Source organism: Bacteroides sp. HF-162, assembly GCF_015679285.1.
Classification (GTDB): domain Bacteria; phylum Bacteroidota; class Bacteroidia; order Bacteroidales; family Bacteroidaceae; genus Bacteroides; species Bacteroides uniformis.
Map to the genome: position 1 here is coordinate 2,710,560 of NZ_CP064937.1, position 57,671 is coordinate 2,768,230.

47 protein-coding genes and 5 pseudogenes (1 of these 52 only partly in view) are annotated in these 57,671 nt (G+C 42.8%); 44 read left to right on the forward strand and 8 right to left on the reverse strand.

What is annotated here, in order from left to right; translation table 11 throughout:
* The first annotated feature begins 749 nt into the window (after positions 1–749).
* The 21 genes and pseudogenes from ITJ87_RS11040 to ITJ87_RS11130 all read left to right on the forward strand — a co-directional run bounded on the left by ITJ87_RS11040 (position 750) and on the right by ITJ87_RS11130 (position 22,032).
* Positions 750–1,286: a UpxY family transcription antiterminator gene (locus ITJ87_RS11040; RefSeq protein ID WP_057253299.1), complete on the forward strand. Its 537-nt coding sequence runs from the start codon at positions 750–752 to the stop codon at positions 1,284–1,286.
* A gap of 51 nt (positions 1,287–1,337) precedes the next feature.
* Positions 1,338–1,832 carry a UpxZ family transcription anti-terminator antagonist gene (locus tag ITJ87_RS11045; RefSeq protein ID WP_016273536.1) on the forward strand — a complete coding sequence of 165 codons (495 nt, stop codon included), beginning with the start codon at positions 1,338–1,340 and terminating at the stop codon, positions 1,830–1,832.
* 410 nt (positions 1,833–2,242) lie between these two features.
* Positions 2,243–4,663: an SLBB domain-containing protein gene (locus ITJ87_RS11050; RefSeq protein WP_057281254.1), complete on the forward strand. Its 2,421-nt coding sequence runs from the start codon at positions 2,243–2,245 to the stop codon at positions 4,661–4,663.
* A 37-nt stretch (positions 4,664–4,700) separates the two neighbouring features.
* A complete protein-coding gene (locus ITJ87_RS11055) occupies positions 4,701–5,789 on the forward strand; it encodes a Wzz/FepE/Etk N-terminal domain-containing protein (protein ID WP_117964472.1) in 1,089 nt (362 codons plus the stop codon).
* Positions 5,790–5,846: 57 nt separating this feature from the next.
* Positions 5,847–6,791: pseudogene (locus ITJ87_RS18985) on the forward strand (Coenzyme F420 hydrogenase/dehydrogenase, beta subunit C-terminal domain); the annotation flags it as partial.
* Between the two features lie 666 nt (positions 6,792–7,457).
* Positions 7,458–7,640: pseudogene (locus ITJ87_RS18990) on the forward strand (dehydrogenase); the annotation flags it as partial.
* 40 nt (positions 7,641–7,680) lie between these two features.
* Complete coding sequence (locus ITJ87_RS11065) at positions 7,681–7,908, forward strand: acyl carrier protein (protein ID WP_117964502.1); 228 nt, start codon at positions 7,681–7,683, stop codon at positions 7,906–7,908.
* Position 7,909: 1 nt separating this feature from the next.
* Positions 7,910–8,662 (forward strand): SDR family NAD(P)-dependent oxidoreductase, encoded by a 753-nt coding sequence (locus ITJ87_RS11070; protein WP_117964470.1) that lies wholly within the window; start codon positions 7,910–7,912, stop codon positions 8,660–8,662.
* A 4-nt stretch (positions 8,663–8,666) separates the two neighbouring features.
* On the forward strand, positions 8,667–9,668 hold the full coding sequence (locus ITJ87_RS11075; protein WP_117964469.1) for a 3-oxoacyl-ACP synthase III family protein: 1,002 nt from the start codon (positions 8,667–8,669) through the stop codon (positions 9,666–9,668).
* Positions 9,669–9,731: 63 nt separating this feature from the next.
* Positions 9,732–10,901: an NAD-dependent epimerase/dehydratase family protein gene (locus ITJ87_RS11080; protein ID WP_117964468.1), complete on the forward strand. Its 1,170-nt coding sequence runs from the start codon at positions 9,732–9,734 to the stop codon at positions 10,899–10,901.
* 13 nt (positions 10,902–10,914) lie between these two features.
* Positions 10,915–12,459 carry a lipopolysaccharide biosynthesis protein gene (locus ITJ87_RS11085; RefSeq protein ID WP_220389775.1) on the forward strand — a complete coding sequence of 515 codons (1,545 nt, stop codon included), beginning with the start codon at positions 10,915–10,917 and terminating at the stop codon, positions 12,457–12,459.
* 51 nt (positions 12,460–12,510) lie between these two features.
* Positions 12,511–13,671 carry a polysaccharide pyruvyl transferase family protein gene (locus tag ITJ87_RS11090; RefSeq protein ID WP_229076205.1) on the forward strand — a complete coding sequence of 387 codons (1,161 nt, stop codon included), beginning with the start codon at positions 12,511–12,513 and terminating at the stop codon, positions 13,669–13,671.
* A gap of 14 nt (positions 13,672–13,685) precedes the next feature.
* On the forward strand, positions 13,686–14,852 hold the full coding sequence (gene wecB / locus ITJ87_RS11095) for a non-hydrolyzing UDP-N-acetylglucosamine 2-epimerase (protein WP_117964467.1): 1,167 nt from the start codon (positions 13,686–13,688) through the stop codon (positions 14,850–14,852).
* An 80-nt stretch (positions 14,853–14,932) separates the two neighbouring features.
* Positions 14,933–15,296, forward strand: a pseudogene (locus ITJ87_RS18700) (hypothetical protein).
* Positions 15,290–15,613 (forward strand): IS66 family insertion sequence element accessory protein TnpB, encoded by a 324-nt coding sequence (gene tnpB, locus ITJ87_RS11100; RefSeq protein WP_117964466.1) that lies wholly within the window; start codon positions 15,290–15,292, stop codon positions 15,611–15,613. Before ITJ87_RS18700 ends, tnpB begins: the two are co-directional and overlap by 7 nt.
* A gap of 83 nt (positions 15,614–15,696) precedes the next feature.
* Positions 15,697–17,490, forward strand: a pseudogene (locus ITJ87_RS11105) (IS66 family transposase).
* A 126-nt stretch (positions 17,491–17,616) separates the two neighbouring features.
* On the forward strand, positions 17,617–18,771 hold the full coding sequence (locus ITJ87_RS11110; protein WP_117964465.1) for an EpsG family protein: 1,155 nt from the start codon (positions 17,617–17,619) through the stop codon (positions 18,769–18,771).
* Complete coding sequence (locus tag ITJ87_RS11115) at positions 18,761–19,819, forward strand: hypothetical protein (protein ID WP_117964464.1); 1,059 nt, start codon at positions 18,761–18,763, stop codon at positions 19,817–19,819. The genes ITJ87_RS11110 and ITJ87_RS11115 overlap by 11 nt, the downstream gene beginning before the upstream one ends.
* A 103-nt stretch (positions 19,820–19,922) precedes the next feature.
* Complete coding sequence (locus ITJ87_RS11120) at positions 19,923–21,077, forward strand: glycosyltransferase family 4 protein (RefSeq protein ID WP_196096222.1); 1,155 nt, start codon at positions 19,923–19,925, stop codon at positions 21,075–21,077.
* 38 nt (positions 21,078–21,115) lie between these two features.
* Entirely contained in the window at positions 21,116–21,772 is a 657-nt protein-coding gene (locus ITJ87_RS11125) for a serine acetyltransferase (protein ID WP_117964462.1), read from the forward strand.
* Between the two features lie 23 nt (positions 21,773–21,795).
* Positions 21,796–22,032 carry an acyl carrier protein gene (locus ITJ87_RS11130; protein WP_117964461.1) on the forward strand — a complete coding sequence of 79 codons (237 nt, stop codon included), beginning with the start codon at positions 21,796–21,798 and terminating at the stop codon, positions 22,030–22,032.
* Between the two features lie 147 nt (positions 22,033–22,179).
* Here the strand turns inward: ITJ87_RS11130 and ITJ87_RS18705 are convergent, their stop codons facing one another.
* Positions 22,180–22,557: a hypothetical protein gene (locus tag ITJ87_RS18705; RefSeq protein WP_229076211.1), complete on the reverse strand. Its 378-nt coding sequence runs from the start codon at positions 22,555–22,557 to the stop codon at positions 22,180–22,182.
* Positions 22,547–22,921, reverse strand: a complete 375-nt coding sequence (locus tag ITJ87_RS18710; RefSeq protein ID WP_229135095.1) for a hypothetical protein — start codon at positions 22,919–22,921, stop codon at positions 22,547–22,549. Before ITJ87_RS18710 ends, ITJ87_RS18705 begins: the two co-directional genes overlap by 11 nt.
* Before the next feature lie 198 nt (positions 22,922–23,119).
* On the opposite strand from ITJ87_RS18710, the gene ITJ87_RS11140 reads away from it, so the two are divergent.
* The 22 genes and pseudogenes from ITJ87_RS11140 to ITJ87_RS11245 all read left to right on the forward strand — a co-directional run bounded on the left by ITJ87_RS11140 (position 23,120) and on the right by ITJ87_RS11245 (position 47,261).
* A complete protein-coding gene (locus tag ITJ87_RS11140) occupies positions 23,120–23,362 on the forward strand; it encodes an acyl carrier protein (protein ID WP_117964460.1) in 243 nt (80 codons plus the stop codon).
* 4 nt (positions 23,363–23,366) lie between these two features.
* A complete protein-coding gene (locus tag ITJ87_RS11145; RefSeq protein ID WP_117964459.1) occupies positions 23,367–24,761 on the forward strand; it encodes an AMP-binding protein in 1,395 nt (464 codons plus the stop codon).
* A 5-nt stretch (positions 24,762–24,766) separates the two neighbouring features.
* Entirely contained in the window at positions 24,767–25,819 is a 1,053-nt protein-coding gene (locus tag ITJ87_RS11150) for a ketoacyl-ACP synthase III (RefSeq protein ID WP_117964458.1), read from the forward strand.
* A 1-nt stretch (position 25,820) separates the two neighbouring features.
* Positions 25,821–26,567, forward strand: a complete 747-nt coding sequence (locus tag ITJ87_RS11155; protein ID WP_117964457.1) for an SDR family NAD(P)-dependent oxidoreductase — start codon at positions 25,821–25,823, stop codon at positions 26,565–26,567.
* Between the two features lie 698 nt (positions 26,568–27,265).
* Positions 27,266–27,691 carry a DapH/DapD/GlmU-related protein gene (locus ITJ87_RS11160; RefSeq protein ID WP_181980941.1) on the forward strand — a complete coding sequence of 142 codons (426 nt, stop codon included), beginning with the start codon at positions 27,266–27,268 and terminating at the stop codon, positions 27,689–27,691.
* A gap of 12 nt (positions 27,692–27,703) precedes the next feature.
* Positions 27,704–28,315 carry a sugar transferase gene (locus ITJ87_RS11165; protein WP_117964456.1) on the forward strand — a complete coding sequence of 204 codons (612 nt, stop codon included), beginning with the start codon at positions 27,704–27,706 and terminating at the stop codon, positions 28,313–28,315.
* A 1-nt stretch (position 28,316) separates the two neighbouring features.
* Positions 28,317–28,904 carry an MBL fold metallo-hydrolase gene (locus ITJ87_RS11170; protein ID WP_117964455.1) on the forward strand — a complete coding sequence of 196 codons (588 nt, stop codon included), beginning with the start codon at positions 28,317–28,319 and terminating at the stop codon, positions 28,902–28,904.
* A 106-nt stretch (positions 28,905–29,010) separates the two neighbouring features.
* A complete protein-coding gene (locus ITJ87_RS11175) occupies positions 29,011–30,261 on the forward strand; it encodes a DegT/DnrJ/EryC1/StrS aminotransferase family protein (protein WP_117964454.1) in 1,251 nt (416 codons plus the stop codon).
* 56 nt (positions 30,262–30,317) lie between these two features.
* Positions 30,318–30,548, forward strand: a pseudogene (locus tag ITJ87_RS11180) (hypothetical protein); the annotation flags it as partial.
* A gap of 187 nt (positions 30,549–30,735) precedes the next feature.
* On the forward strand, positions 30,736–31,236 hold the full coding sequence (locus tag ITJ87_RS11185) for an HU family DNA-binding protein (RefSeq protein ID WP_016273556.1): 501 nt from the start codon (positions 30,736–30,738) through the stop codon (positions 31,234–31,236).
* Between the two features lie 32 nt (positions 31,237–31,268).
* On the forward strand, positions 31,269–31,364 hold the full coding sequence (locus ITJ87_RS11190) for a smalltalk protein (protein WP_005828262.1): 96 nt from the start codon (positions 31,269–31,271) through the stop codon (positions 31,362–31,364).
* 152 nt (positions 31,365–31,516) lie between these two features.
* Positions 31,517–33,979: a phenylalanine--tRNA ligase subunit beta gene (gene pheT, locus ITJ87_RS11195; RefSeq protein ID WP_117974664.1), complete on the forward strand. Its 2,463-nt coding sequence runs from the start codon at positions 31,517–31,519 to the stop codon at positions 33,977–33,979.
* 45 nt (positions 33,980–34,024) lie between these two features.
* Positions 34,025–34,762, forward strand: a complete 738-nt coding sequence (locus tag ITJ87_RS11200; RefSeq protein ID WP_005828265.1) for a YebC/PmpR family DNA-binding transcriptional regulator — start codon at positions 34,025–34,027, stop codon at positions 34,760–34,762.
* The gene (locus tag ITJ87_RS11205; RefSeq protein ID WP_005828266.1) at positions 34,762–35,007 is read left to right on the forward strand and encodes a TIGR03905 family TSCPD domain-containing protein; all 246 of its coding nucleotides are present in this window, start codon (positions 34,762–34,764) and stop codon (positions 35,005–35,007) included. Before ITJ87_RS11200 ends, ITJ87_RS11205 begins: the two co-directional genes overlap by 1 nt.
* Before the next feature lie 126 nt (positions 35,008–35,133).
* The gene (locus ITJ87_RS11210) at positions 35,134–36,399 is read left to right on the forward strand and encodes an Nramp family divalent metal transporter (RefSeq protein WP_008663224.1); all 1,266 of its coding nucleotides are present in this window, start codon (positions 35,134–35,136) and stop codon (positions 36,397–36,399) included.
* Positions 36,400–36,431: 32 nt separating this feature from the next.
* Positions 36,432–37,196 (forward strand): exodeoxyribonuclease III, encoded by a 765-nt coding sequence (locus ITJ87_RS11215; protein ID WP_061411850.1) that lies wholly within the window; start codon positions 36,432–36,434, stop codon positions 37,194–37,196.
* On the forward strand, positions 37,196–37,666 hold the full coding sequence (locus ITJ87_RS11220; RefSeq protein WP_034532774.1) for a C-GCAxxG-C-C family protein: 471 nt from the start codon (positions 37,196–37,198) through the stop codon (positions 37,664–37,666). The genes ITJ87_RS11215 and ITJ87_RS11220 overlap by 1 nt, the downstream gene beginning before the upstream one ends.
* 150 nt (positions 37,667–37,816) lie before the next feature.
* Positions 37,817–38,017, forward strand: coding sequence for a winged helix-turn-helix domain-containing protein (locus ITJ87_RS11225; protein WP_005828272.1), 201 nt, complete (start codon positions 37,817–37,819; stop codon positions 38,015–38,017).
* Between the two features lie 124 nt (positions 38,018–38,141).
* A complete protein-coding gene (lepA, locus tag ITJ87_RS11230) occupies positions 38,142–39,923 on the forward strand; it encodes a translation elongation factor 4 (protein WP_117600558.1) in 1,782 nt (593 codons plus the stop codon).
* 39 nt (positions 39,924–39,962) lie between these two features.
* The gene (gene nhaA, locus ITJ87_RS11235) at positions 39,963–41,282 is read left to right on the forward strand and encodes a Na+/H+ antiporter NhaA (protein WP_117964452.1); all 1,320 of its coding nucleotides are present in this window, start codon (positions 39,963–39,965) and stop codon (positions 41,280–41,282) included.
* 192 nt (positions 41,283–41,474) lie between these two features.
* The gene (locus tag ITJ87_RS11240) at positions 41,475–43,751 is read left to right on the forward strand and encodes a PAS domain-containing sensor histidine kinase (RefSeq protein WP_117964499.1); all 2,277 of its coding nucleotides are present in this window, start codon (positions 41,475–41,477) and stop codon (positions 43,749–43,751) included.
* A 108-nt stretch (positions 43,752–43,859) separates the two neighbouring features.
* Positions 43,860–47,261 carry a TonB-dependent receptor gene (locus ITJ87_RS11245; protein ID WP_117964451.1) on the forward strand — a complete coding sequence of 1,134 codons (3,402 nt, stop codon included), beginning with the start codon at positions 43,860–43,862 and terminating at the stop codon, positions 47,259–47,261.
* A gap of 99 nt (positions 47,262–47,360) precedes the next feature.
* On the opposite strand, the gene ITJ87_RS11250 is transcribed toward ITJ87_RS11245, so the two are convergent.
* From ITJ87_RS11250 to ITJ87_RS11270, 5 genes are all read right to left on the reverse strand, one after another.
* On the reverse strand, positions 47,361–48,443 hold the full coding sequence (locus ITJ87_RS11250) for an endonuclease/exonuclease/phosphatase family protein (protein ID WP_196096224.1): 1,083 nt from the start codon (positions 48,441–48,443) through the stop codon (positions 47,361–47,363).
* A 100-nt stretch (positions 48,444–48,543) separates the two neighbouring features.
* Positions 48,544–49,500, reverse strand: a complete 957-nt coding sequence (locus tag ITJ87_RS11255; RefSeq protein ID WP_117964449.1) for a D-2-hydroxyacid dehydrogenase — start codon at positions 49,498–49,500, stop codon at positions 48,544–48,546.
* Positions 49,501–49,576: 76 nt separating this feature from the next.
* Positions 49,577–50,848, reverse strand: coding sequence for a replication-associated recombination protein A (locus ITJ87_RS11260; RefSeq protein WP_117600552.1), 1,272 nt, complete (start codon positions 50,846–50,848; stop codon positions 49,577–49,579).
* Positions 50,849–50,860: 12 nt separating this feature from the next.
* Positions 50,861–53,446 carry a DUF5686 and carboxypeptidase-like regulatory domain-containing protein gene (locus ITJ87_RS11265; RefSeq protein ID WP_117964448.1) on the reverse strand — a complete coding sequence of 862 codons (2,586 nt, stop codon included), beginning with the start codon at positions 53,444–53,446 and terminating at the stop codon, positions 50,861–50,863.
* A 299-nt stretch (positions 53,447–53,745) separates the two neighbouring features.
* Positions 53,746–54,840, reverse strand: coding sequence for a UDP-N-acetyl glucosamine 2-epimerase (locus ITJ87_RS11270; RefSeq protein ID WP_117964447.1), 1,095 nt, complete (start codon positions 54,838–54,840; stop codon positions 53,746–53,748).
* 189 nt (positions 54,841–55,029) lie between these two features.
* Between ITJ87_RS11270 and ITJ87_RS11275 the strand changes: the two genes are divergently transcribed.
* Complete coding sequence (locus tag ITJ87_RS11275; protein WP_034528739.1) at positions 55,030–55,656, forward strand: trimeric intracellular cation channel family protein; 627 nt, start codon at positions 55,030–55,032, stop codon at positions 55,654–55,656.
* A gap of 191 nt (positions 55,657–55,847) precedes the next feature.
* On the opposite strand, the gene ITJ87_RS11280 is transcribed toward ITJ87_RS11275, so the two are convergent.
* On the reverse strand, positions 55,848–57,671 hold the 3' portion of the coding sequence (locus ITJ87_RS11280) for a pitrilysin family protein (protein ID WP_117964446.1). Its footprint extends 1,080 nt past the window's final position; 1,824 of the gene's 2,904 nt are visible here — the last part of the coding sequence; the start codon falls outside the window, past its right edge — the gene reads right to left on this strand; it ends in the stop codon at positions 55,848–55,850.

The window sequence follows — 57,671 nt, forward strand, 5'->3', positions numbered from 1 at the left end:
CTTCTTTCCTATATTGTGGCAGTATTCCTATAACCTCCCCGCTTGAGGGACGTCCTACTCCTGCTTTCGGAGCTGATATGCCGTGCTTTACATCCGTTTTAAGGGTGTCTCTTTTTGTTTTTTTTCCTTACTTTGGAGTGTCTTTTTTGCCTTCATTTTCTAATGTTTTTGGGTTAATAATTAAAATTACTGTAGTTTGTAAAATAAATGCAAAGGTATATCAAGTTTTTTGTTTTTGTGGAGTAAGGATGGAGATAAAAAGCTGGGTTTTATCTTTATGATGGGTTAATGCGTTGATATATAAATGGAAATGACTTTGACTTGGAAGTGTTTTTTAAACGTTCGTTTAATGGACGCAAAGATAAGACTGTTTTTTATATCCTCAAAATGTTTAATAAAAATATTTTGGAAAACCCATCGTATATCAGTTTAATCTACAGTAATTCAGTATATTAAGTATCTTATTTAATATTTAAAATTTCCATTCCCTTTTATTAACTCATTCCCTATTTCATTTCCTGAAATTTGACGTCCATTAAACGAACGTTTAAAAAACGCTTTTTGTTTGTAATCCGTTCGTTTATAGTCTCTTACCAGAAGGTAATGACGAACTGCAAAAAAACTGTTGGCAAGAAGGGCATAATGCTTGCTGTATTTTACATAAGGTGCTCGCAAATGATTGAATACCAGGTGTATACCAAGGGTTCAAAGCCCCAGAGGAACACTCTTTTGTGAACAAAACAACGAAAATGGAAACGGATAACGAGGTTGAAGTCTGGCATGCCATGCGTGCCACATACCGCAGGGAGCTTGATGCGGTGCATCTTCTCGAGAAGGAGAACCTCGGCTGTTTTGTCCCCATGCAATATAAGGTAAGTATCCGTAAGGGTAAGAAAGTCCGTACTTTGGTTCCCGTCATCCGTAATCTGGTTTTTGTCCATGCACGTCCTTCCGACGTACAGCGTGTTAAGTCTCAAATTACTTATTTGCAATATATAACCGATACTCGCAGTGGTCAGAAGATAATTATTCCCGACCATGAGATGCAGCGCTTCATCGCCGTTGCCGGAACCTATAACGACCATTTGCTTTATTTCCAGCCCGAAGAGTTGAATCTGTCGAAAGGAACTAGAGTCCGTATTACGGGTGGTGACTTTGCAGGTCAGGAGGGTATTTTTCTGAAAGTAAAGGGTGCACGTGACCGTCGTGTGGTTATAGAGATACAAGGTGTCATTGCTGTTGCCATGGCTACCATCCATCCGGACCTTATAGAAGTGATCGGCTGAATTATAATTCATAATTTACAACTCATAGTTTACAATTCATAATTCAAAAAAATGTCCTCCTCCCTTTTCGAAGAAGCAATTAATCTCCAGCGTGCTGCGCACGAACTGATGTATTTAGGTATGGACGGTAGTCCTATCTATAGTGATGACCTTTCCCGCCGCAACGGTGAGGTTTACCGCTTGACTGCGGCTTTGTATGGTTCCAGTGCTCGAGGTACTACTACGGAAGAACAGGCAAACGTCTGTCTTGCTCTCTTGATGGGTTATAACGCATCGTTCATTGACCATGGCGAGAAGCAGGATCACCTCCAGGAGATATTAAACCGTTGTTGGAATCTCCTTGATACCCTTCCCGCTTCGCTGTTGAAACTCCGTCTGCTTACTGCCTGTTATGGAGAAGTGTTCGATGAGCTCCTGGTCGACGAAGCCCGGAAGATTATTTCTTCCTGGGACTCCGCATCGCTCACTGCCGAACAGCAGGAAGCTGTCGAGGAATTCCGGAATGTAGTTGACAATCCCTATCCGTGGGAATATCTTGAGGACTAAAACAGGTGAAAGTTTTCTCGCAAGGCAAAAAAAATGGAGTGGAGAATGTAAGAGACACGGGAAAAGTTAAAGACATATAGAGCTAAACATACAAGTGATATATTCATGTAATGAGTGAAAAGGATTCCACGCATTGTATTACGAAAAATAGCCTCCAGAGAAACGGATTATATGGCATTTCTGCCAATGAATATAGTAAAATAACTTATTATTTGATTAAAAATATAACTCAAAGTGGGTTATACCCCCTTTAGTAGATGCCCAATATCTATTGAATATCCGGGAAGCGTGGTACTAACTCTTTCATTACTACGCGAAGTAATAAATATAAATCACCTTTGGTTCCACCTTCCCGGATTAGTTTGATTTTTTCAGTGTGTGACATATAAGAATCTAACAAACATTAAATTATGCGTCGAATCTTATTTCTGATTTTATGTCTTTTTATTTTCTTCGGTTCTGCCTATGCCCAGCGCATGTCCGACGAGCAAGTGGTTGAATATGTGAAACAAGCACAGGCAGCCGGAAAATCTCAGAAGCAGATGACTGCCGAACTGTTGCGCCGTGGTGTGACCCGCGAACAGGTGCTCCGCATCAAGGATAAATATGAGAACTCGGGTGTTGCTGTCCCGGGTTCTGAAGCTCCCTCACAGATGCGCAAGCGTTCGGTTGCTGTGGGAGAATCCTACGAGGCTGCCGAACTGGATGACCAGAAAGCGGTTGTTGATGAGAGACTTGAAAGCCAGTCCGCCCCTGAGGCTGCCGGCATACAGATTTTCGGTCATAATCTGTTCCAGAACCGTAATCTCTCCTTTGAACCTAGTGTGAATCTGGCTACTCCGGCAAATTATCGGCTGGGGCCCGGTGACGAGGTGATCATAGATATTTGGGGAGCTTCCGAGAATACCATCCGCCAGACCATCAGTCCCGAGGGTAGTATCCAGGTGAAAGATCTCGGTCCCGTTTATCTGAACGGCATGACTGTTAAAGAAGCCAACGCTTATCTGCAACGGGAACTGTCCAAGATCTATTCCGGTATCGGAGGGGGGGATCCCAATTCACAGATCCGTCTGACTTTAGGCGATATACGTACCATTCAGATTCATATTATGGGTGAGGTCACGGTGCCGGGTACTTATACACTTTCGGCCTTTTCTACGGTTTTCCATGCCTTGTACCGTGCCGGTGGTGTGAATAATATCGGTAGCTTGCGTGACATCCGTCTGGTTCGTAACGGAGAGACGATAGAGCATTTGGACGTCTATGAGTTCATCATGCAGGGCAAGATGAATGACGATGTCCGTCTGCAGGAGGGCGATGTGATTATCGTGAGTCCCTACCAGTCGTTGGTCGAGATAGTAGGTAAGGTGAAACGTCCCATGTATTATGAAATGAAGCCTGCCGAGACGGTTGCTTCCTTACTGAAGTATGCGGGTGGCTTTATGGGAGATGCCTATAAGAAGGCTGTACGCATCATCCGTAAAAGCGGACGTGAACATCAAGTATATAATGTGGATGAGATGGACTATTCCGTATTCCGTTTAGACGACGGTGACTTAATGACGGTTGACGCCGTACTCGACCGTTTTGAGAACAAGGTTGAGGTCAGTGGTGCCGTCTATCGTCCGGGGCTTTATCAGTTGGACGGTGAGGTGAATACGGTGAAGCAGCTGATAAAGAAGGCTGAGGGACTCCGGGGAGATGCTTTCCTTGCCCGGGTCCTTCTGGACCGTGAGCGTGAAGATCTTACGCACGAAATGGTTGCCGTTGATCTGGAGGGTATCATGAACGGTACGGTTTCTGATATACCCCTTCAGAAGAACGACCATCTGTATGTTCCCGGTATCCATGACTTGAAGGAGAGCGAGACGGTCTCCATTTATGGTGAGGTGCTCAATCCCGGTACTTTCCTGTACTCCGATAACTTAACGATAGAGGATATGATTGTCCAGGCGGGAGGTCTTACCGAGGCTGCCGCCACTACCTGTGTGAGCGTGACGCGCCGCATCAAGGATCCCAAGAGTACTGCCTACAGCAGCAAGCTTGCGGAGACATTCACCTTTGACATCAAGGACGGTCTTCTGACGGATGCCGGTAGTTTCTACCTGCAACCTTTCGATGTAGTCCAGGTTCGTCGCAGTCCTGCCTACCAAGTTCAGCGCATGGTGACGGTTGCGGGTGAGGTGCTTTTCAGCGGCAGCTATTCGTTGTTGAAGAAGAATGAACGTCTGAGTGATGTGATAGGTCGTGCAGGCGGAATTACTCCGGCGGCATATATAAAGGGGGGACGTTTGATTCGTAAGCGCAATGATGAGGAACGTCGGCGTGAGACGGATGTACTTCGCATAGCTCAGAGTGGTGAGGGGAAGGATAGCATCTCTGTGGACAAGCTTGCCATCTCTGAGACTTACGCAGTAGGCATCGATATGGAAAAGGCTCTGTTTAATCCGGGAAGTGACTATGACATTGTCCTGCGTGAGGGAGATATCGTTTATATTCCTGAATACGTCAATACGGTGAAGATCAGCGGTTCAGTGATGTATCCTAATACAGTAACCTGGGAGAAAGATGCCAAGCTGAAACATTATATCAATATGGCAGGTGGTTATGGCGAAAATGCGAAAAAGAAGAAAGCATACATCATTTATCTGAATGGTACGGTAGCCCGTGCTAAGAAGAGTGACAGTGATTTAATCCAGCCGGGTTGTGAGATTGTGGTTCCCACGAAGTCTGAGAGGAAGCGTCTCCAGCTTTCCGAGATTATGGGGATGAGCTCCATGACTGCGACGATTGCGGCGATGGTGGCTACGTTGACTAATGCTTTTAAATAATAAATAAGTGGAAGATATAAAAAGAAAGGATGCTGATATGAATGACGGACAACAGAATAAACATCCACAGGAAGAGGAGATTGATTTGCTTGAGCTTGCCTTGAAGGTCTGGGCAGAGCGCAAGTGGATATTGAAGTGTTGCGGCTATGCAGTGATTGTGGGACTGGTGATTGCTTTCAGTATTCCGAAAGAATATACAGCTACAGCTACAATTGCTCCGGAGTTGTCGGATGGAAAGAGTGGGGGAGGATTGTCTTCTCTTGCTGCCATGGCAGGATTTAATATAAATACTTCTTCTGGTGCTGATGCTATCTATCCTGATTTGTATCCCGATATTGTGAGTTCTACTCCCTTTATTACTGGTCTTTTCAATATTCCAGTGAAAGACCTAGAGGGGAAAATAGATACTACACTTTATTGTTATTTGGACGAGTATCAACGTTCTCCGTGGTGGAGTGTGATAACTTCTGCTCCTTTCAAATTTTTAAATTGGATAGTTTCTTTGTTCAAAAAAGAAGCTGATGTTAATGAAGGTGGATTTGATTTCTTCCATCTAACCAAGGAACAATCTAAAATTCTTAAAGTGTTGAGTAAACGTATCAGTGTCTTAGTCGACAAGAAGACTGGACTTACTACTTTGTCTGTTACGATGCAGGATGCCCGTATTGCTGCTTGCTTGACTGATAGTGTAATGTATCGTTTACAAGATTACGTTACGGAATACCGTACGAACAAAGCCCGTCAGGATTTTGAATTTCAGAAGAAGCTTTTTGCGCGTAAGAAGAAAGAGTATGAGATAGCACAGGAGAATTATGCAAAGTTTTCTGATGCTAACAAAAATATTATTCTTCAGAGTTATCGTGCTGAACAGGTACGTTTGGAAAATGAGATGAATCTTGCTTATCAAGTATATACAAGTGTTGCACAACAATTGCAGATGGCTGAAGCAAAAGTGCAGGAAATTACTCCTGTTTATACGGTAGTTGAGCCTGCTACTATTCCAATAAGAGCTGCTAAACCTAGTAAATCTATAGTTTTACTCGGTTTTGTATTACTTATAGGAGGAAGTTGCGTAGGTTGGATACTCTTTGGAAGAAGTTTTGTTTGTAATTTGAGGAAAGCATAAATATTTCTTTTAGGTAGATAAATATCAAAAAATGATATCTGAATTTTATAAATAATAATGATTCAAGTAACAGATAAATCTAGATGTTGTGGATGCAATGCTTGTGGTGATGTATGCCCCAAAGATGCAATCTCTTTCCATATAGACATTGAAGGATTTTGGTATCCAGTGGTTGATAAAGAGCGATGCATTAATTGTGGACTATGTGATAACGTTTGTCCTGTTATTCATGTAGAAGAGCTGAAGAAGAATGATTTACCTCAGTCTGAATGCCATGCCGCTATTCATAAAAACATTGAAGTGCGTTTTGACAGCACTTCCGGTGGCTTATTTTCAGCTTTGGCAGAAAGAACCTATAAAGAAGGAGGTTATGTAGGCGGTGCTATCTTTAATGAAGACTATTCTGTAAGTCACTTTATATCTAATGATAAAAAAGACTTGGCTGCACTGCGTAGCTCTAAATACCTGCAAAGTAATGCAGAAGGCTTTTATAAACTAGTCCGTCAACTTTTGAAAAGTGGGGAAAAAGTATTGGTGTGTGGTACTCCTTGTCAAATGGCAGCATTACGTCGCTTCCTTGTGAAGGACTATGATAATCTTGTTATTGTAGATTTTATTTGTTTAGGGGTTAATTCTCCTAAAGTTTTTCGTAAATACTTGGATTACCTGGAAGATAGATATCAATCTAAAATTGTTTATTTTAAGGCGAAAAATAAAGAATTAGGATGGCGGCAACTAACTAGTAAAGTCGTGTTTCAGAACAAACAAATTCTTTATGATACAAAAGATACTAGTTTCTTTACAATAGGCTATTTGGGTACAAAGGTATACTCTCGTCCTTCGTGCTATGATTGTCAGTTTAAAGGTTTTCCACGGATGGCTGATATTACTGTGGCAGATTATTGGGGAGCCGAGCATACTGTAGGAAAAGAATTGGATAATGATATGGGAACCAGTTTGGTTATGCTGAATTCCCAGAAAGGAAAATCTTATTTTGAAACGATAAAATCAACTATTATTGAAAAGAAAGTACCTTTTGAATCGATCTTAGGAGGTAATCGTGCATTGGTGCAATCATTAGATGCTCCCTTAGTTGATAGAGTGAGTTTTTATGAAGATTTGGATACAATGCCATTTCAGGATATAGCAGCTAAATATATTCGTAGACCAATTGATATACTAACGTGGAAACGGAAACTGAAAAATGTTCTTCGCTTTTTATGGAATATAGCAAGTGTATCTCGTTTTAATTTGCCTCTTTATTGGAAGAATATTAGATATAATCTTTTTTGTAAGCAAGTGAAATGTAGTATAGTCCGAGGTGCATTTATACTTATTCATCGAAATACTATTTTGGAAATCCATCCTAAAGCGCATGTGAAAGTTAAGGGAATTTTTGTTATTGGACAGAAAAGATTCTCTAAGTCAAGGCTTGAAACTCGTCTTTTAGTTGAGAATAATGCAGTATTACAAATAGATAATAATTTTTCATTAGGTTATGGCTCTGATGTAGAAGTATTTAAAAATGCGTTTCTACATATAGAAGGTAACGGTGCTACTAATATAAATGCTACGATTATCTGTGGTGAACATATTCACTTGTGTGATAGAGTTATGTTGGGGCGCGATATAACCATTCGCGATAATAATGGAAATCATTATATCGCTATGCGTGGATATAAGGATACGCGTCCGGTATTTATAGGTCAGCACGCTTGGTTGTGCGAAGGTGCAATCATTATGCCCGGAGTTAAAATTGGTGATGGTGCTATAATTGGGGCAAAATCTTTTGTTACTCAAAATGTATCAGCCTATTCAATGGTTAGCGGCAATCCGGCACAAGTGATAGAAGAAGATGTTTATTGGAAGTATTAATTATAAACTTAAGGATATGATATTAGAAGAATTTGTCAAAGGATTTGCTGAACAATTTGAAGATACGGATATCACTGAAATTCAAATGGATACTGTGTATCAGGATTTGGACGAATGGAGTTCGCTAACAGCAATGTCTATTATCGCTTTTGTAAAAACGACCTATAATAAAGAAATAACAGGTAAAGAGATACGTTCATGTGAAACGGTTGAGGAATTGTTTAATTTAGTAGAAGCTAAGTAGAATGGTTCAAACTTTCAATCCGTTTTCGCTTGAGGGTAAACAATTATTGGTTACTGGTGCGTCAGCTGGGATTGGACAGGCTATTGCTATAGCTTGTTCTAAGATGGGCGCTTCTGTTATCATTACTGGACGTAACGTTGAGCGATTGAACGTAACTCGTTCGTTATTGATGGGAGAAGGGCATTTATCGATAGCAGGAGATTTAACTAATGAAATAGATATTTTAAAAATCATATCTTTAGTTTCGAATTTAGACGGCATTGTGCATTGTGCCGGTATTGGACATCGTAAACCATGCAAACTGATTGATAAAGCTGATATAGAGAATGTGATGGATGCTAATTTTAAAGCTCCAGTCTTGTTGCAAACCGCTTTATTATCTGCAAAGAAAGTCAATAAGGCTGCGTCTATTGTTTTTATTGCTTCTCGTGCGGCTGATGCTCCTAGTATAGGCAATGCATTGTATAGTGCTTCAAAAGGAGCTATTATTTCTTATGCCAAATGCTTAACTTTAGAATTGGCTCCCCGCGACATACGTGTCAATTGCATTTGTCCCGCTATGGTATGGACTGACTTGATTTATAAAGGAGGGTTGACTAAAGAAGATTTAGAGCAAGAACAATTAAAGTATCCCTTAAAGCGCTATGGGTATCCTGATGATGTGGCAAATCTTGCTATTTATTTACTTTCGGATGCATCTTCGTGGATGACTGGATCTTGTATTGATTTGACAGGAGGTGCGAATAATTTATAATAAAATGGGAGCATATATAAAAGCTATTAGTTACTATTTACCCGAACAAGTTGTTACGAATGAAGACTTGGTAAGTGAGTTTCCTGAATGGAGTGTTGAAAAAGTGGCAGCCAAAGTAGGTGTGAATGTTCGTCATGTTGCTGCAGTTGGTGAGACAGCAGGAGATATGGCCGAAAAGGCAGCAAAGAAACTTTTTGAAGAATACTCTATTGATTCAAAGGATATTGATTTTCTATTGCTTTGTACGCAAAGTTCTGATTATTATTTGCCGTCCACAGCTTGTGTATTACAATATCGATTAGGGCTGCGTACTGATATTGGTGCCTTTGATTATAATTTGGGTTGTTCAGGGTGTGTATATGGATTAGCTATTGCGAAGGGACTTATAGTATCAGGCATTGCCAAAAATGTTTTGCTTCTCACATCAGAAACATACAATAAATATCTTCACCCTTCTGATAAGGGTAATCGTTCTATTTTTGGTGATGGAGCAGCCGCTTGTTTAGTATCAACAGATGGATTTGCTGAAATTGGTGAATTTGTATTAGGAACCGATGGCAATGGAGCAAATAATCTGATAGTAAAGACAGGTGCTTCTCGGTATCCGGGAAGAACCGGATTGTCTATTAAAGATGATGAAGATCATGTTTGGTATGATGATTATTTGTACATGAATGGTGGAGCTATATTCAACTTTACTTTAGAGGCAGTTCCGACTATGATGAAGCAAGTATTGGAAAAGAATCAATTTTTGAAAGAAGATGTAGACTATTTTGTGTTCCATCAAGCTAATAAGTTTATGTTAAATACTATCCGGAAAGTATGTGTTTTACCCAAAGAGAAGTTTTATATTAATTTGGAGAATACAGGTAATACTGTTTCTTCTACTGTACTAATTGGATTGAAACACTGCATGGAGAATGGAACAATACATCAGGGCATGACTGTTATGGTGACTGGCTTTGGAGTAGGACTTAGTTGGGCGGGCACAATGCTTAGTTTTTAATTTAATAATAAGTAATACTCTTTCTTTGATATAGCTCAAGATTTTTTTCTTGTATTTATATTTATGAATGTACTAATAATAGGTGGTACCGGAGTTCTTAGTAGTGCTGTAACTAATGAAGCTTTAAGGCAAGGCTTTAAAGTGACCATGATTAACAGAGGTAGTAGGAGCAACCTTATTCCAGATAATGTAGAATTTTTAAAATCAGATAAAAATGATTTAAAAAAAATTCGGCATCTGCTTGGAGAAAGGAGATTTGATGCTGTTATGGATTATTTATGCTACTCTGATGATGAGGTGGCAGATAGTTTCAATTTTTACTCTCATTATACAAAGCAATATTTTTTTATATCTTCTTGTGCTGTTTATAACACCACTTTGGGAGAAGTTTGTAGGGAGGATTCTCCTAAGATATTACCGATATGGAGTTATAGTGTGAATAAATGGGCTAGTGAAAAACATTTAGAGATCCTGGCAAAGAAATCAGATACAAATTATACAATTATCCGTCCTTGTGTAACATATGGAGATACACGAATTCCTTATGGTATTTCACCTAAGTATGGTTATCATTGGACATTGGTGTCTCGAATATTGAATGAAAAACCGATTATACGTTGGAATGGTGGAGTAAATCGATGCAATATGACACGTGTAGAAGATTTTGCTGTTGGTGTTGTTGGCTTGATTGGTAATCGGGGTGCTTATAATGAGGCTTTTAATATTTGTGGTGATGAAACTCCCTCCTTTAATGAAGTACTTAATGTTTTGTCGGAATTATCTGGAAAAAAAGTAAAGATTGTGGATGTTACAAGTGAATTTTATGCACAAGAACTTCCTAATCATGCTGGTGAAATATTGGGGGGGCGTTCTATAGATGCACTAAATAGTAATGATAAGATAAAGAAAGTCGTTCCTTCGTTTCGTCAAACAATTTTCTTAAAAGAGGGTATTGAATTAACTTATAATGCATATGTAAAGAGCAACTATCAATTTGGAATTGATTGGGGGTTTGAAGGTGATACAGACCGAATTATTAAAAAGTGGTGTAAAAAGAATGGTATTAGCATTGAAAAAATGAATTTGCATTTTATAGATTACCTTAAAACTGCAACATGGAAGGATAAAAAAAAGTATTATTTAGCTTTGTATAAAAAACGTTGGGATATTCGAAGTTTGTTATTTTTTTATAAAATTGCAAATCAGATAAAAAGAAAATTATGTGGAAAATAAGTAGTATCATAGAATGATAGAGCGGCAAACAAATAACAGAACTATTGTTAAAAACACCTTCTTTCTTTATTTTCGTATGATGTTTACAATGCTTGTCACTTTATATACATCACGCGTTATATTACAAATGTTAGGAGTTAATGATTATGGTATTTATCAGACTGTAGGTGGTGTTGCCGTAATACTTTCGTTCATAAGCACTGCATTAAGTTCTGGCTCCTCTCGATTTCTTACTTATGAATTAGGGAAAAAGGATGAAGATAAACTTAGGCGAACCTTTTCGACAGTATTGGCAATGCACTTAATTCTTGCATTTTTTATATTTTTACTAGCTGAAACTATTGGATTATGGTTTGTTTATAATAAGTTACAGATTCCAACTGAAAGAATGGGAGCTGCAGTATTTGCATATCATTTCTCAATATTAACAGTGTTGGCTATGTTTTTTCAGGTTCCTTTTAATGCTTCTATAATCAGTCATGAAAAGATGAATGTTTATGCTTATTTGAGTATTATAGAAACTGTATTGAAACTTCTCATCGTCTATTTATTGGCAATAAGTGATTGGGATAAATTGAAATTATATGCTATATTCTTGTGTACTTTGCAAATTGGTATAACTTGGTTTTATCGTAATTATTGTACTCGTAATTTTGTAGAAACACGATCTAAATGCTCAATAGACAGAGCTATAATAAAAGATGTGTTAAACTATTCAGGGTGGAATTTATGGTCGAGCGCTTCCATTGCTTTGAATAATCAAGGTGCAACTATTTTGATTAATGTTTTCTTTTCACCAGCGATTGTAACAGCTCGTGCCATTGCTAATCAAGTGAATATGGCTGCTAACCAATTTGTTCAAAACTTCCGTATAGCTGTTAATCCACAAATAGTAAAAAGATATGCAGCAGAAGATTATCAAGGAAGTAAAGATTTGTTGTGCAGTTCGACAAAGTATTCATATTTTATGATGCTTGCCTTATGTCTGCCCATTTGTTTGGTAACAGAACCTTTATTGAGGTTATGGTTGGGAATCGTTCCTGACTATACAGTTATCTTTTTACAGTTGACTCTTGTGACCAGTCTTTTTCAAGTATTTGATACATCATTTTATACAGCTCTTTACGCCAAGGGGCGAATAAAGGAAAATGCATTAATTTCACCATTAATTGGTTTTCTGGTTTTTCCGATAGTTTATCTGTTATTTAAGAGTGGATATACTCCTGTCGTTTTAGCTTGGGCATTATTAGCGTGCTATGTTCTATTGGGGCTTGTTGTAAAACCCATTCTTATAATAAAGATTGTTGGTTATACATGGCGAGATATTATGAAAGTGTTTATGCCTTGCTTTAAGGTTACTATTTTAGCTATTCCTTTACCATTAGTGATTTATGTTTTTGGTAATAAATTGGGGTTGAATGAAATATATTATAATTTGACTCTTATTTTAGTGAGCCTTTTTTGTGTGATATTAAGTGTTTGGATAATTGGGATAAATAAAGAAATGAAAAGTAAACTGTTTTCTTTGATTTTGAAGAAAATTAGGAGTAAAAAGTAAAATAGTAGTATAAATTTTACTTTATGTGCTATTTACTTGAAATATATTAGAATGAAAATGAAGAATGTGTTATTGATAGGGATTGGCGGTGTTTATAATTATGGTTGTGAAGCTATAGTACGTGGGACGATTGAAATACTTAGGAACGTTGATCCTGCTATCAAAATTAGCTATGCTTCGTATAATTATGAGGATGATGTGCAGAGATTAGCTGATTGTGATCTGAAAATACTGCAACGTAAAAGATTAGGACGGTGGAATCCTAAAAACATTATACGTAAATTGCTTACATTTGTTGGCATCTCTTTTACTATGCCTTATGATTCTACTGATTGGTTGAATGAATATGATACAGTATTTTCTATTGGAGGCGATTTGTATACGTTGACTTCTATTGGAGGCTGTAATATTTCGTTACCTTTGTTTCTTGAAAAGTGTCAGGCAAAAGGTATTAAGTATGTATTGTGGGGGGCTTCGGTTGGAAAATTTGAACAGAATTTGAAAGCGTTGAATTTCTTTAAGAAACACTTAAAGAGTGTTGATCTGATAGTGGCAAGAGAAATAGTAACGGTGAATTATCTTAATTCATTAGGAATTAAACAGAATGTAGTCTTTGCTCCTGATCCTGCTTATTTTGTAAAATGCCCTTCTTTGAGTAGTGAGGGAAAGTCTGAAAGTATAACGGTAGGTATTAATCTTAGTCCACTTTCAGCCTTATACCATTATGATAGTTTAGAAACTGCTGTCAAAAAACAAGCAGAAGCTATTTGTGGATTGGTTGAAGAACTTCACTGTAAACTCCTGTTTATTCCTCACGTACTTTCTACATCTCTGAATGATAATGATTTATGTTATTTGGAACAAATAGCAAGTAGAGTGAAGAATGCAGGGCACTCTGTAACTATGGTGAGTTCTGATCCTGGATTTATTGGCTTAAAAAGTGATTTGGCCAGATGCAATTTTGTAATAGCAGCGAGAATGCACTGTGCAATCAATGCCATAACAATGAATGTTCCTACAATATTTTTGTCATATAGTGAGAAAGCAAAGGGAATGGCAGAATATGTTTATGGTACAAGCCATGGAGTATTCTCTCTCATCGAATTTGAAGATTACCACAAAATAGCGAATATAATAAGAGAATGGAATTTAGAGTCTCGTATTGACTCAATAAAAGAGTTTGATTTTAAGTCATTATTTGTGAATGTTTAATTAAATATACCCTAATGAAAAAAATAATGCTTGTCTTTGGTACTCGTCCTGAAGCAATAAAAATGGCTCCATTGGTTAAAGAACTGCAGAAATATCCCGATGATTTTAAAACAATTGTTTGTGTAACTGGGCAGCATCGTGAAATGCTTGATCAAGTGCTGACAATTTTCAACATTCATCCGGATTATGATCTTAATATTATGAAGCAGGGACAAGACCTCTATGATGTTACAACTCGTGTGCTTATAGGTATGAGAGATGTGTTGAAAGAGGCACAGCCTGATATTGTATTGGTACATGGTGATACAACGACTTCTACTGCTTCTGCTTTAGCTGCTTTCTATCAGCAAATTCCTGTGGGGCATGTTGAGGCAGGATTACGTACGCACAATATTTATAGTCCATGGCCGGAAGAAATGAACCGATTGATAACCGGACGCATTGCTACGTACCATTTTTCACCCACTCCACTTAGTCGTCAGAATTTATTGGACGAAGGCGTGAATGATAAAGCAATTATGGTTACCGGTAATACAGTAATTGATGCACTCTACATGATGGTAGATAAAATTAAGATTGATAAATCATTGGATGCTGAGTTAAAGAATGTTTTGAAAGTTGCAGGATATGATGTAAATCGTTTGAAGGACGGTAAAAAGCTAGTACTGATAACAGGGCATCGTCGTGAAAACTTCGGTGATGGTTTTATTTCTGTATGTACTGCTATAAAAGATTTAACGAAGAAATATGCTGATGTAGATTTTGTATATCCAATGCATCTAAACCCCAATGTGCGTAAGCCTATTTATGATGTGTTTGGTAAGGATATATTTAATATAGAAAATATGTTTTTCATAGAACCATTAGAGTACTTATCATTTGTGTATTTGATGGAAAAGTCAACTCTTGTACTGACCGATAGTGGTGGTATTCAAGAAGAGGCTCCTGGATTAAGTAAACCTGTTCTCGTAATGCGTGATACAACAGAGCGTCCTGAAGCATTGGAAGCTGGGACGGTAAAATTAGTAGGAACGAATTATAATAAAATTGTTGGTGAAGTGTCTAATTTGTTAGAAGATTGTGTATATTATGAAACAATTAGTAAAGCAGTGAATCCTTATGGTGATGGATTGGCTAGCCAGCATATTACATCCTTTTTTAAATCAAAATTTAGTGTATAATTGGGTTTAAAATGTAAGCAGTCAAAAAATGGCTATTGATTGAAAGTTCTATCTTCGCTGCCAACCAAATTTTAAGAATTATGTATAGCAGTGAAGATCTTGAAAGTTTTTTACTTTCAATACCAGACCGAGGCCTTGCCTCATGGAGAACCCCTCCAATCATTTTGTGTTAGGAACAAAGTTCCTTATAACATCTTTCAGAAATGGTTCAAGGATACCCGGAAAAAAGTAGTTGAAGTCCAGATTGATGGTGCTCCTGAAATTGGTCATGAGGAAAAATCCAGGACTAGTGATCAGCCTCAATCGGTATCACAAAGCAGAAATGATCACCCAGTTTGTATTTGGGTTGCCATTCGTATTAGCAATGGCTTACATTTGTCCCGAAAGAATTTAAGCTACCAGGATTTGGTTCGTATGGTAGAGAATCTGGAGGGAGTATGTTGAGTGTTACCGGTCTCAATCATTTTTATTATGTCCGTGACTTTGCCGATATGCGTTGTAAGCACAGCCGTGTGTTGTCTGTCATTCGTGAACGGCTTCACAGGGAACCCAATGATGGAGACGTCTTTATAGTCATGTCGCGAAATCGCAGAATAGTCTGTATGTTTTCATTTGACAATCGTTCATATAGTCTGTTCGAAAAGAAGTTTGTAGCAGGCTATCAGTTCATGAAAGTGGAGCGAAACGGGGCAGATACTGTTTATCGGATTGACTGGAAAGACGTGGTTTTGATTCTTGAGGATCTGTGGTTAAAATGTTAAAAATCAGATAATTAAATCAGTTGTACAGTTGTGGTTTTGCGATTATTTTACTACCTTTAATACTGTAAATCAAAGGTCTAAGTATGCTCGAACTGCAGGATATAATTACAACAAAACGAGAGTTGTTGAGTAGGGAAACCTGCTCACGCCCCCCTATAAATTATAGTGCAGGTATGGCAGAGGATCAGAAAGAGCGGTACATACAATACCTTGCCGGGCAGAATCAGGACCTCAGGTTGACAGGTGATGCCATGAAGCTTGTTTTGGAAGATTTTATGGCTGAGATGAAGGAACTGAAGGATCAGGTGGCTTCCATGCAATCGAAACATGCTTACCTTGAGAATCAGTTATCGGAAGAGCATAAGCTTCGCAAATCGGCTGAACGTAAGATTAAGTCACTTCAAGACAAACTTGATTATGCCAATCAGGAACGTTTTGGTGATAGACGTCAAAGGATAAAGTCTAAAGCTAAAACGGTTGATTCAGACCGTAACAAGGAGAAGGATGATTATGATGGAACCGATGATACGCTTCGCACGGATTCGGTTGGTCATGTTCAATCCCCGGAGGTTAAAGAGCCTTCCGGGAAAGGCCGTGATTTGTCCAATCATCCTGACGGGTATAAAATGATGGGAGTAACCGGAGAAGCGATAGAGCATCCTTCTGACTTGACAAAGGTTCCCGGTCGCATCATTGAAAGAAGAATGGTACGGGTGTTCAGTTTCCGTACTTTCCTTACGGAAGAATGTTTTGAGACGGTTCATTATGCAGAGCCTGGTAAAAAGCCGAAGTGGGGCTATTTCCCTTCTGAAGGTCATCCGGAGGTAGTAACCAATTTTGAAGGCACTAGGGCCACTCCTGAATTTCTGCAGGCTATTGCCTACGAAGTTTATGTGAAGAATGTGACTTTTGGTCTTCTTCACCAATGGCTGACAGATATGGGGATGACCGTTTCTAAAAACACATTGCGCAACTGGCTTACGAAAGGCAAGAAATACCTGGATGAACTGGTCTGTGTATTGAAGTCCATAGCTTTGGAAAAGGACTCGATTGTGAACTGCGATGAGACCTGGTGTAAAGTGCGTAAATATGATCACTATAAGAAATGCTACATTTGGGTTCTGGTCAACAAGGCTCAGAAAACAGCCATTTTCTTCTATGAGAATGGCTCGCGTGGTCGTGAGGTACTTACAGACTTTTTGGGCGATGCAGAATTGAAGAGTATCATGTCCGACGGATACAATGCTTATGTATTTATCGGCAATGAGCTGAAATCAGCCTGGTTTAAAGATACTGTACACCAAGTTTGTATGTCTCATGCTAAAAACAAGTTTGTCAAGGCTTCCAATCAGAGTGGTGAACCGACATCCGAGCGCTTTTCCGAAATTTTAAAGGAGTTCTTTATGAGGGAGCGTAAATACGATGATGCCGGATTCACTTCCAAAGAAAGGTTGCGGGAAAGGCAAAGCTTGGAAACGAAGGAACTCCTGATAGAGTTGCGCAGTTTGTTAGATAGTGAACAGTCAAAGGATTCAGAATCTAGAAGCCAGTATTATAGAGAAGCTCTCAATTATCTGAACCGGTTCTGGAAAGAGATATTTGCTTACTTGGATGATGGTGAATTACCTATAGACCACAATCTGGCAGAGCGAACTATTCGAAAGCTGACTACTCAACGTAATAATTCACTTCATTATGGTAGTGATGCCGGTGCTGAGATGGCTGCAACATATCATAGTGTGATTGTAACGGTAAAGCTTCATGGCAGTTCTATCTGGAACTTCATCGGAACTTTTTTTTAAAATATCTTTAACGGGTGCAGGGATTATGTTAACATGGTTCCTGACAAAATCACTTTGGCTGCCAGCCAATGTTAAATTCAAGACAAATTAATTAACAAAACTCGGTTTAGGGCACTGAAAAGTGCCCTTTCAAAGGGGGATGCCTTAAATTGAGTGTTTACGTTTAAAATGTCATCACGATAGTTGATAAATACTGTATAGATGTTTCTTTACTTCATTCCTCCTATATTGTTATATATAGGTCAGATCTCCTTCAAAAGATCCAATGCATATTATTGTTTTTGTGTTCTTTATATTGTGTTCTTCCTTTGCTTTGGTTATATGTGTGGATCTGATTGGCGGAATTATGAAATGTATTATGAAGGGATTGATTCCACTAATTTGATATTGTATTTATTAAGAATGGAGCCGGGCTATGTCCTGCTGATGTATTTATCCAAAATATTAGGTATTGGGTTTTGGGAATTTGCAATTTTTTTTAAATGTGTATTATGTATTGTTTCTATACATTTAATAAATAAATATGCAGGAGAGAAATTCCGTTATATCGGATTGATATTCTATTTTACGTGGTTTGCCTATTATCTTTATATAGATGCACCTTTTCGTAATAGTATTGCGGCAATGCTGTTTTTGTTGTCAATACCATTACTGGAAAAAAGAAAAACTTTCCTATATTTTTGTATGGCTGTATTGGCTTTTTCTATCCATACAACAGCAATATTCATGGTTCCTTTATATTGGATTTATACGTGGAATTTATCCATGAAAAAATGTATTTTCTTATATGTGCTAACTTCTGTTATATTTTTAGATCAAAATGTGATTTTATCATTGTTTTCATCTTTATTTTCTTGGCATCCAATAATATATAGAAAACTGCTTAACTATTCAGGAACAACTAGTAATTTAGTTTCATTAGGTTATATATATCATATCTTTTTTTTGGTTTTATTTCTGTATTCTAAATCATATATTGAAACAAAAATATGGAATGGAAGACTTGTTTTTAATTTTGCGTTTATTAATTTTTTATTGTATCGGATAGGACTGACATTTTTGATGGGAAATAGATTTATGTTGTATATCTCAGTTTTTTATTGTGTCGGGTTATCGGTTTTTATTGTTTTTTTAAATAAGCGAAGTAAATTGATTTATACAACATGTGTAGTTTTATTTTCTATTTTTATTATAAGTAGATATCTATCTAGAGATTCTCGTTATGTTCCATATTCAAACTATTTATATTACTCTCTTTTTGTCGGTCATCCAAGTTATGAATATCGAGATCAATATAACGATTCACATAGTCCATACGAACCAATGAAATCATTTGAAGAAAATTATGGGAAATAAAATTTTTATTATTTGTAATTTTTATAGTATTCAAGTTTGGTCTGCTATAAAGTTGCATATTAATTACATATCTAAAGCTGGAGGTGTACCAGTGTTAATTATAAAAAAAGGTAGTGCAAGCATTGATACTAATGAACTTAAAGGCTTTGAAATTTGGGAATATTCAAATTTATTCTCTCTTTTTATGCATATTTTAACAGCGAAAGATGTTAAGTACGTATGGTGCCCAGATTTTATAGTAGTTATAAAGATGTTTATTCCTTGTCTACTTTCTTGTAAGAAAATATATTTTTGGGTACAGGGCATACTGCCAGAAGAAGATTATATGAAGTTTCATAAGAAATATCGGTTTTATATTTTTAATATATTGGAATATTTAGCATTATTGTTTTCTTCTAATTATATTTTAGTATCATATTCTATGCTAGATTTTTTACAGAAAAAATATTGTCTAAAAAAAATAAATGAAAAAAGATCAATAATTGTTCCTTGTTTGTCTGAATTTTCACGAAACTTTAATGTAATAAAGAAGCCTAATTCATATGTGTATATCGGTGGATTGTCTGTTTGGCAGCAATTTGATAAAACTCTTTTAATTTTCAAGCAAATATTGAAATATGAAAAAAACTCAGTTTTACATGTTATAACTTTTGATATTGAAAAGGCCAATAGAAAGATTAATGATGTTTTTTCTGATAGAGATAATATATCAGTGTATTCTATTTTGAATAGAGTTGAAATACCCAATATATTATCACAATTTGAATATGGTTTTATAATAAGAGAATGTAATCTTGTTAATTATGTTGCTTCTCCTATAAAATTTGCTGAATATTTGGCATGTGGTGTCAAGCCTATTACGACTAATGCAATGCCTCATTATGTTGAATTGATAAAGAAATTTAATTGTGGTGTTATTGTAGACTATGATAATTTGGAAAATATAGAAATCTCACATGACAATGATTCTTCCAATACGAAAAAAGCTTATGATGCCTATTTTGCATTAGATAGAATTATTGAATTATATCAAAAAATACTATGTTGATAGAAATCTATTTATTGATGCTAATTTGCTCATGAATGGAGTAAATACATCTGTGCTGTAAAAGGATGACAACTTGTTTTTGATTACTATACTTATATATTATATGAATATACTTATGATATCGAGGGGATATCCATCTAAATGGGATCCACAATGGGGGAGCTTTGAAAAAGAGCAAGCGATTGCATTAAAAAACTCTGGTAACAATGTTATTATTGCATATGTTGACAGAAGAGTCTTTTGTAAAAATAGAAAATGGGGAATATCAAAGATTGATGATAATGGGATTATTGTTTATAGTATCTATATATTTCCCCTTCCTCTGCAATATTTGTTTTTTGTTACATCATTTTTTACGAAAATATTTTTTCAGATATTGGTCGAACGTATTATTAAAGAGAATGATAAGATTGATTTAATATATTCTCATTATTTATATAATACTTATTTTGCTTCTTTTATTAAAATAAAGCACAAATTGCCACTTGTCTGTATAGAGCATTGGAGTGGGGTAAATAAAGATGTTCTGCCACAATATGTAAAGTTAATGGGAGCTAAAGCCTATAGTACGGCAGATGCTATAATCGCTGTCTGTGATTCTTTAAGAAAAAGAATAAGAGAGCATTTTAATAAAGAAAGTTTTGTTGTTCACAATATGGTTAGTGATGATTTTTTTACTTGTCCTTTAATTGAGAAAAATGATTTCTTTCAATTTGTTTCTGTTGGTACATTAATTAAAGGAAAAGGGTATGATTTTTTGATAAATAGTTTTTCTCAAACTCAATTCCCTGAAAAAACATGGAAATTATTGATTGTTGGTGATGGGCCTGAAAGAGATAATCTTTATAAGCAAATTACACATTTAGGATTGGAAAATCATATTTTCTTATTAGGGAAAAAAAGTAAAAATGATATTGTTTCTATTTTGGCTAAAAGCCATGCTTTTATTTTACCATCAAGGGGTGAAAATTTTTCTGTTGCAATAATTGAAGCTTTATCAATAGGAATCCCTGTTGTAGCAACAGACTGTGGTGGAACAAAAGAGTCTATAAATAATAGTAATGGAATATTAGTTCCTGTAGATGATACGAGCTCTATGTCGGAATCGCTGCTTTATATGTTCAATAATATTTTGAAATATGATGCTAGTGATATTCGTAAGAATAGTAAGGAGCGTTATTCTTCCTCAGTTATTGGAAATCAGTTATTAGCTATTTTTGACAATGTACTATATCGAAAAGATAATTGTGGATGTTAGTCTGAAATTATAATGTTAATATCGTTATTTTTTATTTTATGGTAAGAGATATTGCAATATTTGGAGCAGGAGGATATGGCCGTGAAATGGCTTCCTTGTTGAAACGCATAAATAAACAACAACAATGTTGGAATTTTATTGGTTTTTTTGATGATGATGTTGTTAATAAACCTATTGGATATAGAAATGAATATGGAGAGATATTAGGAAATTTAGAAATGCTAAATACTTATCCAAAACCTTTATCTGTTATTTTAGCTATTGGAAAGCCTAAGATCTTAAAAGCTGTTTATGAGGCTATTACTAATCCACTTATTGATTTTCCTAATATTGTAGCGCCAGAAGCACATATCTTGGATATAGATAATTTTTCAATGGGAAAGGGTAATATACTTGGTAGTTTTTCTTCTATGAGTTGTAATGTTCATATAGGAGATTTTAATATATTTAACAATAGAGTGTCTCTTGGTCACGATGTTTTAGTTGGAAATTACAACTCTTTTATGACTGCCTCTCGAATTAGTGGTGGAACTAAGATTGGAACATTGAATTATTTCGGTGTATCTGCTGTCGTTCTTCCCAATATAAATATAGGTGCCGGTACTACTATTGGAGCAAACAGTGTGCTAATGAAGAATGCGAAAGATAATGCAGTATACATTGGAAATCCTGCTAAGAAATTTGATTTTGAGTGATAAACTAAAAAAATAATTAGATTATGGAATTAAATGATTTTATTGAGAAATTTGCGGAACAGTTTGAAGAAACCGAAAAAACTGTATTTAATCCTCATACACGCTTTAAGGAATTAGACGAATGGACTTCTTTAACAGCATTATCAATTATTGCTATGATTGATGAAGAGTACAATATTTCATTGAAAAGTAATGATTTGGCTAAATCATCAACTATAGAGGAATTATTTGTAAAAATAGTAAATAATGCGAATCAGTAGTTGAACTCTGATTCTTGTTTAAAAAAATTAGATAAATGAATGCGATGGCAATTTTTCCCATCGTATGTACCAGAAGCCCAGATGTGGCTCTGACCTTCATCGCTCTTTGAATATTTGTTTTCTCATTCAGCCAGTTGAAAAACGATTCTATGGGCTGTCTGACCTTTGAAACAGCTGTAGAGAATAGGTCTCTCTTCCTGCTTTCTCTCTTTGAGTAATAATGGTTTCTTCTCCCTTTATTGCTTTTACTGGTGTTAGCATAGTAACCTCTTGTTCCTGCTGCTTGTTTCCCCAGAAAGAGAAATCTGAGTATATCTTGTCCGCAAATATATCCCTGTGAATAAGATTATCGGCCACCTTTCTTTTAAGAACCGTCAAGTCATTTTCCTTTGCCGATGATAATATTATCATTTCAGGGAATGGTATGGTCCCTTTTCTACGTAAAGTTAAGGTATGAAGTTTGATGCCGTAATAATACATGTTCTTGGTTGAGCAATAACCTTTGGTTGTTATTTCAGTAGCCACTTTTCCGTTTTTTGTTCTTTCCTGCACAGGTAATAATGGGCATAGAGTCAATAAGTGATGTCGTAGAATCGCAATCGGCTGGTTTAAAGAATGTAATGAGATGCTTTACGAGTTCGTTAATCGCTCCACTCATCCGGTTCAACCGATAGTTGAATGTCTGATAAGAAGGAAGATTGGGAAACCAAGAAAGCAAATATTCTTTAGTGAATGTATGTATCTCTTTGATGTTGAAGCAGTGCTGATATGTTCCACAGAACAGATATACAGTAAACAGTTCCTCATCGGTGAAGACAGGATTTGCATTGTTACTGAATCTCTGGCAGTTGGACTTCAGTGAAAACTGGTAAACATCGCAGATATACATATATATTCTTATAAGTTTTAGCTCTTTCTCCTTGGGAATCATAATTAGAATAATGAGTGGTTTTATTCTTATAATATGCTGATTCCCAATGAGATTGAGAAATGGATAAACGAAATAATTATTTGAATAATAACATTTTAACAAACTGAATCAAGCAGTGATTTCAACTGCTGATTCGCATAAATAACTAATTGCTATATGACTGATAATTTGAAAAAATACAATGAGGTGTTTTGTAATATCTTTGAAGTCAGAGAAGATGATTTGGAAAATATGAAGCTGAAAGAATCAGCCAATTGGGATTCTGTTGGACACATCAATTTAATATCTTCTTTAGAAGAGACTTTTGATATAAATATGGAACCAGAAGATATGTTTGAAATAACTTCGTACAGTGATGGACTTCTAGTTTTGCACAATCAATATAATATAGAGTTTTAAACTTATGTTCGATTTTTCCTCATACTTTTCTAATACTGCATTTATTACTAGCAAAGGTGAATTGTATACGTATAAAAATGTGTCTATTCTGTCTGAAGAGTTAGGTAAATATATTCAACCGCATTCTCTTATCTTTATATTATGTAGTAATACAATTGGTTCAGTTCTCGGCTATCTCTCATCTTTTAAAGTTAATGCAGTTCCTCTTTTACTCAGTAAGGAGATAGATAAATCATTGTTAAGTGAGTTTATTCGTAAATATTCACCGACATATTTATGGTTGCCAGATGAAATGGCACATGAGTATTGTGATAAAGAATTTATATTCTCATCACATGGATATTCATTGATGAGATTTGGGAAAAAAGATGTTGATCTTCCTGATAATCTAGCTTTGTTATTAACAACCTCAGGTAGTACAGGCTCACCTAAATTGGTTCGCCTTTCCAAAGAGAATATTCTTGAAAATGCGAAATCAATTGCACAATACTTGGATATTGACCAAAACGAAAGAGCTATAACATCACTTCCAATGCATTATTCTTATGGACTTTCTGTTATTAATAGCCATTTAATATCTGGTGCTACAATTTTGTTAACTGAGGACTCTTATATACAACGTGATTTTTGGGTTTTTGCAAGAGAACAAAGAGTTACATCTTTTTCTGGTGTTCCATTTACTTATGAGATCTTAAAGAAAATGAAATTTTGGAATAGAAACCTACCTACTTTAAGAACTTTGACGCAAGCGGGTGGAAAGCTCAGCAATGAACTGATAGAGTATTTCGCAAAGAATGCTAAGTTACGTGATGTTAATTTTTATGTAATGTATGGTCAGACTGAAGCTACTGCTAGAATGAGTTATTTGCCATGCCAATATACTATTGAAAAAATAGGTAGCATTGGGCAGGCAATACCTGGAGGCAAATTTGAGATTTGGACTGATATGGTAATTGTGGAAGAATCGAATATTATAGGTGAGCTTGTTTATAAAGGGAAAAATGTGTCTTTGGGTTATGCTGAATGCTTTAATGACCTTTTGCGTGGAGATGATAATAAAGGAACTCTTTACACTGGTGACTTAGTATATAAGGATAATGATGGATTTTATTATATTGCAGGACGTAAAAAGCGTTTTTTAAAATTATTTGGAAATAGAATAAGCTTGGATTATACAGAAGATTTATTGAAAAAGCAATTTAATATTGATGTTGCTTGTGTTGGTACTGATGATAAGATGATTATTTATACTACCGACTTAGAACAAAAAGATAATATAATAAATTTTCTTGTAGTCACACTAAAATTGAATAGAATTGTTTTTGAGACTCGATATCTCAAAAACATTCCTCGTTCTGAAACAGGAAAAGTTTTATATGCAGAATTACCAATAAAATAATATGTATGGCTAACTTAAGTATAGGTGGTATAGAAATTGCTGGTATAGTAGCTTGTGTACCTCCTGATGTAGAAGAGAATATATCTCTGTCTTTCTTTGAAGATGGGGAGGCAGAAAAAGTGATTGCGTCTACTGGTATTGAAAGAAGACATATTGCTGATAAAAGTACTACTGCTGGAGATTTGTGTTTTAAAGCTGCTGAGAAATTGATTGCTGGATTAGAGTGGAATAAAGATGAAATTGATTGCTTGATTTTTGTAAGTCAAACTCCTGATTACATTCTGCCCCCTACTTCTTGTATTTTACAAGGACGTTTGGGACTGTCACAGACTTGTTATACTATTGATATTTCTTATGGTTGTCCTGGATGGGTTTATGGGTTAAGCGTAATTGCTTCTCTGATGTCTTCTGGCTGTATGAAAAAGGGATTGTTACTTGTTGGTGATACACCTTCAAAATTTAAATCAAGAAATGATAAAACAGCTTGGCCTTTATTTGGTGATGCAGGAACGGCAACAGCTATTGAATATAATTCTAGTGCTGATAATATGTTTTTTACTTTTTCAACCGATGGTAACTCTCATCAGGCTATAATAATAAAAGATGGTGGAGCCAGGAATCCTGTTAATGAAGAGTCTTTAAAGGATGTTTACTATGGGAAAGGTGTGGTTAGAAGGCCATTAGATAGCGTAATGGATGGAATGGCTGTTTTTGCATTTGGATTAAAGCGAGCTCCTGAATCAGTTTTGAGATTATTGGAGTATAGTCAGGTTGAAAAAGATAATATAGATCTATTTATTTTTCACCAAGCTAATTTTTTTATGAATGAGAAAATACGTAAGAAGCTGAATATTCCTGTGGAGAAAGTACCATATTGCTTGCGAAATTTTGGAAATACGAGTTGTGCTACAATTCCTTTGACATTAGCTACTCAATGTTCAGATCTTTTGATTAAAAAGAAGAAAGTGATTGCTACTGCATTTGGTGTTGGATTGTCTTGGGGGAGTGTTTTATTATCTATGGATAGACTGAAAACATTGGAATTTATACAATATTGAAATGTACAATCCATTTAATTTAATAAATAAAACGATTCTTGTAACAGGGGCGTCATCTGGAATAGGAAAAAGTATTGCGATTGAATGTTCAAGAATGGGTGCAAAACTTATTCTTATTGGCCGAAATGAGTGTCGCTTGAAGGATACTTTTTCCTTATTGGAAGGAAACGGGCATACTTATTATTGCTGTGATTTAATTAGTGAGGAGGAAACGTCACTTTTCTTGGAGACATGCCCGACAATCGATGGTCTAGTGCATTCAGCAGGTGTTGGACTAACTCTTCCTTTTAAGTTTACTACAGCTAGTAAGCTAAAAAGAATAATGGAAATTAACTTTGAAGCACCAGTGTTGCTAACACAAAAGATATTGAAGAATAAGAAAATGCGGACTAGGGGGTCTATTGTCTATTTATCCTCTATTGATGGAGTATTAACTGGGCATATTGGGAATTCTATTTATTCGGCATCAAAAGGTGCATTAGTTGGTATAGCTAAGTCTCAAGCCGTAGAACTCGCTAATCAAAATATACGTGTAAATTGTATTTTGCCAGGGAGGGTAGACACTCCTTTAATTAGTAGAAAAAATATATCAGAAGAGCAGGTGAATGCAAACAAGAACTTGTATCCGTTGAAAAGATATGCTCGTCCAGAAGAAATTGCTTATTATGCTATATACTTATTGTCTGATGCCAGTACTTTTACTACTGGTTCCAATCTAGTAATTGACGGTGGATTTACATTATTATAATCAAAGAAAGATAGCGATAATTTATTCTAGTTTATTTTGTGTAAGCAGCCAAAAAATGGCTATTGAGTAAAGGTCTACCGTAAGCACTCAAATTAGGGCCTAAAAATGCTATTTCTATCTTTGTTGGCAATCAACTTCTAACAATTATTTATAGCAGCAAAGATCTTGAGAGATTTTATTTTCAGTACCAAACAGAGACCGTCACTCACAGCGTGTCTCTTCAGTCATTTTGTTTAAAGAATAACGTCCCTTAAAACCTTTTTCATAAATGGTACAAGGGTACCAGCAGCAAAATAGTGGAAGTTCAGGTGGATGGTGCTCCCTCGGGGTGTACCGTCTGATTCAAAAACTGGAGGTGCTATGTTGAGTGTGACTGGCGTCAACCGCTTCTATTACCTGTGTGGCTTTACTGACATGTTGTAAGCATTCGAGTGCTCTGTTCGTCATTCGTGAACAGTTGCACCGTGAGCATTCCGATGGGATATTTATATCGTCATATCTAAAGACCGTCATCGTACGGTTTGCTTGTTCGCTTATGATAACCGTTCCTATAGTCTTTTCGAGAAAAAGTTTGTTGCGAGCTATCAGTTTATGCGGATAATTAAAGATGGCGAAGGTAACGAGTTCGCCTACCGGATAGACTGGAGGGACATGGTCTTTCTGTTAGAGAATCCCGTAGTTAAATCGTTAAAAATATTATGATTATGAATATTAGGAGTAAAGTATGGGGGATTTTAGTTGATTTATATCCTCGTTATCTCCGTTGGAGATACGGAATGGATATAGGTAAAAATTGCAGAATTTCATGGAAAGCTCATTTAGATAAGTCAGTTAACCCTAAAGGTATCCATATTGGGGATAATACTTGGGTGCTTTCTGGTGCTATGATATTGGCACATGATCATTGTAGAAGTTTGAAAGCTGATACATATATTGGTAAAAATTGTGTGATAGGAGTTCGATCAATAATTATGCCAGGCTTATCTGTTGGTAATCAAGTGGTTATAGGGGGGGGTAGCGTGGTTACAAAAAATATTCATTCGAATTGTATTGCAGCAGGAAATCCTGCAAAGATATTGAAAGAGAATGTAAATGTTCAAAATGGAAAAATATTAATGAATTGATTAACGAATGTTATGCTATATTCTTGCTTTTTAAAACGTACGATTGATTTTATTGTTGCTTTCTTTGTTTTGGCAGTTATCTGGCCCATATTACTTCTTCTGATAATTTTCCTCCATTTCACCAATAAGGGTGCCGGTGTCTTTTTCACCCAGGATCGCCCTGGAAAAAATGCCCGGATATTCAAAGCCATAAAGTTTAAGACAATGACAGATGAGCGGGATTCTGGAGGATACTTGTTGCCGGATGCTGAACGCCTGACAAAGATTGGTAAAATAGTCCGTTCTCTTTCCATAGATGAATTGCCACAATTAATTAATGTATTAAAGGGGGATATGGCATTGGTTGGCCCCCGTCCTTTATTGCCGAAGTATCTTCCTTTATATTCAGAGGAACAGTTCCGTCGCCATGAAGTACGTCCAGGAATTACGGGGTGGGCACAGGTAAACGGACGGAATGATATCAGTTGGAAACGTAAGTTTGAACTGGATGTGTGGTACGTGGATCATATTTCTTTCTGGCTGGACGTGAAGATTATTATGCTAACCATAAAGAAAGTGTTCGTTAGAGAAGGGATCAATAAGGAAGGTAATGCTACCACTGAGGCTTTCAACGGTCATAACTGAAATGAACATCCATCAGATTGTCAATTCTGTTTTCACCTCCAATGCTTATATACTGTCTGTTGAGGGGAAAGATTGGCATGTATTGATAGATATTGGGGATATTGCTCCTATAAAGCAGTGTGTTCAGGAAAAGTGCGGAACGGTACAAGCCTTGTTTCTGACTCATACTCATTACGACCATATTTATGGTATAAAAGATTTATTACGATTGTATCCTGATTGCATAGTTTACACTTCCTCTTTCGGTAAGGAGGCTTTAGGTTCGGATAAACTTAATTTTTCCCGTTATCACAATGATCCTGTAATATGGATGGGAGATAATGTGACGGTTTTACATGAGAATGATAAAGTGGAAATATTTCCGGGAATTTTCGTGGAAGTGTTTGAAACTCCCGGACATGATAAAAGTTGCCTTACCTATAAAGTCGAGAACAATGTTTTCTCGGGTGATTCATATATCCCGGGTGTTAAAGTCATTGCCTCATTCCCTAATAGCGATAGGGAAGATGCACGGATCTCGAAAGAACGTATCATGGAATTAACAAAGGATTGCAGTCTGTATCCCGGTCATGGAAACATTTATGAGTAAATTATTCCGATATCTGGAAAGGATTTATAAAGCCGTTTCCTTTCTTTTTATTCCCCACTATGTGAGGAATCCGAAGTTTGATCATTAAATAATCACATATATATTTATGGATAAAACTATTTATCTTTGCCTTGCCCATATGAGCGAGGAGGGTATTGAACAGAAATATGTAAAAGAAGCCTTCGAAACGAACTGGGTGGTTCCTCTTGGTCCTAATGTGAATGCTTTTGAAGAGGATTTGAAACGTTTTGTAGGCGAAGGCAAGGAAGTGGTGGCACTTTCGGCCGGTACGGCGGCAGTACATTTGGCTCTGTTGGCTTGCGGAGTGGGACAGGGTGACGAAGTGATTGTACAAAGCTTCACATTCTGTGCGTCTTCGCATCCGGTCACTTATCTGGGGGCTGTTCCGGTATTTGTGGATTCTGAGAAAGAAACTTGGAACATGTCTCCGGAACTGTTGGAAGAAGCCATCAAGGACCGCATTGCCAAGACTGGAAAAAAGCCAAAAGCTATTGTTCCTGTGGCATTGTACGGCATGCCCTATGACTGTACACGTATCATGGAGATAGCCGATAGGTATGCTATTCCAGTGGTGGAAGATGCTGCCGAAGGTTTTGGCTCCCGTTTTAAGGGACAGGTACTGGGGACGTTCGGCAAGTTCGGGGTGCTGAGCTTTAACGGTAACAAGATGATTACTACCAGTGGCGGTGGTGCGTTGATTTGTAAAGATGCCGAAAGCAAGAATCAAATCATGTGGTATGCCACGCAGGCTCGTGAGGCTTATCCTTATTACCAGCATGAGGCGATAGGGTATAACTATCGCATGAGTAATATATGTGCAGGTATTGGTCGTGGTCAAATGACCGTTGCCGATAAGCATATTGCACATCACCGACATGTGCAGGCTCTCTATAAGGAACTGCTTAAGGATGTGGAGGGGGTATTGCTGCATGAAGCTCCTTCGGCTGATTATGACTCTAATTTCTGGCTTTGTACAATCACTCTGGATTCTTCACTTCGCATCAAAGGGCAGGAAAATGCTTATAAGGATGTTGTCAGGACTGCCGTAGGTGGTGCTGCAGGTGTGATTCATGCCGTAGATTGTGCTACAACAGATTGCCAGCCCAACGAGAATGTGGAGGCTTTGCGTGCTTTTATGCTTGGCAAAAAAATAGAGGCACGCCCGGTTTGGAAACCGATGCACAAGCAGCCGGTCTATAAGGATGCTCCGGCTTATATCAATGGGGTATCCGAAGCTATTTTTAAAATCGGTATGTGCCTTCCTGCCGGGCCGTGGGTGACTGATGAAGATGTATATTATATCGTGGAGTGTATAAAAGAGGCCATAGTAAAATAATAGATGAAAATACAGCTTTTTTAACTACGACCTTGACAACGCTGTCGGTTGCCAATACGTTTGTCAATGCGGATTTCATCTATACCGTTGTCTGTTCCGTTCTAGTCTTCTGCTTCTTCAATTTCTGCAAGCGTGCCAAATATTCACCGCCTGATGCTTCATGAGAATATCGGACTACCGCATCGCAAACATCTTATCAGATTATGGCGAATGAGCTGAAGATTCCCCATGTCATAGTATCTTTGACCTATATGGCAGTACAGGCAATCATCATCGTAGGATATCTTGATTAAGTTGGCTTGCCTAATCTGTCAGCTTGTAAATCAATACTTTATGAACTTATCTCAGAAAACAGCTTCAGCGAGGCTGTTTTCTTTGTTTACAGGCAAATATATCCTCACCTTTGCATTGTTGATCAACAAAACGAGATTAAAAACCATGTTGAATTAAAAATGTAAAAAGGAGAAAGAAACTATGCCTTTATTTTATTATGCAAGACAGTCGTCTCTGGCGACAAAAGAGGGTGCCAAACTTTGGCATCTGAGTTTGAAGAAAGTGGGAAGAGCCGTGGATGCACAACAGCTGGCTGAGGTGATTGCCGAGAAGTCTTCCCTGACTCCGGGTGACGTACATAATGTAATCCGTAACCTGATGACGGTAATGAGGAGCCAGTTGCTGAACAGCCGTACGGTGCGTCTGGATGGCCTGGGCACATTCACCATGAAGGCCCGTACGCGAGGTAAGGGAGTGGCCAAATCTGAAGACGTGAATCCCAATCAGGTGACTGCTTTGCGCTGCCAGTTTACTCCGGAATACACGCGCCCGGCTGCCATCGGCACTACGCGTGCCCTGCTCCAGGGTGTGGAGTTTGAGAAATGGACGGGAGTGGTTACTGATGGTAAGGATGATGCCGGTGATGGTGGTAATTCCGGTGGCGGTTCCGACGGTGACCAGGGAGAGAACCCGTTAGGATAAGATGGATTTACTAATTTTGAAAGATTAAGACTATGAAAAAGAACGTTTGGGACAAGATTTTGAAGGTAGTGATAGCTGTTGCTTCCGCCATATTGGGAGCTTTAGGCGCCAATGCAATGAATGTATAAATTGTAGATTTATATAGAATATTAGGAGAAAGGCGGTGAAGGAAAAGCACTTCATCGCCTTTTTGTTATTTTCTTCATTTATAATTCCCTGCCAACCAAAAAATCTTATTACCTTTGCAGGTCACTTTTGGAAACAATAAAAATATAATGATATGAATATCTCTTATAATTGGTTGAAAGAGTATGTCGATTTCGATTTGACACCGGATGAAGTTGCTGCGGCACTGACCTCCATCGGACTGGAAACGGGAAGTGTGGAAGAGGTGCAAACCATTAAAGGCGGACTGGAAGGACTGGTCATCGGCGAAGTGCTGACATGCGAAGCTCATCCTAACTCAGACCATATGCACGTCACTACGGTGAACCTGGGACAAGGTGAACCCGTGCAGATTGTATGCGGCGCTCCGAATGTAGCTGCCGGACAGAAAGTGGTAGTAGCCACGTTGGGTACAAAACTGTATGACGGTGACGAATGCTTTACCATCAAGAAATCAAAACTTCGTGGCGTGGAATCTGTCGGCATGATTTGTGCTGAGGATGAAATCGGTATCGGTACGGACCACGCAGGCATCATCGTACTGCCGGAGACAGCTGTTCCGGGTACGCTTGCCAAGGACTACTATAACATCAAGAGCGATTACGTGCTGGAAGTGGACATCACTCCCAACCGTGCCGATGCTTGCTCACATTATGGGGTGGCACGTGACTTGTATGCCTACTTGATACAGAACGGTAAGCCGGCTACTTTAAAGAAACCTTCGGTAGACGCTTTTGCGGTAGAAAATCACGATTTGGATATTAAAGTAACTGTAGAGAACAGCGAGGCATGTCCCCGATATGCCGGCATTACGGTGAAAGGGGTTACAGTGAAAGAAAGCCCCGAATGGTTGCAGAACAAGTTGCGTATTATCGGTCTGCGTCCTATCAATAATGTGGTGGATATTACCAACTATATCGTCCATGCTTTCGGCCAGCCGCTGCACTGCTTCGATGCGGATAAGATTAAAGGCGGTGAGGTGATTGTAAAGACCATGCCGGAAGGTACTCCGTTTGTAACTCTTGATGGCGTGGAACGTAAATTGAACGAACGCGACCTGATGATTTGCAACAAGGAAGAGGCGATGTGTATTGCCGGTGTGTTCGGCGGTCTGGATTCCGGTTCTACGGAAACCACCAAGGATGTGTTCTTTGAAAGTGCCTACTTCCATCCGACATGGGTACGCAAGACAGCCCGTCGTCATGGATTGAACACAGATGCTTCTTTCCGTTTTGAAAGAGGTATTGACCCGAATGCCACTATTTACTGCCTGAAGCTGGCTGCTTTGATGGTAAAGGAACTTGCCGGAGGTACCATTTCTTCTGAAATAAAAGATGTGTGCGCCGCTCCTGCCAAGGATTTCCGTGTGGAACTTGCCTATGAGAAAGTGAACTCACTGATTGGCAAAGTTATTCCGGTGGATACCATCAAGAGCATCGTGACAAGTCTGGAAATGAAGATTGTAGACGAGACAGCCGAAGGGCTTACACTGGATGTTCCTCCTTACCGTGTGGACGTGCAGCGCGATTGCGATGTAATAGAGGATATCCTGCGTATCTACGGATATAATAATGTGGAGATTCCGACTACCTTGAAGTCTTGTCTGACTACCAAGGGTGAATATGATAAATCCAACAAACTGCAGAACCTGGTTGCCGAGCAGCTGGTGGGCTGTGGTTTTAATGAGATTCTGAACAACTCGTTGACCCGTGCCGCTTACTATGACAACTTGGAGTCTTATCCGTCAAAGAATCTGGTAATGTTGCTGAATCCGTTGAGTGCAGACTTGAATGCCATGCGTCAGACACTGCTTTTCGGTGGATTGGAAAGCATCTCGCACAACGCCAACCGTAAGAATGCAGACCTGAAATTCTTTGAATTCGGTAATTGTTATCACTTCAACGAGGAAAAGAAGAATCCGGAGAAAGTGCTTGCCGCTTATTCCGAAGACTATCATCTTGGTTTGTGGGTGACTGGCAAGAGGGTGACCAACTCATGGGCTCATCCGGATGAGAACAGCTCGGTATATGAGCTGAAGGCATACGTTGAGAATGTCTTTGCCAGATTGGGGCTGCACATGCATGATTTGGTTGTCGGCAATCTGACTGATGACATCTATGCTGCCGGTTTATCCGTACAGACAAGGGGGGGAAAGCGGTTGGCTACTTTCGGTATTGTAACAAAGAAGCTGCTGAAGGCATTCGATATTGACAACGAGGTTTACTATGCCGATTTCAACTGGAAAGAATTGCTGAAGGCCATCCGCAATGTGAAGGTGAGCTATACGGAAATCTCCAAGTTCCCTGCCGTGAAACGCGACTTGGCGTTACTGCTCGACAAGAAAGTGCAATTTGCGGAAATCGAGAAGATTGCCTACGAGACGGAGAAAAAGCTGCTGAAGGAGGTTTCTCTCTTCGACGTTTATGAGGGTAAGAATCTGGAAGCCGGTAAGAAGAGTTACGCGGTGAGCTTCCTGCTGCAGGATGAGAATGCCACGTTGAACGATAAGCAGATTGACAAGATTATGTCCAAACTAGTGAAGAACCTGGAGGACAAGTTGAATGCCAAGCTGCGTTGATTCATTATTCAGAATTTATAATTCATAATTTAAAATACAGTTCCAATGGGAAGAGCGTTTGAATATAGAAAAGCTGCCAAATTGAAAAGATGGGGTCACATGGCAAAGACCTTTACAAGACTGGGTAAACAAATTGCTATTGCGGTGAAGGCCGGTGGTCCGGAGCCGGAAAACAACCCGACACTGCGTTCGGTAATCGCTACTTGTAAGCGTGAAAACATGCCGAAGGATAATATTGAACGTGCTATCAAGAATGCGATGGGTAAGGACCAGAGCGACTATAAGGGTATGACTTATGAAGGATACGGTCCTCACGGTGTAGCTGTTTTTGTGGATACGCTGACTGATAATACTACCCGTACAGTAGCCGATGTGCGTTCCGTGTTCAACAAGTTCGGCGGTAACTTGGGAACAATGGGTTCACTGGCTTTCTTGTTTGATCACAAGTGCGTGTTCACTTTCAAGAAGAAAGACGGTATTGATATGGAGGAACTCATTCTTGACTTGATAGACTATGACGTAGAGGAAGACTACGAAGAGGATGAAGAAGAAGGTACTATCACTATTTATGGTGATCCGAAAAGCTATGCAGCTATCCAGAAACATTTGGAAGAGTGCGGTTTTGAAGATGTCGGCGGTGAGTTTACCTATATCCCGAACGATATGAAGGATGTGACTCCCGAGCAACGCGAAACCATCGACAAGATGATAGAGCGTCTCGAAGAGTTTGATGATGTACAGACGGTTTATACTAACATGAAACCGGAAGAAGGCGGAGAATAATGACATATACATACAAGACGCAAGGTACGTGTAGCAGTAACATCGAACTGGATGTGGAAGATGGTATTGTGAAAGAAGTGGCATTTTGGGGTGGATGTAATGGAAACCTGCAAGGACTTTCACGTTTGGTGAAAGGCATGCCGGTAGATGCGGTGATTGCTCGTTTGGAAGGAATTCGCTGCGGAAGACGTTCCACTTCCTGCCCCGACCAATTGTGCAAGGCATTGCACGAGATGGGGTATTGAGCCTCCTGCCTGAAAGAATGGATGAGAGCCCCTGACATTGAAAGATGCCAGGGGCTTTTTTTGAACCTAACATGGAGGTATTTGTTATTATTTGAGTATTTTTACGCTCTTAATTGAACAGACACAATGAAGAATATTTTTAAAGACTTGAAACGAAGAGACCACAAACGCTATCTGGGCGGTCTGGACGTTTTTAAATATATAGGTCCCGGACTGCTGGTGACTGTGGGCTTTATTGACCCGGGGAATTGGGCATCTAATTTTGCGGCAGGGTCTGAATTTGGCTATTCATTGCTGTGGGTCGTGACTTTATCCACTATCATGCTGATTGTATTGCAGCATAATGTGGCGCATCTGGGAATTGTAACCGGCTTGTGCTTGTCCGAAGCCGCTACCAAATATACTCCTTCCTGGGTGTCGCGTCCCATATTGGGCACAGCGGTATTGGCTTCCATCTCGACTTCGTTGGCAGAGATATTGGGAGGTGCCATCGCTTTGCAGATGCTGTTTGACATTCCCATCATATGGGGCTCTATCTTGACTACCGTATTTGTAGTCGTCATGCTTTTCACTAATTCCTACAAGAAGATAGAACGTTCCATCATTGCTTTTGTTTCGGTCATCGGGCTCTCCTTTATCTATGAGCTGTTTCTGGTGAAGATAGATTGGCCGCTGGCCGCACAAGGGTGGGTGACACCTTCATTCCCGCATGGGAGCATGCTGATTATCATGAGTGTGCTCGGTGCGGTGGTGATGCCGCATAATCTGTTTCTGCACTCGGAAGTGATACAGAGCCATGAATATAATAAGAAAGATGATGCGTCCATCCGTAAGGTGTTGAAATATGAATTGTTCGACACGCTGTTCTCTATGATTGTGGGATGGGCCATCAACAGTGCCATGATACTGCTGGCAGCGGCAACTTTCTTTAAAAGCGGTATTCAGGTGGAAGAGTTGCAGCAGGCCAAATCCTTGCTGGAGCCGTTGCTGGGGAGCAGTGCTGCCGTGGTTTTTGCATTGGCATTACTGATGGCGGGTATATCTTCTACGATAACCAGCGGTATGGCGGCAGGTTCTATCTTTGCCGGTATTTTCGGAGAATCCTATCATATCAAAGATAGTCACTCGCAGGTGGGTGTGATTCTGTCGCTGGGCATTGCACTGCTGCTGATTTTCTTTATCGGAGACCCGTTCAAAGGACTGCTGATTTCACAGATGATACTGAGCATCCAGCTGCCGTTCACGGTTTTCCTGCAAGTAGGATTGACTTCTTCGCGCAAAGTGATGGGGCAGTATGTAAACAGCAAATGGAGTACATTTGTACTTTATGCCATTGCTGCGGTGGTCACTGTGCTGAATATCATGCTGCTGGTATCCGAGTTGACATCTTGAATAATTCATTTTTAAGAAATCAAATAAGTAGTATGAAGATTATTACATATAACGTAAATGGGCTGAGGGCTGCCGTGACAAAAGGTTTTCCCGAGTGGCTGGCACAAGAGCAGCCGGATGTGCTTTGTTTGCAGGAAACAAAGTTGCAACCGGAACAGTATCCGGCAGAGGCGCTGGATTCTTTGGGGTATAAGCATTACCTATATTCTGCACAGAAGAAGGGGTATAGCGGAGTCGCTATTCTGAGCAAGCAAGAACCGGACCATGTGGAATATGGTATGGGTATTGAAGAATACGATAACGAAGGGCGCTTTATCCGTGCCGACTTCGGCGATGTGTCCGTTGTGAGTGTTTATCATCCTTCCGGTACTAGCGGTGATGAACGCCAGGCCTTTAAGATGGTCTGGTTGGAGAAATTCCAGGAATATGTATTGGAGCTGGAACGTACGCGTCCTAAACTCATTCTTTGCGGCGATTATAATATCTGCCATGAGGCAATAGACATTCACGACCCTATCAGGAATGCCACCAACAGTGGCTTCCTGCCTGAAGAGCGGGAGTGGATGACGCGCTTTCTCAATGCGGGATTCATAGATTCCTTCCGTTGGCTTCATCCCGACAAGCAGGAATATACGTGGTGGAGCTATCGCTTTAATTCACGTGCCAAGAACAAAGGGTGGCGCATTGATTATTGCATGGTGAGTGAACCGGTGCGTCCGATGTTGAAGGAGGCGAGAATATTGGGTGACGTTGTTCATTCGGACCATTGTCCGATGTTGTTGGAAATTACAGAATAATGATGATGGAAACAAAAGACAGAATCGAAAAAGCTGTGGAGCTTTTCAAGAGTGGCTATAACTGTTCGCAATCGGTAGTGGGAGCTTTTGCAGATATGTATGGTTTTACAGAAGAGCAGGCTTTCCGGATGTCCGCCTCTTTTGGTGGTGGCATAGGTCGTATGAGGCAGACATGCGGTGCTGCATGCGGCATGTTCCTATTGGCCGGATTGGAAAAAGGAGCTGTGGAAGGCAAGGACCGTGAAGGTAAGGCGGCAAACTATGCGTTGGTGCAGGAGCTGGCTGCTGAATTCAAGAAACGAAACGGCTCTTTGATATGTGCTGAATTGTTGGGGTTGAGAAAACCGGAAGGTTCGTCCGTTCCGGAAGCCCGTACCGAGCAGTATTATGCTAAACGCCCGTGTGCCAGGATGGTAGAGGTAGCTGCCCAAATTTGGACCGAATACCTGGAAAAAACGTCCTCAAAGTAAGAAAAAAGAACTTTTTTACCTCTTAGTAAGAAAAAAAGTGCCTAATAACGTGTTGTATAACATAAATATACCTATCTTTGCAGCGATATAAAAACACCGACATCTCTATCTTTGGAGATGAGGATAACGTTTAACTAAAAGCAAATAGAAATGTTAAAAGAAAAAGCTGGTAATGTTGCAGGACAGATTTGGACTGCACTGAATGGCACAGATGGCTTGACTCACAAGCAAATCAAGAAAGCAACTAAACTGATCGACAAGGACTTCTTCCTGGGATTGGGCTGGTTGTTAAGAGAAGACAAGGTCTCTACTTCTGAAGTGGAAGGCGAATTGTTTGTAAAGCTGAACTAAGCGAGGAATTGATTGGAATGTTATAAAAAGATGCGTTGGTACATGAATATGTTATCAACGCATTTTTTTTATTTGCTCTGTTTTCACTATCTTTGCGCACCCAATTAATAGATAGTTATTGACAATGAAGAATATACGAAATTTTTGCATTATTGCCCATATCGACCACGGTAAATCAACTTTGGCAGACCGTCTGCTGGAATTTACCAATACTATACAAGTAACTAACGGACAGATGCTGGATGACATGGACCTTGAGAAGGAAAGAGGTATCACCATCAAGAGCCATGCCATACAAATGGAGTATACATATAAAGGCGAAAAGTATATTCTGAACTTGATAGACACTCCGGGACACGTTGACTTCTCGTACGAGGTGTCACGTTCCATCGCCGCTTGTGAAGGAGCCTTGCTTATTGTAGATGCTTCGCAAGGAGTGCAGGCGCAGACCATTTCAAACCTCTATATGGCGATTGAGCATGATTTGGAGATTATTCCCGTCATCAACAAATGTGACATGGCAAGCGCCATGCCCGAGGAAGTGGAGGATGAGATCGTCGAACTGTTGGGTTGCAAGCGTGATGAGATTATCCGTGCTTCCGGCAAAACAGGCATGGGAGTGGAAGAGATTCTGGCTGCGGTCATTGAGCGTATCCCTCATCCGGAGGGTGACGAGGAAGCTCCGTTGCAGGCGTTGATTTTCGATTCTGTCTTCAATTCTTTCCGTGGTATCATTGCATATTTCAAGATAGTGAACGGTGTGATTCGTAAAGGGGATAAAGTGAAATTCTTCAATACAGGCAAGGAATATGATGCGGATGAAATCGGAGTGCTCAAAATGGAAATGATGCCACGTCCGGAGTTGCGTACGGGGGATGTGGGCTATATCATCTCGGGTATCAAAACCTCTAAGGAAGTGAAAGTAGGCGATACGATTACGCATATTGCCCGTCCTTGCGAAGAGGCCATCGCCGGTTTTGAGGAGGTGAAGCCGATGGTTTTTGCCGGTGTGTACCCCATCGAGGCAGAAGATTTCGAGGACTTGCGTTCTTCTTTGGAGAAGTTGCAGTTGAATGATGCTTCGCTGACTTTCCAGCCTGAGTCTTCATTAGCTTTGGGCTTTGGTTTCCGTTGCGGTTTCCTTGGGCTGCTCCATATGGAGATTGTGCAGGAACGCCTTGACCGTGAATTTGACATGAACGTTATCACCACCGTGCCCAACGTTTCCTACAATATCTATGACAAGCAGGGAAATATGACTGAAGTGCATAACCCCGGCAGCATGCCCGACCCTACCATGATAGACCGTATTGAGGAGCCCTATATCCGTGCCTCGGTGATTACCGCCACTGATTACATCGGCCCTATCATGACTCTTTGTCTGGGCAAGCGTGGCGAGCTGGTGAAGCAGGAATATATTTCAGGTAACCGTGTAGAAATATACTATGACATGCCTCTTGGCGAAATAGTTATCGATTTCTATGATAAATTGAAGAGTATCTCTAAGGGATATGCCTCTTTTGACTATCATCCCAACGGTTTTCGTCCTTCCAAACTGGTGAAGCTGGATATTTTGCTGAACGGTGAGCCGGTGGATGCTCTTTCTACCTTGACACACTTTGACAATGCCTACGAATTGGGACGCCGGATGTGCGAAAAGTTGAAAGACCTGATTCCGAGACAGCAGTTCGATATCGCCATTCAGGCTGCTATCGGTGCCAAGATTATTTCCCGGGAAACGATTAAGGCTGTGCGTAAGGACGTAACGGCCAAATGTTATGGAGGTGACGTGAGCCGTAAACGAAAATTGCTTGAGAAACAGAAGAGAGGTAAGAAGCGTATGAAACAGATTGGTAATGTGGAAGTACCTCAGAAAGCGTTCCTTGCAGTCTTGAAGCTGGATTGATGTCGAAAGGATGAAATCTTAAATCAAATATACTTCTTTATGATTATTTTGCGTACTGTGAAAAACTTCTCGTCGCTGAATATAGCGGCGAGCATCTTGCTGTTTTTGATGGCTATTTTGGCGGCCGTTATTGCTAATTCGCCGATGGCTCCGCTGTATCAGGGCTTTCTTTTGCAGGAACTGCATCTGCGTATCGGAGACTTCAACTTGTTCTCCCATGGCGGTCATCCGTTGAAAATGATTGAGTTTATAAACGACTGCCTGATGACTGTTTTCTTTCTGGCTGTGGGGTTGGAGATAAAGCGGGAACTGCTGGTGGGTGAACTTTCTTCCTTTCGTAAAGCCTCTTTACCTTTTGTAGCGGCGTGTGGCGGTATGCTGGTGCCGGTCATTGTCTATTCACTTCTGGTCGTTCAGGGCACTCCGGAAACGCGCGGTATGGCTATACCGATGGCTACGGATATTGCTTTTTCATTGGGTGTACTCAGTCTGCTGGGTAAACGGGTGCCTTTGAGTCTGAAAATTTTCCTGACGGCATTTGCAGTGGTCGATGATATTGGCGGCATTCTGGTTATTGCCATTTTCTATAGTTCCGAAGTGGCATACGGATATCTTATTGTAGCTGCTGTCCTTTATTTCTTCCTTTACTATATGGGGAAATTCGGTATGACACAGAAGATATTCTTCCTGCTTATCGGGCTGATTATTTGGTATTTGTTCCTTCAGTCGGGCATTCACAGCACTATTTCCGGAGTGATACTGGCCTTTGTAATACCGGCCCGTCCCCGTTTGGATGCCGGGAAATACATTAAGCGTATCCGCGATATCATCGGTGATTTTCCGGTTTCCAAATCGGATAATATTATATTGACCAATGAGCAGATTGCCACTCTAAAACAAGTAGAACGCGCTTCTGATTATGTGATTAGTCCTTTGCAATCCTTGGAAGACAATTTGCATGGTACGGTAAACTTTGTGATACTGCCGCTCTTTGCTTTTGCCAATGCTGGTGTGGTGTTCAGTGGAGGCGGTGGCGTTGTTGGAGCTGTTAGTATAGCGGTGGCTGCAGGATTGCTTCTTGGCAAGTTTATCGGTATTTTTCTATTCACCTGGCTGGCGGTCAAGAGTGGTTTGTCCTCGATGCCTCCGGGAATGAATTGGAGAAGTGTTGCCGGAGTATCCTTGTTGGGGGGGATTGGTTTTACGGTATCTTTATTTATTGCCAACCTTTCTTTTGCAGGAGAATATCCGGATCTGCTGAACCAGGCGAAGTTTGGTGTATTGCTGGGAACGATTGTTGCCGGTATGTTGGGATATATGGTACTGAATGCGGTGTTGCCGAAGGTTAAGAACAAATAGATCTCCACTTTGGAATACTGGACGAAGAATCGGTTCTTTAGGGATATTCAGTAAATCCTTTGAAAGATAAGTTGGCATGTGTCAATGATTTAAGAAAACGTATTCTCTGTTACAGAAACAGAAGAAATAGCCCATTATTCTTAAAAAACATTCGTATCTTTGCTGATACAAGTCGAAAAGGACCTTCCGGATATGAAGCACATAAAGGCAGTTGCCGGATACATATTGATTCTTTCTCTCTGCCTCGTGTGTGCATACCCTGCCCATGCGGAGACGCGGCGTATTGCGCTGATACACTCTTTCGAGCCGGGCTATCCACCTGCTGCGAAGGCTTTGGAACTGTTGCAAAGAGAGTTCAGTCTTCTCGGCTTGGACTGCGATGTACGCGAATACTATCTGGATTGCGACCGCTACATGGAGGAGGCAGAAAACCTCCGTATGGCTGGTTTCGTGGACGACCTCTCTGCCTGGGGAGCCGAGTTGATAGCCGTGCTCGACGACCAGGCTGCCTATGCGCTGATGGCATGCAGACACCCGTTGGCGCATGAAATACCCGTTGTGTTCAGCGGTGTGAACTATCCCAACATATCCCTGCTCCTGCAATACCCCAACATCACGGGCTATGCCGACACGCCCGATTACTTGCGTACCATACGTATGATAGAGAGTATCATGGGCAAGTCGCGCATCTGCCTGATGAACGGACAAGTGTTTCTGGACCGCAAGATATGGCATGCGTTGAATGAGCAGTGTCGTGGGCAGGGGTTCGCCATCGTGACCTCTACAGAGGGTGCTTACTTTGCCGGTTCCTCCTATCACCGTGTGCGCGAGAGGGAGACTATCAGCCCTATACTGAAACGGCAGAACATAGACGTGTTGCTGGACACCACGAAGATTGTGCGCATGACGAGCGACTCCATAGCGATACGCCATCTGATGTGGTTGGGACGCGGCGACAATACGTTGCTGCTCTACACCAAGCGAGACTATACCACCAAACGTGTGGGCATGCTTTTCGACAATCCCACGTTTCAGACCATCAACGAGGGCTTCGGCTTTGCCGACTACTTGCTGGGAGGATATTTCACTCCACTGGAAAGCCAGATAAGATACATGGCTACCGGTATCAAGGAACGTCTTGAAGGACGGATGCCCCGGCAGCAGGTGACGGAATGCGCCAAGCAGTACGTGCTGAACTGGCATGTGCTGCAGAAGTATGGTATCCCGCTCGAGAGTATCCCGGTGGAGTACACTGTGATGTATATTCCTTTTTCGGAGCGCTACCGCTATCCTATACTTATCGGTTCCATCTTGGGCGCAGTCTTCGTGCTGACGGTAATAGTCTTGCTCTCCTTCAGCCTGCTGCGCGAACGCAGGCGCAAGCGTGAGGCATTGCGAAACCTCCTCTACGAGCATGAGACCCTCTGCCTGGCCATCGAAGGAAATTCTACCTACGCCTGGCGACTGGAGGGAGATTCCGTGTCCTGCGACTCGCAGTTTTGCGAGCTTATTCATCATCGCCCCGGCCGTCTTCTGCTCGATGAAATCACTCCCTACATCCATCCCGACGACTTACCCGCCTTCCGCAAGAACATAGCGGCAAGGCATGAACGCACGCACCACAAGGGGCAGTATCGCTGTAACTTCACCGGTGAGTTCCAGTGGTGGGAGTTCAGCTACAATACCATCCACACCCCCGGACACGCACCCATCATAGCCGGATTGCTGCAGAATATCCAGGAACTGAAAGACCACGAGCAGGAGCTGATAGAATCCCGCGAGCTGGCGGAGCAGGCCGAACTGAAACAGTCGTTCCTCAACAACATGAGCCACGAGATCCGCACTCCGCTCAATGCCATTGTCGGCTTCTCGGATATGCTGGCCAATGAGCCGGAGTTTTCAAACGAAGAGCGGCAGGAGTTTGTGGACATTATCAACACCAATACCAAACTGCTGCTGAAGCTGGTGGGCGATGTGCTGGAACTGTCGCGCATCGAGTCGGGTAACCTCTCGTTCACCTTTCAGCGGGAGAGCGTGTGCCGGTTGCTCGATGACGTCTATCAGACGCATAGCCTGCTTATCCGGCCGCCGTTGCAGTTCCTCAAGGATTTCCCTCCCGAAGATGTGCAGGTGAATGTAGACCCCATGCGACTGACACAGGTACTCACCAACTTCCTGAACAATGCCAACAAGTTTACGAAAGGAGGCAGCATCCGGCTGGGGTATTGCTGTCCGTCCGGCATGAGCGAGGTACATCTTTATGTGGAAGACACCGGCATAGGCATTCCGCACAGCGAGCAGAAGATGATTTTCGAGCGTTTCTACAAGCGCAGCGAGTTTTCCCAAGGCGTCGGGCTGGGCTTGTCCATCTGTGTGCTCATTGTCGAAAAGATGGGAGGACGCATCGAACTCCAGTCCGAGGAAGGCCGTGGAAGCCGTTTCACAGTGGTACTGCCTTGTATTGAATAAATCCTTAAAAAATGTAATCGCGTTGTAATGCCTTTATATATAATTTTGCGTATCTTTGCCAATGTTTTAAGAAATATAACGTTTTAAGAAACTAATTTAAAAGACATTATGTTAAAGAGAGTAAGAATTATACTGACGGTGCTGCTGTTACTGGCCACCGTGGGTGTAGATGCGCAGGTCACCACAGCTTCTATGGCGGGTAAGGTGACGGATGCAAGTAATGAGCCCATTATTGGTGCCACTGTTCAGGCGGTGCACCAGCCTTCCGGTTCGCGCTACGGAACTGTGACCAATGTCGATGGACGCTATTCCATCCAGGGTATGCGCACCGGTGGTCCCTATCGGGTGGAGATTTCCTATATCGGCTATCAGACAGTTATTTATAAGGACATCACTCTCCAACTGGGCGAGGTGTATAACCTGAACGTAGAGATGAGCGAATCTTCTGAGCTGCTGAACGAAGTGATTGTGACGGCGGCCAAGACCAAGTTCACCGCCGAAAAGACAGGTGCCACTACCAACATCTCTTCTGCACAGATAACGCAGCTCCCTACCGTGAACCGTAGTATCAGCGACATCGCCCGCCTTTCTCCCTACGCCAATGGCATGAGCTTTGCCGGAGGTGACGGACGTTCCACGAACTTCACCATCGACGGTGCCAACTTCAACAACAACTTTGGACTGAGTTCCAACCTTCCCGGCGGCGGCAATCCCATCTCGATGGATGCCATCGAAGAAGTGCAGGTAGTTGTCGCCCCGTTCGACGTACGCCAGACGAACTTCATCGGCGGTGGCATCAATGCCATCACCAAGAGCGGTACGAACACATTCAGAGGTACTGCCTATACCTATTACCGCAACCAGGACATGCGTGGTAACCGCATCAACGGCGAGGATCTGGGAGCACGTTCCGATGAGTCCAAGACCACCTACGGCTTTACGCTGGGTGGTCCCATCATCAAGAACAAGTTGTTCTTCTTTGTGAACTACGAAAAAGAGAAGACTCCGGGAGAGGTTATAAAGTATCGCGCGCGCGAGGACGGCGAAGATGCGAAAGGTATGGTGTCCCGTACACTGAAGTCGGACATGGAGAAGGTGTACAACCATCTGAAGGACAAATACGGCTATGATGCAGGCTCCTACACCAATTTCCCTGCCGACGAGGAGAACACCAAGCTGCTGGCCCGCATCGACTGGAACATTACGGACCGCCATCGCTTGAGTCTCCGCTACAACAATACGAAGAATACGGCTTGGAATGCCCCGAACGGTAACTCTTCCGATACGGGATATCGTTTGAACAATACTTACCGCGTAGGTACGCAGTCTATGGCGTTTGCCAACAGCATGTATTCTATGGACAACAAGGTGCAGTCTTGGGCGGCAGATTTGAATAGTCGTTTCACCGATAAGATTTCCAATCAGTTGCTGTTTACCTACACCAATATTGAGGACATGCGCGGCACCAATTCTTCTCCTTTCCCCTTCATTGACATCATGGCAGGCAAGGACGAGAATGGAAACCAGATTCTGGAACCGTATATGAGCGCCGGTTACGAGCTGTTCACTTACAACAATGGTGTGAAGAACAAGATTACGAACATTACCGATAACTTCACTTTCTTCACCGGTAACCACAAGCTGACGGCAGGCCTTAGCTACGAGCACCAGTTTGCCAATAACGCCTATATGCGTAACGGTACGGGATACTATCGCTACAACAGTCTGGAAGATTTCCTGAGTGGCGCAGCTCCCGAATCATTCGCTTTGACTTATGGTTTCAACGGCGTGGCTAACCCCAATGCCCAGGTTACCTTCAACCAGCTTGGCTTCTATGCCCAAGATGAATGGAATCTCGGCAACAGTCTGAAACTGACCTACGGTATCCGTTTCGACAACTTGATGTTCGACAACGACGACCTCCAGAGAAACGATGCCATCTATGAGCTTGACTTCGACGGGCAGCACATCGACACCGGCAAGTGGCCGGATTCCAGATGGCAGATTTCTCCCCGTGTAGGTTTCGTTTGGGATGTGTTCAAGGACAAGTCGCTGAAAGTACGTGGAGGTACGGGTGTGTTTACGGGACGTCTGCCGTTGGTTTTCTTCACCAATATGCCGACCAATGCTTCTATGGTACAGAACTCCGTTACCTTTAAGACCCAATATGACAATGGAAAAGTGGTGGGCCACGATTCCCGTCTGGATCAGTTGGCAGGTGGCATGATTACGGACATGAACCAGATAATCGACAAGTTCAACCTCCCCACCACGATTGAGAAACACGTGGCGGGAAGCAAGATTTCCGGTGTGGCTCAGGACTTCAAGATGCCGCAGGTGTGGAAGTCGTCTATCGCGGTGGACTATCAGGTACCCGTATCTTTCCCCTTGACCGTGACGGGAGAGTTCATGTTTACAAAGAATGTGAATGCCGTTACCATCAACAATATCAACATCAAGAACCCCGACGAATGGAAGTACAATAAGCTGACCACCGTCAAGGGCGCTGATGGAAAAGAGGTGACAACTACGGAACTGCTGCATACGGGTATGCAACGTTTCAATGGTGCGGATAACCGTATGGTGTACTCTTATTCTCTTTATGACAATCCCGACAAGAATGTGAAATATGCAGGCGACTTCGTGCATTACAATGGCAAGAATGCCGTGGTGCTCGACAATACTTCCAAAGGTTACGGTTATACGGCAAACATCACGGTGAATGCCCAGCCGGTGGACGACCTGATGCTGATGCTGGCCTATACGCACACGGAGTCCAAAGAAGTTTCCGGTCTTCCGGGCAGCGACCCCATCTCTACTTGGCAGGGACTGAACACGATTGACGGTTCCAATTATGTGGATGCACAACGTTCACAGTATGTGGTTCCCGACAAGGTGATTGCTTCTGTGGGCTACTACATTCCCTTCAGACACAAAGGCCTGCTTCGCGGCACACACCTGAATCTGTTCTATTCCGGTTATTCTTCCGGCGGTTACAGCTTCTGCTACACCAACGACATGAACGGCGACGGCATCAACAACGACCTGATGTATATTCCGAAAGATGATAGTGAAATCAACTTCAAGACAGAGGAAGACCGCGTTGCTTTCTGGAAATTCGTAGAGCAGGATTCGTACCTGAAGAATCACAAAGGACAGTATGCCGAGGCTTATGCTGCCCGTGCTCCGTGGGTGCACCGCTTTGACTTCCGTCTGCTGGAGGATTTTGAATTCAAGATTGGCAAGACCAAGCATTGCTTCCAGTTGAGTTTCGACATCATGAACGTGGGTAATCTTATTAACTCCAAATGGGGTATCTCCAAGACCAACACCGTTTCCAACAGCAACCGAATCCTGAAGTATGAAGGGGTGAAGAGCGTCACTGATCTGACTCCGGTATTCTCCATGTATAAGGTGAACGGTGAATATCCTACCAAGACTTACGACACCTATCAGAACTACAGCGAATGCTGGAAGTTGCAAGTCGGTATCCGTTACGTGTTCAATTAATCGGGTGCAGATAACCTCCGCTGAATGGCGGAATATGATAAGGCAAGGGCTGTTCCGGGATTTCCGGGACAGCCCTTATTGTTTTTGGCTTTCTTTACTTTATTGTATTTCAACCTCCATAATCACAGGATTGTGGTCGCTGCACAAATCCAGGTCTGGAGAGTAGTATGCAATACCCTTCAGGCTGGGGGAGTGGAAGATGTAGTCAATACGCAACATGCGTTTGGCATAGCGGTAGGTGTACATGTATCCGTTTCCGGCAGTGCGGAATCCGTCTTTGAGGGTTTTCCTCAAATGATGGTAGGTGTAGGAGGAAGGTATTGAGTTGAAGTCGCCGCATAGCAGCACGGGATAGGGGCTGGTCTTGGCGTAGTGGCTGATGACGTAAGTCTGCGTGGCCCGCTTCATGAAGTTTTCGTGCAGGGTGCCTGCGGCATCTTTGGCTGCCTGGACTTCGCGGCGGGTGTCGTCGGTGGCCAGCTCGCGTTCCCACTTCCTGCGCTTCTGGCTGACGCTGGTGGTCTGCAGGTGGTTGTTTATTAGACGTATGGTATCCGTATCCATCACTACATCGCACATCATGCTACAGTTGGAGCTGCGCTGGTAAGTGATGAAACGGTGGTTCGCCAATGGATAGCGGCTGAATACGGCGATAGGCAGTACGCCCTTGGAGTCTTCGGAAGGGATGAGCGCGTGTGACCAATGCGAGAGTATGCGCCGTATGCTGTCCGTGGGGAAGTCGCTGTTGTCTCCGAACTCCTGGAAGCACAGCACATCCACGCCCTCCTGCTGCATGTACCGGGCTATCTTCTTGCAGGAATAACCGGTAATCTCACCTCCAAAGTTGTGTATGTTGTAGGTGGCTATCTTCAGATACTTGCCTGCCGGGGTTTTGTCTTTCGGCAGGTGGAGCTGGAAGACAGACGTCAGATATCCCCAGTTGCAGAAGAATGCCGCCAGCGGAACCAGTGCCCAGCGCTTATGGGCCAATGCCCAGCAGAGTGCCGTTATCAGATTGACAATCAGGAGTACGGGCACTGCCAGCCCCAGTAATGGCATGATGGCGGAATCGACCGGAGCCACGTTTCCTGAGAAGGCTGCCACTATGGTGATGGTGGCCAAAACGAATGTTGCTGCTATCAGGCAGATGTAGAACAGACCTTTTACGACGGACTTTCCCATGTTGTTTGCTTGTTTGTTTTGTTATGGTACCCTGCCATACAGAGCTTGTTACAGCATCTCTTCCACCGGGATATACAGCGAAGAGATGCTGTAATGTCTGTTATTTATTCACTACGTTCACCGGCTTGCCGTCTTGGTAGGCTTTGATGTTTTCGAGCATAATCAGCATGAGGCGTTCGCGCGCGGCCGTGCTTGCCCAGGCAATGTGCGGAGTGATGTAGCAGTTACGGGCAGAGAGCAATGGATTGTCGGCACGGGGAGGCTCCTGCGAGAGTACGTCTACGCCGGCGGCATAGATGGTGCCGTTGTTAAGTGCATTGGCAAGGTCTTGTTCGTTGATGAGCGGGCCGCGTCCGGTATTGATGAGGATGGCGGTGGGCTTCATCAGCCGGAGCCGTTCTGCATTCACCATCTCGCGGGTGGAGTCGGTGAGGGGACAGTGCAGGCTGATGATGTCACATTCGCGGAACAACTCGTCCAGCTCCATCTTGCGGATTTCGGGAGGAAGCTGGAAGTTGGTCTTGGAGGTGTAGGCACATACCTTCATACCGAAGCCGATGGCGATGCGGGCGGTGGTGAAGCCGGTGTGCCCCAGGCCTACGATTCCGAGCTTTTTTTCGCGCAGTTCGATGAGCGGCGTGTCCCAGAAGCAGAAGTCCTTGCTTGCTGTCCAGCGGCCTCGGTGCACCTCTTCAGAGTGGTGTTGCACTTGCTGGGTGATGTTCAGAATATGGGCAAAGACCATCTGGGCAACGGAGTCGGTGCTGTAGGCGGGAATATTGGTGACAATGATGCCGCGTTCTTTGGCAGCGGCGGTGTCTACGATGTTGTATCCGGTAGCCAGCACACCGATGTATTTCAGTTCGGGCAGTGCCGCCATGTGCTCAGCGGTGAGCACGGTTTTGTTGGTCAGCAGGATTTCTGCACCAGCGGCGCGTTCCAATACTTCCGCAGGGGCGGTGCGGTCGTAGATGGTGCACTCGCCCAAGGCTTGCAATTCGTCCCAGCAAAGGTCGCCGGGGTTGGCGGCATAGCCGTCTAATACTACTATATTCATGGAGTTATAAGTTATTTGTTGTGGGGATTTTCTGTATCCGAGTTTTAATCTCTAACTTTTAATTTTAATTGATAGTTTACCATTTCTTTTCCTCTCCCCAGAGTTGCTGCATCCGTTCCTTGTGCTTCTGCTCGGCAGGGTTGAGTTGTGGCTCCCAGATACGGCGGTCTTTCAATTCGTCGGGCAGGAATTGCTGCTTGACGAAGTTGCCGGGGTAGTCGTGAGCGTACTTGTACTTCTCGCCGTAGCCCAACTGCTTCATCAGCTTGGTAGGGGCGTTGCGCAGGTGCAGAGGGACGGGGAGGTTGCCCGTTTCACGTACCAGTTCCAGGGCATTGTTGATGGCCATATAGGCGGAGTTGCTCTTGGGGCTGGTGGCAAGGTATATGGTGGCTTCTGCCAGTGGGATACGTCCTTCGGGCCATCCCACTTTCATCAGCGTGTCGAAGCAGGCGTTGGCAAGCAGCAGTGCGTTGGGGTTGGCCAGTCCGATGTCTTCGGAGGCGGAGATGACGAGGCGGCGGGCTATGAAGGCAGGGTCTTCACCTCCTTCGACCATGCGCGCCAGCCAGTAGATGGCGCCATCCGGGTCGCTGCCGCGAATGGATTTGATAAAGGCGGAGATGATGTCGTAGTGCATCTCGCCGTCCTTATCGTAGGCAAGAGGGTTCTGTTGCAGGCGTTCGGTCACCATGTCGTCGGTGATGAGGACAGGGTCTGCGGCTTCGGAGTCTACCACCAGTTCGAGGATGTTGAGCAGCTTGCGGGCGTCTCCTCCGCTGAAGCGGAGCATGGCGGTGGTTTCTTCCAGTTCTATCTTCCGTTCCTTCAGCACGGTGTCTGTGGTGATGGCACGTTGCAGCAGTTCCAGCAGGTCGTCCTTCTCCAGTGACTTCAAGGTATAGAGCTGGCAGCGGGACAGCAGCGGGCGGATGACCTCGAACGAAGGGTTCTCCGTGGTGGCGCCTATCAGCGTCACGGTGCCTTGCTCCACGGCTCCCAGCAGTGAGTCTTGCTGCGATTTGCTGAAGCGGTGTATCTCGTCAATGAAGAGGATGGGACTGGCTTGCGAGAAGAAACGGTTGCTCTTGGCGCGCTCTATCACGTCGCGCACGTCCTTCACGCCGCTGGTCACGGCACTGAGCGTATAGAAAGGAGTTTCCAGCTTGTTGGCGATAATCTGCGCCAAGGTTGTCTTTCCCACTCCCGGAGGACCCCATAGGATAAACGAAGAGATACGTCCTGCATCAATCATCTTACGCAGCACTGCACCTGGTCCCACTAAATGTTTCTGACCGATATATTCATCTAATGTTCTTGGTCTAAGCCGTTCTGCTAATGGTTGCATAGTATGTAACTCTTAAAATATCATTAATATCATGAAGCGTATACCGCCCTTCTTCACTCCCGGTATGTCCGTATAGGTCAGCCTACGTACATATTCTATGTGGAGCAGTTTGAAGATATTGTAGATACCTACGCTGGCTTCCACATAGGGAGTCTTGCCCATGACGTGGCTGGTGGGTACACCGTCGCGCATGGGGAAGAGGAATAAGTCGGGATTGTTGCTCTTGTACGGGTTGTTCTTGTCCGTCAGCGTGCCCCACAAGCCACGGATGCGGAACATCTCGCGCCACTTCAGCTTCTTGATGAGCGGGATGCGGTTGAAGAGTTTTCCGTTCATGTCGTAGCTTAGGTTGAGGGAGGCGTAGCGGTCGTTCAGGAACTCCATGTTGTTGATGAGGTTGAAGGACTCGTTGTTCTGCGTGATGTACGAGAGGTTCGCCATCGGCAGGTTCAGCAGGGGGAAGGGAACGGTGTTCCATTGCGCACCGGCACGTGCCGTTACGTCCAGCTTGCCCCACGAGCCGAGCCAGAAGCGCTTGCGGATGCTGGCTTCCGTCAGGTTGAAGTTATACTCTCCACCCAGCACGCCCTTGAATCCGGCGGTGTGGGAGAGGGTGAAGGTGGGCGCATCCAACGATACGGGCACGCGGCGTTGCTTGGTGTTGACGAAGGTCTCACCGGGAGCGTAACGCAAAGTCACACCCAGCTCGGTGGTGGTGATGTCGTGCACCAACGTATTTTTTTCGTCCCATTGTCCGGGTGTCCCTCCGTTGTTCTTCCAGTATTGCAATTGTCCGGCAGGCTGGTCGTTACGATGGCGCGCCATGGCCTGTACGGAGAAGCCGGTATTGGTCTCCAGCTCGTAAGTCAGCGTGGCGTCGCGCATGTAGGACATCTGGTCCACCGTCGTCCATTTCCAGCCGACAAACAAGTTGTCCTTGTCCGTGGCGAGATACTTGTCCATGGGAGACATCACGTCGTAGGTGTACTTGAAGGCGATATAGTGTTTCGGGAACTCCCACAATACGTATTCGCGCTTGTTGAAGGAGTAGGCCACCTGTCCGGAGTAGAACCATTTCTTGTCCTTGGTTCCGTAGGCACCGTAGCCGCTCAGGCTCCAATGCGGGTCAAGGTTACCTGTTGTCATACCGCTCAGACGGAAGCGCGTGCCGTTGACGTAGTTGCTGGTTATCATCGTGTTGATGGGACCGAAGTCGAACTTGCTGGGATGCTTCTTGCCACCCGTCTCCACGAAGTTCTCAATCAAGGCTTTCGCCCCGAAGATAACGTACTTGAAACCGGGAATCTGCTCGATGCGGTTCATGAATACGTCCATCGTGCTCTCTTTCTTGGTGAGGGGCACTTGGCGGACTTTCGCCCAGTATTCGTCGCTCTTGGCAAGCATGTTCGCTTCCTTGATGACGTTTCCTTTCAGACGGAAGAGGCGGGGCTCTATTTCCGTGAATTGATAGTCGCTGTATTTGGTGGTCCGTTGCACTTCCAGGCCTTGGATACCTTTCACGAAGTGCAGTTCCACGGTCATGTCGTCGTCGGTCAACACCCAGTTGCTGTCGGGCAGTTGTTCGAACTGCTGCACGATGTCGAGGTTTTCCACGAAGTTGACACCCGTCTTCTTGGGTAGGTTCATGGTACATTTCTTCACGGCATAGGTGGAGTCCTTCACCACGTAGAGGTGCCCCGTGAAACCGAAGTCCTGCGGGTTCTGCGGAACGAAGGTGAGGTGCACGCACTCCTGCTTATCCACCATGAGCGTGTCCATCAAGTAGTATTTGTAGAAGTTGATGGCTCCGCGACCGATGGGGCTGACGAAGCGGCGTTGCAGCAGCCGGATGTCGTCGTCGTAGATGTTGATGTCGGAGAATACGTCCGTAAGGATGGTCCCCAGCATGTCTCCGGTGTTGAAGAACTCTTCGATACCAGTGGAGTTCATGCCTTCGATGATGGTCTTTTCGCTCTTGGGGCTTTTACGGAAAATGGTCTTGCTCGCCGTCTCCTTGATGGAGATGGGTAGAATCATCTTGTTGGTCTTGGGCGATACCTCCACCTGGTCTTTGAAGAAGGAGAATTTCTTGTAAATACCTTTCTCCATTTTGTCGGGGGTAACATCGTTGAGCGACATCTTCATCTTTTCATATTTCTGATACTGATAGTAGTCGTTCTCTTCCAGTTTCAAGGCCTTCTTGTTCTCGATGACCTTCTTCATAAACTCCACGGCGGGGTTGTTCTTGCGGGAATATTTCTCCTTCTTAGGTTTCACGACGACCTCGGAGAGCATGATGTCGTCCGGTTGCAACTTGACGTTCAGCACCCGGGTACCGGGATTCAGTTTCACTTTCTTGGTGATATAACCTACAGCGGAGAATGTCAGCTCATCCCAGCCTTTGTGGGTTTCAACCTGGTATTCACCGTTTGCGTTGGAGATGCCGCCTACACCTTTCCCTTCATACTGTACGGTGATATACATCAGCGGTTCGTTCGTGAGAGAGTCTGTGATGACACCCTTAATTTGGGCGGATGCGCTGATGGAGACAAACAGTGACAGCAGGAAAAGGGCATAAATTATATATCTTTGCTTCATAAGTTACAGATAATTCGGGCACAAAGTTAACAAATTAAGGTTAATCAAGAAGCAAATATAGACTAAAGAAACGGGAGATATGGTTAAATGAACGTGAAAGTCGTATGTCTTGTTTGCTGGATACAGATAAAAAATGTACGGAATCCTTGTAGAGAAGTTGCCGGATATAAAGGATAAAGTTGCGCAATGTATGGAGAAAGCTCTATCCCAAGCCTTGGGATAGAAAGACCCAAGCTTGGGATAAGCGTCCGTAGGTTTGGGATAGACGTTTGCAAGCTTGGGATAGAATTTATGGAGGATTATGAATTGTTGCCGTTCAGTAGTGTCTGTACGATGCGTTCCGCCGTCCGTCCGTCCCAGCGGTCGGGTAGGATGGCGTGCTTCCATTCTCCGTGCAGCAGCTTGTCGAGCGAGGCGGAGAGGGCGAAGGAGTTTTCGCCGACCAGCTCGTTGGTACCGATACGCCAGGTTTCGGGATGCTCGGCGTAGGTGTTGAGGGTGATGCAGGGGACGTCAAGGAAGGTGGCTTCTTCGGCAATGTTGCCCGAGTCGGTGACGATGCCCCGTGCCTGATTGATGAGGAACCCGAAGTGCAGGTAGCTCTGTGGAGGCAGGATGTGCAGGTTAGGGGCATCCAGTCCCAGTGACTTCACTGCCTTTTGTACATAGGGGTGCAGAGGGGCGACGATAGGCATGCCGTCGGCCTTTTCGATGACGGTCTGGAGCAGGGAGTGTAGCACTGCCTTCTTCTCCAGTAGGTCACGGCGGTTGAGGGTGAGTAGCAAGTAGTTTCCTTTCCGCAGGCCGAGGCTGGAGAACCACATGGGCTGCACCAGGCGGTGGCGGTTGAAGCGGATGGTGTCAATCAGTATGTTGCCCACGTAGTGGATATAGTCGGGTATCATACCCTCTTGGTTGAGATTGCGGTTGGCCACCATGCCGGCAGTGAAGAGATAGTCGGAGATGGCGTCCACGATGGTTCGGTTCACTTCGCGGGGCATGTTCATGTCGAAGGAGCGCGTGCCTGCTATGACGTGCGCCACCTTCAGCCCGCGCTTCTTGGCGACGATGGAGCAACTCATGGTGGCGGTCATGTCATCTACCACCAGTACGACTTGTGCTGGGTGCCCGTCCAACTCACGCTCGAAGGCAAGCATGATGGAGGCTGCCACCTGCGAGTGGTCATGTCCGGTGACGCCGAGGCAGGCATCCGGTTTCCTCATAGAGAGGTCGGAGAAGAGCGAGGCATCCAGGCTGGTGTCATCCTGCGGACCGGTGTAGACGATGCGGTAGGAGATGTTCTTTCCTGCCTCTCTGGCGGCGTCGATGGCGCGGCAGATGGGGGCTATTTTCATGAAGTTGGGGCGTGCGCCCGATACGATTGTTATTTTCATTGTCGTAATTGGTAAAAAAATGTCGATACAAAAATACGCTTTCTTAGGGAAATTATTTGTTACTTTGCCTATTATTTTCAGAGTGTCTGTTGAAATATGTATTATCTTTTTCGGTTTTGGATACTCGGATTTAATTTTGGATACTCGAAGCACTTGTTTAATTTTTAATTTTTAATTCTCAAAGTGATAATGCCAACATTTGTTCAGATACTCGATTTCATTGGCACATTTGCCTTTGCCATTAGTGGCATACGTCTGGCCTCGGCCAAGCGGTTCGACTGGTTTGGAGCGTATGTGGTGGGTTTTGTGACGGCCATCGGAGGCGGTACGATACGCGACCTGCTGCTGGACGTCACCCCGGGTTGGATGACGGACCCTATTTATTTGATTTGTACCGGACTGGCCTTGTTGTGGGTCATCCTCTTCGGTAAGCATCTCATCCATCTGCACAATACATTCTTCATATTCGACAGTATCGGCCTGGCACTGTTCACGGTCGTTGGTGTGGGCAAGAGCATCGCGCTGGGCTATCCCTTCTGGGTGGCCATCATCATGGGCAGCATTACCGGGGCTGCGGGAGGTGTGATACGTGACGTATTCATCAACGAAATTCCGCTGATATTCCGGAAGGAGATTTATGCGATGGCTTGTGTGGTGGGAGGAACCTTCTACTGGATGTGCCACCTTTTGGGGATGGAGTCTTTCGTGTGCCAGATTGTGGGTGGTGTGACGGTGTTCGTTACCCGTATACTGGCAGTAAAGTATAGGATTTGCCTTCCTATCCTTTCGGGTAATGAAGAGGAGCAGGAAATGTAGTCCGTTGTTTGCAGTCTGAAAACCTCAGGGATTTTCCGGTGAAACTCGGACATTCCGGAGAAGCACTTCCCAGATGTTTTAAAATAAGATTCCCCGGCATTTTCAAACCGAAATGTCGGGGAATTTTTCATATGTCTCGTTCCCCTTATTAAAGGGAGCGAGGATAGGATTGCTAAAGAGATAAGACTAGGTTAGAACAATGCATCCTTCGTGTTGAAGAGCTTGCGTTCGTTCAGTTTCACTACCTTGCCGAATTTCTCCAGCCGCTTCAGGTCGATGTCCTTCGGGTTGCCCATGATGGAGATGCAGTAAGGTTTGCCTTTGATGTTCTCTTCGTAGAACTTCACGATGTCGTCAAAGGTCAGTGCATCTACTTTCGGCAGGTTTTCTTTGGCTGGGTCGTCCGTGTAGCCTCTGTAGCCCAAGTCTACCAGTTCCATAGCTTTGTTGCGGAAGCTGGGGTGGCTGGTCAGCATGGCTTGGCGGAGGTAGCTCTTGATGTTGCCGATACGTTCCGGATTCTTCGGCATGTCATTGACGAGACTCATCAGTACGTCCAATGCATCGTTTGCCTTGTCGTTCTGGGTACCGATGTAGCCGCGCAGGTAGCTTGCTTTTCCGGCTATGCCTTGCGTGCCGACGAATGCGTAGGCTGTATAGGCCATGGAGCGTTTTTCGCGTATTTCGTTCAGAACGATGCCGGTGAAGTCGAGACCGAAGTACTGGTTGAATGCGCTACGCAGCACGTCGTCCTTCTTGTCAGCCTTCTGCATCGGGATGTAGAGGTGGATTTGGGCTTGTTCTGCATCGTTGTTAGGCAGGAAGTAGACGGTGTTTTCGGTTACCGGCATCATCTCCTTTGCCTGCGGGGAGTTGGACGGGCGTTCGTTGGCTACCAACGGGAGGTTCTTGCTCAGGATGTCGTATACTTGGTCGAAGGGGAGTGTTCCGGTAAAGAATACCTTTGCCTCGTAGTTGGAGGCACGGTTGATGTCGCCCGTCAGTTCTGAAATCTGCAATTCGTAAATCTCCTTGTCGGTCAGCTCCTTGATGTAGTCTGATTTCTCTCCGTAGAGCATGTACTGGCGCAGCGCTTCGTTCAGGATGCTGACGTTGTCTTTACGCTGCTGGCGCATACCCATTGCCGAACCTTTCAGACGTGCTAGTTGCTTTTCGTCCAATTTCGGCATCAGAATCTGGCGTGAAAGTAGCTGGCAGGCTTGCGGCAGGGTGGCTTCGTAGCCCTCCATGATGATGTAGAGGTTGTCTTCATCGGCTGTCACGTGGCAGGTTGCGTTCAGCTTGCTGAGTTCTTCTTTCAGCTCTTGCGGTTCGTAGGCTCCCATGATACCTGCGTTGTTCATCAGTTGGGCGGCATAGCCCAGTTTCGGGAATTCGCGTTCACCGGCTCCGTATTGTACAATCAGCTGGAATACGTTGTTCTCCTTGTTGGGCGTGTAGTACATCTTGGAACGGTCGTTCAGCTGCTTGATTTGCACTTCGCCGTAGTCTGCGAATTTCTCTTCCATCTGTCCGATGGGCAGGTTCTTGAATTGCGTTGCATAAAGCGATTCCTTGCCTACCGGAGGTTCTACGGGTTTGTACCCCGGCTTCTCAATCTTGGCGTTTTTGTCAGGTTTCCCTTTTTCGATATATAGGGCCAGGTAGTTGTCCGACAGGTATTTCTTGGCTACCCGCTTGATGTCGTCAGTAGTGATGGCCATAATCTTGTCCTTGTAGTTGAGTATGTCGCCCAAATCCTGCTCGTTGTAGAAGGCGTTCATCAGTATCATGGCCTTGTCCTCGTTCGACTCCATTTCCAGGTCGAACTGGCGGCATTTCTCGGCTTTGATGGCATCAATTTTCCAGTCCTCGAATTCTCCGTTGGCGATTTGCTGGATGGCTTTCAAGGCTTTCTTTTCGGCGCTTTTGGTAGACTCGAAACGGCGCTGGTTTTCGTCGTAGAGGGGAATGGCCGCTACGATGGCGCGCCCTTGTTCACGGAAAGTACGGGT

Coding starts and splice junctions, on each gene's coding strand:
- ITJ87_RS11040 (WP_057253299.1), top strand. CDS start 750: ATGGAAACGGATAACGAGGTTGAAGTCTGGCATGCCATGCGTGCCACA.
- ITJ87_RS11045 (WP_016273536.1), top strand. CDS start 1,338: ATGTCCTCCTCCCTTTTCGAAGAAGCAATTAATCTCCAGCGTGCTGCG.
- ITJ87_RS11050 (WP_057281254.1), top strand. CDS start 2,243: ATGCGTCGAATCTTATTTCTGATTTTATGTCTTTTTATTTTCTTCGGT.
- ITJ87_RS11055 (WP_117964472.1), top strand. CDS start 4,701: ATGAATGACGGACAACAGAATAAACATCCACAGGAAGAGGAGATTGAT.
- ITJ87_RS11065 (WP_117964502.1), top strand. CDS start 7,681: ATGATATTAGAAGAATTTGTCAAAGGATTTGCTGAACAATTTGAAGAT.
- ITJ87_RS11070 (WP_117964470.1), top strand. CDS start 7,910: ATGGTTCAAACTTTCAATCCGTTTTCGCTTGAGGGTAAACAATTATTG.
- ITJ87_RS11075 (WP_117964469.1), top strand. CDS start 8,667: ATGGGAGCATATATAAAAGCTATTAGTTACTATTTACCCGAACAAGTT.
- ITJ87_RS11080 (WP_117964468.1), top strand. CDS start 9,732: ATGAATGTACTAATAATAGGTGGTACCGGAGTTCTTAGTAGTGCTGTA.
- ITJ87_RS11085 (WP_220389775.1), top strand. CDS start 10,915: ATGATAGAGCGGCAAACAAATAACAGAACTATTGTTAAAAACACCTTC.
- ITJ87_RS11090 (WP_229076205.1), top strand. CDS start 12,511: ATGAAAATGAAGAATGTGTTATTGATAGGGATTGGCGGTGTTTATAAT.
- wecB (WP_117964467.1), top strand. CDS start 13,686: ATGAAAAAAATAATGCTTGTCTTTGGTACTCGTCCTGAAGCAATAAAA.
- tnpB (WP_117964466.1), top strand. CDS start 15,290: ATGTTGAGTGTTACCGGTCTCAATCATTTTTATTATGTCCGTGACTTT.
- ITJ87_RS11110 (WP_117964465.1), top strand. CDS start 17,617: ATGTTTCTTTACTTCATTCCTCCTATATTGTTATATATAGGTCAGATC.
- ITJ87_RS11115 (WP_117964464.1), top strand. CDS start 18,761: ATGGGAAATAAAATTTTTATTATTTGTAATTTTTATAGTATTCAAGTT.
- ITJ87_RS11120 (WP_196096222.1), top strand. CDS start 19,923: ATGAATATACTTATGATATCGAGGGGATATCCATCTAAATGGGATCCA.
- ITJ87_RS11125 (WP_117964462.1), top strand. CDS start 21,116: ATGGTAAGAGATATTGCAATATTTGGAGCAGGAGGATATGGCCGTGAA.
- ITJ87_RS11130 (WP_117964461.1), top strand. CDS start 21,796: ATGGAATTAAATGATTTTATTGAGAAATTTGCGGAACAGTTTGAAGAA.
- ITJ87_RS18710 (WP_229135095.1), bottom strand. CDS start 22,921: ATGTATATCTGCGATGTTTACCAGTTTTCACTGAAGTCCAACTGCCAG.
- ITJ87_RS11140 (WP_117964460.1), top strand. CDS start 23,120: ATGACTGATAATTTGAAAAAATACAATGAGGTGTTTTGTAATATCTTT.
- ITJ87_RS11145 (WP_117964459.1), top strand. CDS start 23,367: ATGTTCGATTTTTCCTCATACTTTTCTAATACTGCATTTATTACTAGC.
- ITJ87_RS11150 (WP_117964458.1), top strand. CDS start 24,767: ATGGCTAACTTAAGTATAGGTGGTATAGAAATTGCTGGTATAGTAGCT.
- ITJ87_RS11155 (WP_117964457.1), top strand. CDS start 25,821: ATGTACAATCCATTTAATTTAATAAATAAAACGATTCTTGTAACAGGG.
- ITJ87_RS11160 (WP_181980941.1), top strand. CDS start 27,266: ATGATTATGAATATTAGGAGTAAAGTATGGGGGATTTTAGTTGATTTA.
- ITJ87_RS11165 (WP_117964456.1), top strand. CDS start 27,704: ATGCTATATTCTTGCTTTTTAAAACGTACGATTGATTTTATTGTTGCT.
- ITJ87_RS11170 (WP_117964455.1), top strand. CDS start 28,317: ATGAACATCCATCAGATTGTCAATTCTGTTTTCACCTCCAATGCTTAT.
- ITJ87_RS11175 (WP_117964454.1), top strand. CDS start 29,011: ATGGATAAAACTATTTATCTTTGCCTTGCCCATATGAGCGAGGAGGGT.
- ITJ87_RS11185 (WP_016273556.1), top strand. CDS start 30,736: ATGCCTTTATTTTATTATGCAAGACAGTCGTCTCTGGCGACAAAAGAG.
- ITJ87_RS11190 (WP_005828262.1), top strand. CDS start 31,269: ATGAAAAAGAACGTTTGGGACAAGATTTTGAAGGTAGTGATAGCTGTT.
- pheT (WP_117974664.1), top strand. CDS start 31,517: ATGAATATCTCTTATAATTGGTTGAAAGAGTATGTCGATTTCGATTTG.
- ITJ87_RS11200 (WP_005828265.1), top strand. CDS start 34,025: ATGGGAAGAGCGTTTGAATATAGAAAAGCTGCCAAATTGAAAAGATGG.
- ITJ87_RS11205 (WP_005828266.1), top strand. CDS start 34,762: ATGACATATACATACAAGACGCAAGGTACGTGTAGCAGTAACATCGAA.
- ITJ87_RS11210 (WP_008663224.1), top strand. CDS start 35,134: ATGAAGAATATTTTTAAAGACTTGAAACGAAGAGACCACAAACGCTAT.
- ITJ87_RS11215 (WP_061411850.1), top strand. CDS start 36,432: ATGAAGATTATTACATATAACGTAAATGGGCTGAGGGCTGCCGTGACA.
- ITJ87_RS11220 (WP_034532774.1), top strand. CDS start 37,196: ATGATGATGGAAACAAAAGACAGAATCGAAAAAGCTGTGGAGCTTTTC.
- ITJ87_RS11225 (WP_005828272.1), top strand. CDS start 37,817: ATGTTAAAAGAAAAAGCTGGTAATGTTGCAGGACAGATTTGGACTGCA.
- lepA (WP_117600558.1), top strand. CDS start 38,142: ATGAAGAATATACGAAATTTTTGCATTATTGCCCATATCGACCACGGT.
- nhaA (WP_117964452.1), top strand. CDS start 39,963: ATGATTATTTTGCGTACTGTGAAAAACTTCTCGTCGCTGAATATAGCG.
- ITJ87_RS11240 (WP_117964499.1), top strand. CDS start 41,475: ATGAAGCACATAAAGGCAGTTGCCGGATACATATTGATTCTTTCTCTC.
- ITJ87_RS11245 (WP_117964451.1), top strand. CDS start 43,860: ATGTTAAAGAGAGTAAGAATTATACTGACGGTGCTGCTGTTACTGGCC.
- ITJ87_RS11250 (WP_196096224.1), bottom strand. CDS start 48,443: ATGGGAAAGTCCGTCGTAAAAGGTCTGTTCTACATCTGCCTGATAGCA.
- ITJ87_RS11255 (WP_117964449.1), bottom strand. CDS start 49,500: ATGAATATAGTAGTATTAGACGGCTATGCCGCCAACCCCGGCGACCTT.
- ITJ87_RS11260 (WP_117600552.1), bottom strand. CDS start 50,848: ATGCAACCATTAGCAGAACGGCTTAGACCAAGAACATTAGATGAATAT.
- ITJ87_RS11265 (WP_117964448.1), bottom strand. CDS start 53,446: ATGAAGCAAAGATATATAATTTATGCCCTTTTCCTGCTGTCACTGTTT.
- ITJ87_RS11270 (WP_117964447.1), bottom strand. CDS start 54,840: ATGAAAATAACAATCGTATCGGGCGCACGCCCCAACTTCATGAAAATA.
- ITJ87_RS11275 (WP_034528739.1), top strand. CDS start 55,030: ATGCCAACATTTGTTCAGATACTCGATTTCATTGGCACATTTGCCTTT.